General features: G+C 24.4%; 49 protein-coding genes and 6 tRNA genes (2 of these 55 cut by a window edge). 29 read left to right on the forward strand and 26 right to left on the reverse strand.

Features of this window, described 5'->3' with window-relative positions:
* From nusA to greA, 6 genes are all read right to left on the reverse strand, one after another.
* Positions 1 to 350, reverse strand: partial view of a transcription termination factor NusA gene (gene nusA / locus U0T59_01740; protein XBC43156.1) — the beginning only. 1,138 nt of this gene lie to the left of the window's left edge; the window shows 350 of its 1,488 coding nt (coding positions 1-350); the start codon lies at positions 348 to 350; its stop codon lies beyond the left edge, outside the window.
* 300 nt (positions 351 to 650) lie between these two features.
* Positions 651 to 732 (reverse strand) — tRNA-Leu (locus U0T59_01745).
* A 437-nt stretch (positions 733 to 1,169) separates the two neighbouring features.
* Positions 1,170 to 2,495, reverse strand: a complete 1,326-nt coding sequence (gene glmM / locus U0T59_01750; protein XBC43157.1) for a phosphoglucosamine mutase — start codon at positions 2,493 to 2,495, stop codon at positions 1,170 to 1,172.
* Between the two features lie 366 nt (positions 2,496 to 2,861).
* Positions 2,862 to 4,691: an ATP-dependent zinc metalloprotease FtsH gene (gene ftsH, locus U0T59_01755; GenBank protein ID XBC43158.1), complete on the reverse strand. Its 1,830-nt coding sequence runs from the start codon at positions 4,689 to 4,691 to the stop codon at positions 2,862 to 2,864.
* A 48-nt stretch (positions 4,692 to 4,739) separates the two neighbouring features.
* A complete protein-coding gene (locus U0T59_01760) occupies positions 4,740 to 5,366 on the reverse strand; it encodes an SAM-dependent methyltransferase (GenBank protein ID XBC43159.1) in 627 nt (208 codons plus the stop codon).
* Positions 5,367 to 5,658: 292 nt separating this feature from the next.
* Positions 5,659 to 6,138 carry a transcription elongation factor GreA gene (gene greA / locus U0T59_01765; GenBank protein XBC43160.1) on the reverse strand — a complete coding sequence of 160 codons (480 nt, stop codon included), beginning with the start codon at positions 6,136 to 6,138 and terminating at the stop codon, positions 5,659 to 5,661.
* A 398-nt stretch (positions 6,139 to 6,536) separates the two neighbouring features.
* Between greA and U0T59_01770 the strand changes: the two genes are divergently transcribed.
* The 5 genes from U0T59_01770 to cgtA all read left to right on the forward strand — a co-directional run bounded on the left by U0T59_01770 (position 6,537) and on the right by cgtA (position 9,996).
* Positions 6,537 to 6,779 carry a BolA/IbaG family iron-sulfur metabolism protein gene (locus U0T59_01770; protein XBC43161.1) on the forward strand — a complete coding sequence of 81 codons (243 nt, stop codon included), beginning with the start codon at positions 6,537 to 6,539 and terminating at the stop codon, positions 6,777 to 6,779.
* Between the two features lie 3 nt (positions 6,780 to 6,782).
* Positions 6,783 to 8,039, forward strand: a complete 1,257-nt coding sequence (gene murA / locus U0T59_01775) for a UDP-N-acetylglucosamine 1-carboxyvinyltransferase (protein ID XBC43162.1) — start codon at positions 6,783 to 6,785, stop codon at positions 8,037 to 8,039.
* Between the two features lie 173 nt (positions 8,040 to 8,212).
* Positions 8,213 to 8,527: a 50S ribosomal protein L21 gene (rplU, locus tag U0T59_01780; protein XBC43163.1), complete on the forward strand. Its 315-nt coding sequence runs from the start codon at positions 8,213 to 8,215 to the stop codon at positions 8,525 to 8,527.
* Between the two features lie 11 nt (positions 8,528 to 8,538).
* Positions 8,539 to 8,796 (forward strand): 50S ribosomal protein L27, encoded by a 258-nt coding sequence (rpmA, locus tag U0T59_01785; protein XBC43164.1) that lies wholly within the window; start codon positions 8,539 to 8,541, stop codon positions 8,794 to 8,796.
* Positions 8,797 to 8,961: 165 nt separating this feature from the next.
* Entirely contained in the window at positions 8,962 to 9,996 is a 1,035-nt protein-coding gene (gene cgtA / locus U0T59_01790; GenBank protein XBC43165.1) for an Obg family GTPase CgtA, read from the forward strand.
* Between the two features lie 242 nt (positions 9,997 to 10,238).
* Here the strand turns inward: cgtA and rpsI are convergent, their stop codons facing one another.
* Positions 10,239 to 10,631, reverse strand: coding sequence for a 30S ribosomal protein S9 (gene rpsI / locus U0T59_01795; GenBank protein ID XBC43166.1), 393 nt, complete (start codon positions 10,629 to 10,631; stop codon positions 10,239 to 10,241).
* 15 nt (positions 10,632 to 10,646) lie between these two features.
* Positions 10,647 to 11,075: a 50S ribosomal protein L13 gene (gene rplM / locus U0T59_01800; protein XBC43167.1), complete on the reverse strand. Its 429-nt coding sequence runs from the start codon at positions 11,073 to 11,075 to the stop codon at positions 10,647 to 10,649.
* Positions 11,076 to 11,570: 495 nt separating this feature from the next.
* Here rplM and U0T59_01805 point away from each other — a divergent pair, with 495 nt between their 5' ends.
* The 6 genes from U0T59_01805 to rplS all read left to right on the forward strand — a co-directional run bounded on the left by U0T59_01805 (position 11,571) and on the right by rplS (position 16,519).
* Positions 11,571 to 12,713 (forward strand): chorismate mutase, encoded by a 1,143-nt coding sequence (locus tag U0T59_01805; protein ID XBC43168.1) that lies wholly within the window; start codon positions 11,571 to 11,573, stop codon positions 12,711 to 12,713.
* Positions 12,714 to 13,100: 387 nt separating this feature from the next.
* Positions 13,101 to 14,462: a signal recognition particle protein gene (gene ffh, locus U0T59_01810; GenBank protein ID XBC43169.1), complete on the forward strand. Its 1,362-nt coding sequence runs from the start codon at positions 13,101 to 13,103 to the stop codon at positions 14,460 to 14,462.
* 70 nt (positions 14,463 to 14,532) lie between these two features.
* Complete coding sequence (gene rpsP, locus U0T59_01815) at positions 14,533 to 14,796, forward strand: 30S ribosomal protein S16 (GenBank protein ID XBC43170.1); 264 nt, start codon at positions 14,533 to 14,535, stop codon at positions 14,794 to 14,796.
* 87 nt (positions 14,797 to 14,883) lie between these two features.
* Entirely contained in the window at positions 14,884 to 15,165 is a 282-nt protein-coding gene (rimM, locus tag U0T59_01820; GenBank protein XBC43579.1) for a ribosome maturation factor RimM, read from the forward strand.
* A gap of 174 nt (positions 15,166 to 15,339) precedes the next feature.
* A complete protein-coding gene (gene trmD, locus U0T59_01825; GenBank protein ID XBC43171.1) occupies positions 15,340 to 16,125 on the forward strand; it encodes a tRNA (guanosine(37)-N1)-methyltransferase TrmD in 786 nt (261 codons plus the stop codon).
* 40 nt (positions 16,126 to 16,165) lie between these two features.
* The gene (rplS, locus tag U0T59_01830; GenBank protein ID XBC43580.1) at positions 16,166 to 16,519 is read left to right on the forward strand and encodes a 50S ribosomal protein L19; all 354 of its coding nucleotides are present in this window, start codon (positions 16,166 to 16,168) and stop codon (positions 16,517 to 16,519) included.
* A 158-nt stretch (positions 16,520 to 16,677) separates the two neighbouring features.
* Here rplS and tldD read toward each other — a convergent pair whose 3' ends face one another.
* Entirely contained in the window at positions 16,678 to 18,135 is a 1,458-nt protein-coding gene (gene tldD / locus U0T59_01835) for a metalloprotease TldD (GenBank protein XBC43172.1), read from the reverse strand.
* A 406-nt stretch (positions 18,136 to 18,541) separates the two neighbouring features.
* Between tldD and aroQ the strand changes: the two genes are divergently transcribed.
* Entirely contained in the window at positions 18,542 to 18,997 is a 456-nt protein-coding gene (gene aroQ / locus U0T59_01840) for a type II 3-dehydroquinate dehydratase (protein XBC43173.1), read from the forward strand.
* A 168-nt stretch (positions 18,998 to 19,165) separates the two neighbouring features.
* Here the strand turns inward: aroQ and rluD are convergent, their stop codons facing one another.
* A complete protein-coding gene (gene rluD, locus U0T59_01845) occupies positions 19,166 to 20,128 on the reverse strand; it encodes a 23S rRNA pseudouridine(1911/1915/1917) synthase RluD (GenBank protein ID XBC43174.1) in 963 nt (320 codons plus the stop codon).
* A gap of 291 nt (positions 20,129 to 20,419) precedes the next feature.
* Here rluD and alaS point away from each other — a divergent pair, with 291 nt between their 5' ends.
* The 6 genes from alaS to U0T59_01875 all read left to right on the forward strand — a co-directional run bounded on the left by alaS (position 20,420) and on the right by U0T59_01875 (position 26,502).
* A complete protein-coding gene (alaS, locus tag U0T59_01850) occupies positions 20,420 to 23,062 on the forward strand; it encodes an alanine--tRNA ligase (GenBank protein ID XBC43175.1) in 2,643 nt (880 codons plus the stop codon).
* Positions 23,063 to 23,221: 159 nt separating this feature from the next.
* Positions 23,222 to 23,407 carry a carbon storage regulator CsrA gene (gene csrA, locus U0T59_01855; GenBank protein XBC43176.1) on the forward strand — a complete coding sequence of 62 codons (186 nt, stop codon included), beginning with the start codon at positions 23,222 to 23,224 and terminating at the stop codon, positions 23,405 to 23,407.
* Positions 23,408 to 23,640: 233 nt separating this feature from the next.
* A tRNA-Ser gene (locus U0T59_01860) sits at positions 23,641 to 23,728 on the forward strand.
* Positions 23,729 to 23,740: 12 nt separating this feature from the next.
* Positions 23,741 to 23,814: transfer RNA gene (locus U0T59_01865), tRNA-Arg, on the forward strand.
* Between the two features lie 70 nt (positions 23,815 to 23,884).
* Positions 23,885 to 25,504, forward strand: a complete 1,620-nt coding sequence (gene gshA / locus U0T59_01870; GenBank protein XBC43177.1) for a glutamate--cysteine ligase — start codon at positions 23,885 to 23,887, stop codon at positions 25,502 to 25,504.
* 275 nt (positions 25,505 to 25,779) lie between these two features.
* Complete coding sequence (locus U0T59_01875) at positions 25,780 to 26,502, forward strand: endonuclease (GenBank protein XBC43178.1); 723 nt, start codon at positions 25,780 to 25,782, stop codon at positions 26,500 to 26,502.
* Positions 26,503 to 26,631: 129 nt separating this feature from the next.
* Here U0T59_01875 and U0T59_01880 read toward each other — a convergent pair whose 3' ends face one another.
* The 6 genes from U0T59_01880 to U0T59_01905 form a co-directional block, all read right to left on the reverse strand.
* Entirely contained in the window at positions 26,632 to 27,219 is a 588-nt protein-coding gene (locus U0T59_01880) for a 5-formyltetrahydrofolate cyclo-ligase (GenBank protein ID XBC43179.1), read from the reverse strand.
* A gap of 65 nt (positions 27,220 to 27,284) precedes the next feature.
* Complete coding sequence (zapA, locus tag U0T59_01885) at positions 27,285 to 27,569, reverse strand: cell division protein ZapA (GenBank protein ID XBC43180.1); 285 nt, start codon at positions 27,567 to 27,569, stop codon at positions 27,285 to 27,287.
* Positions 27,570 to 27,910: 341 nt separating this feature from the next.
* The gene (rpiA, locus tag U0T59_01890; GenBank protein ID XBC43181.1) at positions 27,911 to 28,570 is read right to left on the reverse strand and encodes a ribose-5-phosphate isomerase RpiA; all 660 of its coding nucleotides are present in this window, start codon (positions 28,568 to 28,570) and stop codon (positions 27,911 to 27,913) included.
* A gap of 184 nt (positions 28,571 to 28,754) precedes the next feature.
* Positions 28,755 to 28,825, reverse strand: a tRNA-Gln gene (locus U0T59_01895).
* 24 nt (positions 28,826 to 28,849) lie between these two features.
* Positions 28,850 to 28,931 (reverse strand) — tRNA-Leu (locus U0T59_01900).
* A 29-nt stretch (positions 28,932 to 28,960) separates the two neighbouring features.
* Positions 28,961 to 29,034: transfer RNA gene (locus U0T59_01905), tRNA-Met, on the reverse strand.
* A 218-nt stretch (positions 29,035 to 29,252) separates the two neighbouring features.
* On the opposite strand from U0T59_01905, the gene glnS reads away from it, so the two are divergent.
* From glnS to eno, 3 genes are all read left to right on the forward strand, one after another.
* Entirely contained in the window at positions 29,253 to 30,926 is a 1,674-nt protein-coding gene (glnS, locus tag U0T59_01910) for a glutamine--tRNA ligase (protein XBC43182.1), read from the forward strand.
* Between the two features lie 362 nt (positions 30,927 to 31,288).
* Positions 31,289 to 32,932: a CTP synthase gene (locus tag U0T59_01915; protein XBC43183.1), complete on the forward strand. Its 1,644-nt coding sequence runs from the start codon at positions 31,289 to 31,291 to the stop codon at positions 32,930 to 32,932.
* 62 nt (positions 32,933 to 32,994) lie between these two features.
* Positions 32,995 to 34,251, forward strand: coding sequence for a phosphopyruvate hydratase (gene eno / locus U0T59_01920; GenBank protein XBC43184.1), 1,257 nt, complete (start codon positions 32,995 to 32,997; stop codon positions 34,249 to 34,251).
* 724 nt (positions 34,252 to 34,975) lie between these two features.
* On the opposite strand, the gene ispF is transcribed toward eno, so the two are convergent.
* Genes ispF through U0T59_01935 form a run of 3 tightly spaced genes read right to left on the reverse strand, consistent with a single transcriptional unit; the run spans position 34,976 to position 36,415 of the window.
* A complete protein-coding gene (gene ispF / locus U0T59_01925; protein ID XBC43185.1) occupies positions 34,976 to 35,458 on the reverse strand; it encodes a 2-C-methyl-D-erythritol 2,4-cyclodiphosphate synthase in 483 nt (160 codons plus the stop codon).
* Between the two features lie 12 nt (positions 35,459 to 35,470).
* Positions 35,471 to 36,175 carry a 2-C-methyl-D-erythritol 4-phosphate cytidylyltransferase gene (gene ispD / locus U0T59_01930; GenBank protein XBC43186.1) on the reverse strand — a complete coding sequence of 235 codons (705 nt, stop codon included), beginning with the start codon at positions 36,173 to 36,175 and terminating at the stop codon, positions 35,471 to 35,473.
* A gap of 33 nt (positions 36,176 to 36,208) precedes the next feature.
* Entirely contained in the window at positions 36,209 to 36,415 is a 207-nt protein-coding gene (locus U0T59_01935) for a septum formation initiator family protein (protein XBC43581.1), read from the reverse strand.
* 3,849 nt (positions 36,416 to 40,264) lie between these two features.
* On the opposite strand from U0T59_01935, the gene U0T59_01940 reads away from it, so the two are divergent.
* Together U0T59_01940 and U0T59_01945 are read left to right on the forward strand one after the other, a co-directional pair.
* A complete protein-coding gene (locus U0T59_01940; GenBank protein ID XBC43187.1) occupies positions 40,265 to 40,894 on the forward strand; it encodes a DsbA family protein in 630 nt (209 codons plus the stop codon).
* 120 nt (positions 40,895 to 41,014) lie between these two features.
* Positions 41,015 to 41,917, forward strand: a complete 903-nt coding sequence (locus U0T59_01945; protein ID XBC43188.1) for a 5'-3' exonuclease H3TH domain-containing protein — start codon at positions 41,015 to 41,017, stop codon at positions 41,915 to 41,917.
* Positions 41,918 to 42,364: 447 nt separating this feature from the next.
* Here the strand turns inward: U0T59_01945 and yihA are convergent, their stop codons facing one another.
* Positions 42,365 to 42,970, reverse strand: a complete 606-nt coding sequence (gene yihA, locus U0T59_01950) for a ribosome biogenesis GTP-binding protein YihA/YsxC (GenBank protein ID XBC43189.1) — start codon at positions 42,968 to 42,970, stop codon at positions 42,365 to 42,367.
* Positions 42,971 to 43,255: 285 nt separating this feature from the next.
* Between yihA and typA the strand changes: the two genes are divergently transcribed.
* Entirely contained in the window at positions 43,256 to 45,079 is a 1,824-nt protein-coding gene (gene typA / locus U0T59_01955; protein ID XBC43190.1) for a translational GTPase TypA, read from the forward strand.
* Between the two features lie 103 nt (positions 45,080 to 45,182).
* Here the strand turns inward: typA and gmk are convergent, their stop codons facing one another.
* The 6 genes from gmk to prfB form a co-directional block, all read right to left on the reverse strand.
* Entirely contained in the window at positions 45,183 to 45,803 is a 621-nt protein-coding gene (gene gmk / locus U0T59_01960; protein XBC43191.1) for a guanylate kinase, read from the reverse strand.
* 84 nt (positions 45,804 to 45,887) lie between these two features.
* Positions 45,888 to 46,682: a thymidylate synthase gene (gene thyA, locus U0T59_01965; GenBank protein XBC43192.1), complete on the reverse strand. Its 795-nt coding sequence runs from the start codon at positions 46,680 to 46,682 to the stop codon at positions 45,888 to 45,890.
* A gap of 9 nt (positions 46,683 to 46,691) precedes the next feature.
* Positions 46,692 to 47,552, reverse strand: a complete 861-nt coding sequence (gene lgt, locus U0T59_01970; protein ID XBC43582.1) for a prolipoprotein diacylglyceryl transferase — start codon at positions 47,550 to 47,552, stop codon at positions 46,692 to 46,694.
* Between the two features lie 258 nt (positions 47,553 to 47,810).
* Complete coding sequence (lysA, locus tag U0T59_01975) at positions 47,811 to 49,067, reverse strand: diaminopimelate decarboxylase (GenBank protein XBC43193.1); 1,257 nt, start codon at positions 49,065 to 49,067, stop codon at positions 47,811 to 47,813.
* Positions 49,068 to 49,302: 235 nt separating this feature from the next.
* Entirely contained in the window at positions 49,303 to 50,799 is a 1,497-nt protein-coding gene (lysS, locus tag U0T59_01980; GenBank protein ID XBC43194.1) for a lysine--tRNA ligase, read from the reverse strand.
* 46 nt (positions 50,800 to 50,845) lie between these two features.
* Positions 50,846 to 51,944, reverse strand: a protein-coding gene (prfB, locus tag U0T59_01985; GenBank protein ID XBC43195.1) for a peptide chain release factor 2 whose coding sequence is annotated in 2 segments (ribosomal slippage) — positions 50,846 to 51,880 and positions 51,882 to 51,944 — 1,098 coding nt in all. Because the reading frame shifts where the segments join, the coding sequence is not laid out codon by codon here.
* Positions 51,945 to 52,208: 264 nt separating this feature from the next.
* Between prfB and ygfZ the strand changes: the two genes are divergently transcribed.
* The 5 genes from ygfZ to leuS all read left to right on the forward strand — a co-directional run.
* The gene (gene ygfZ, locus U0T59_01990; GenBank protein ID XBC43196.1) at positions 52,209 to 53,171 is read left to right on the forward strand and encodes a tRNA-modifying protein YgfZ; all 963 of its coding nucleotides are present in this window, start codon (positions 52,209 to 52,211) and stop codon (positions 53,169 to 53,171) included.
* Positions 53,172 to 53,305: 134 nt separating this feature from the next.
* Entirely contained in the window at positions 53,306 to 54,643 is a 1,338-nt protein-coding gene (gene miaB, locus U0T59_01995; GenBank protein XBC43197.1) for a tRNA (N6-isopentenyl adenosine(37)-C2)-methylthiotransferase MiaB, read from the forward strand.
* A 125-nt stretch (positions 54,644 to 54,768) separates the two neighbouring features.
* Positions 54,769 to 55,227 carry an rRNA maturation RNase YbeY gene (ybeY, locus tag U0T59_02000; protein ID XBC43198.1) on the forward strand — a complete coding sequence of 153 codons (459 nt, stop codon included), beginning with the start codon at positions 54,769 to 54,771 and terminating at the stop codon, positions 55,225 to 55,227.
* An 87-nt stretch (positions 55,228 to 55,314) separates the two neighbouring features.
* The gene (corC, locus tag U0T59_02005; GenBank protein XBC43199.1) at positions 55,315 to 56,214 is read left to right on the forward strand and encodes a CNNM family magnesium/cobalt transport protein CorC; all 900 of its coding nucleotides are present in this window, start codon (positions 55,315 to 55,317) and stop codon (positions 56,212 to 56,214) included.
* 754 nt (positions 56,215 to 56,968) lie between these two features.
* Positions 56,969 to 57,671, forward strand: partial view of a leucine--tRNA ligase gene (leuS, locus tag U0T59_02010; GenBank protein XBC43200.1) — the start only. The gene runs 1,892 nt beyond the window's last position; the window shows 703 of its 2,595 coding nt (coding positions 1-703); the start codon lies at positions 56,969 to 56,971; its stop codon lies off the right edge, out of view.

Consider the following 57,671-nt stretch of genomic DNA (forward strand, 5'->3'; position numbering starts at 1 on the left):
TTTTGAACAATAACTTGTTTTGCCGTTTGAGTAGTTATTCTATCAAATGTTACTGATTTTATTTTATCTTCTATATAGTCATTAATTTTTATTAAATTGTTTTCAAATTGAGCAGCTTCAAATGTGATTTCTTTTGTTGGAAACGACACCTCATTTACTACTAACCAACGTCGAAATGTTTCAAAACTTCCATCTTTTCTATCAATCTTTACCCGAACATCGATATCTTGATTATATTTTTTTTTAGTTGCAATTGCTAATGCACTTTCCAACGCTTCGAAAATTTTTGTTCGAGGTAAAGATTTTTCATTAGAAACAGCTTCCACAACAGCTAAGACTTCTTTATTCATCTTAGTTTACCTTAAGTTATATAAATGACATTGTGGAGTTTACATTACTTTATTATAAATATCTTAGAAATAGAAATATACGTATTTTATTAAATACTAATAATAAATTAAAAAATAAACTAAAAAAATTAAATTTTTAGTAAAACATATTTTAATTTTAAAACATTACTTATCATTCTCATATTATTTTTTAATTTCTTTTTGTAAATTTATTTTAATATAATAAAATCCCCGAAATTTCGGGGATTTTATTATATTAAAATAAATTTACAAAAAGAAATTAAAAAATAATATGAGAATTACCGAGGACGGGATTTGAACCCGCATACTAAAAAGTACTACCCCCTCAAGATAGCGTGTCTACCAATTCCACCACCTCGGTGTAATTAATAAAAATATAAGACTTATAATACACATACCTTAAGAATACAATTAAAGTACATTATTATAACTAATATTGCATATTATTAAACTAATTAAAAAAAATAAAAAAGCAAAAACACCCGTAATACGTATTAATATACTATTAGTACAACAAGTAATCATTTGTTTCGATTTTATTAAATTAAAACCAGTATTTACATCACTATTTTTTCCATTTTGTATCATAATTAAAAAAACAAGACAAAAAGAAACAAAAACAAAAATTCCCAAACAGAAATTATACATAAAATCTTCTCTGAATATTACACAAAATATTTGCAATTAAGATAAAAAATAAAAAAATTGATACACTAATGTCAAATATTATAACATAAACTTCTCAAATAAAAGATCAAAAAAATAAATTTAACTAATATAAAAAAATACTTAAAATAATCAAAAAATTTTTTTAAATTGATTAGAAATGAACATTACTACGCTTCTATTTTCATCTTCTATTATAACTCTAAAACACTGTTCTGTTCCAGATTTTCTAAAAAATATTCTTCCCAATGGACCTAACATACTTACATAATTAAAAAATAAAACTTTTATTTCTTTATACTTAATACAAACATTTTTTTCATCAAAATATATGTTTATTATCATTCGAGGTAATAATTTTATTTCAGAACATAATTTAAAAAGACTCATACGAGTATTTATCATAACCTTTAGAACTTGCAAACTAGCAATAATACCATCACACACAGGCGAACTATCCAATACAACAATATGACCAGAACTTTCTGCGCCAAATCTCCATTTTTTTTGTTTCAACTTTTGTATTATATTTTTATCTCCTACATCTACTTTAATGAAAGGAACATTTAATTTTTTTAATGCTACAAGTAATCCATTATTACTCATTATAGTTCCAACTACACCCTCTTGTTTTTTTTGATGGCATAAATGAAACTTTGCTAAAATATATAAAATTTGATCACCATCTATCTTATTTCCCAAATGATCAATCATAATTATACGATCACCATCACCATCTAAAGCCAAACCTAAATCCGCTCGTTCAGACACAACTAGTTTTTGTAAATTTTTAACATCCATCGATCCACAAGATTTATTTATATTGTATCCATTAGGACAAACAGCAATAGTAATTAAATTCGCACTAAAATGCTTAAAAATTTTAGGTGCAATTTTATAAGTAGAACCGTTAGCACAATCTAATACAATTTTAAAATTTTTTAAATTGAAGTTTATTGGAAATAACGATTTACAAAATCTAATATATTCTAAATGAGCATAACTAATTCTAGTAATAGAAGATACATATGAAATGTTCCAACAAGAAATAGGTTTTCGAAGAGCTCTTTCAATATCGCGCTCTAAAGAAACAGGTAATTTAACACCATCTTTTAAAAATAATTTTATACCATTATCTTCAAAAAAATTGTGAGATGCAGATATTACTATCCCTGCTTCTAACTTTAATAATTTTGTTAAATATCCAATAGCTGGAGTAGAAATTATACCTGCAGACATTACAAAAATTCCAGAAGAAGACAAACCTGCATTTAATGCTGATTCTAACATGCGACTAGAAATTCGAGTATCCACTCCAACTATTGTTCTTTTGAAATTGTTTTTAAATAAAATTTTTCCAATAACGATACCAAGTTTCAAAAAAAAATGTGGAGTAATAGGAAATTTACCAACTTTTCCACGAATTCCATCTGTTCCAAAATATCTTTTACAATTCAAGTTATCATCTCATTTAATAAAAAATATAATAATCATATATTCAAAAAAAAAATAATATGATATTTACGACTAACAGTCAAATTAACTTATATAAATAATTATTACGTTTTATTTTATACAAATACAAAAACGAATTACAATTAATGAAAAAATTAAAAAAATCATCAATTTTTATAAAAAATTTATATAAACAACATAACACTATCTCTTAATTTCATATTTTAAGAGATAGCAATGTAGAATACTGAAATTATACATCAATTTATTTACACGAATTTTCATTAATTTTAAAAATATAATTTTATAAAATAATCAAATATATTTCAACTCTACTAATTAAAATACTATATAATAAACACTATTTTTTCAATCATTACCTTCATTCCATCCATCAGGATGCTTAACAGGTTTTCTGTTCATTAAATCATCAATTTGATGAAAATCAATTGTTTCGTATTGTATTAATGCATCTTTCATAGAATGAAGAATATCTAAATTTTTATCTAATATATCTTTAGCTCTTTTATAATTTCTCTCAATTAAAACTTTTACCTCTTCATCAATAATTCTCGCAGTTTCGTTTGACATATGTTTAGATTTTGATACCGTTTTACCTAAAAATATTTCACCTTCTTCTTCTGCATATAACAGAGGACCTAATTTTTCCGAAAAACCCCACTGCGTAACCATGTTTCGAGCTAAACTAGTTGCTACCTTAATGTCATTAAATGCACCCGTAGAAACATTATCCATACCATAAATAATTTCTTCCGCTAATCTACCTCCGTATAACGTTGATATTTGACTTTCTAGCTTATTTTTACTAATGCTTAATATATCATCTTCCGGTAAAAAAAAAGTTGCTCCTAATGCTCTACCTCTCGGAATAATAGTTACTTTATGTACAGGATCATGTTCTGGTACTAATCTACCTACGATAACATGCCCTGCTTCATGATATGCTGTGGACTCTTTTTGCTTATCTGTTATTACCATTGATCTCCTTTCAGTTCCCATAATAATTTTATCTTTTGCCCGTTCAAAATCAAACATTGATACTACCTGATTATTAGTACGAGCTGCAAATAACGCTGCTTCATTAACTAAATTAGCTAAATCTGCTCCAGAAAATCCAGGAGTACCACGAGCTATAATCATAGGATCTACATCTTCTCCCAAGGGTACTTTTTTCATATGAATTTTAATTATTTGTGAGCGACCTTTAATATCAGGCAATGCCACAAATATTTGTCGATCAAATCTACCAGGTCTTAACAAAGCAGGATCTAAAACATCTGGACGATTAGTTGCAGCAATAAGGATTATCCCTTCATTTCCATCAAAACCGTCCATTTCTACTAACATCTGATTCAATGTTTGTTCTCGTTCATCATGTCCACCCCCTAGCCCTGTTCCTCTTTGACGACCTACAGCATCAATTTCATCAATAAAAATTATGCACGGAGCAGACTTTCTTGAATGTTCGAACATATCACGAACTCTAGATGCTCCCACACCTACAAACATTTCTACAAAATCAGAACCTGAGATAGTAAAAAAAGGAACTTTAGCTTCACCAGCAATTGCTTTAGCTAAAAGAGTTTTTCCAGTTCCAGGTGGACCCACCATTAATATCCCTTTTGGTATTTTTCCTCCTAATTTTTGAAACCTACTAGGTTCTCTTAGATAATCTACTAATTCTTTTACCTCAGACTTGGCTTCATCACATCCTGCTACATCAGAAAAAGTAATTTTTATTTGATCTTCAGATAACATTCTAGCTTTACTTTTTCCAAACGACATAGCACCTTTTCCGCCACCAATTTGCATTTGACGCATGAAAAAAACCCATACTCCAATTAACAATAACATAGGAAACCATGAAATAAAAATAGAAGTAAAAAAACCTGGTTCTTCCTGTATAACTCCTATTACTTTCACATCTTTTACCAACAAAGTATCAAGCAACTTAGGATCATTTATAGGAATATAAGTTATATACTTACTATTATCTTTTTTTATTACATGAATTTCACGTCCATTAATATATGTTTCACGAATTTGATCTTGATTGACTTCTGATAAAAAAGTAGAATAATCAACTTTTTGATAATTTATACTATTATAATTAAAATTCTGAAAGATAGACATTAATATAACCGAAATTACCAACCAAAGAATTAGGTTCTTAGCCATATCGCTCAAGAGATTAACCTCACAATTTAAAACTATTGAATAAAATATTTATTTTCTTCGTCCGGAAGCTATAATATATACTTCCTTAGAACGAACTTGAGATGCATTGGGTTTAAAAATCTGTACTTTACCAAATAAGACATGAACCTTTTCAATTAACGTACGAAATTGTTCTCCATAAAATGATTTCATGACTAACTTTCCATTATCTAATAATAATTGCGTAGAAATTTTTAATACCAATCGATTTAATTCTATAGAACGACAATGATCAATACAATAAAACCCACTCATATTAGGAGCTATATCAGACATAATCAAATCTATTCTCTTATCCTTTACATGATTTAATAAAAAATTAAAAAACTTTGGATTTCTAATATCCCCTTGAATAAAAAAAACACCTCTAATTGGTAACATAGGTAATACATCACATGCTATAACAGACCCTTTTCCTCCTATTTGTTTTTTAGCATATTCAGACCAACTTCCAGGAGAAGACCCTAAATCCATTACAGTCATACCTTTTCTAAATAACTGAGTAACACTATGTATTTGATCTAACTTAAAATATGACCTAGAACGAATATTATGTTTCCAAGCTAAATTGACATACCGATCTTTATTATGTCGCTTTAACCATATTTTTGAACTCAAAGAACGAGCTTTTGACATTAATAATACCGCTTCTTAAATAAAATCATTTAAATATGAATTTAAATTAGTAATAATATACAACAATAATTATAAAATATTTATGTATTTTAAAATATTTCCATTGCAAGAATATCCAATTTAATACGAAAATCTTTCAAAACCATATATTATAACTACATTTATAATTCACTATATCTATTAATATTTGTATCACTCATTCAATTTATAAAAAATAAACATATCGTGCTATTTAAAAAAATATAATGCAATTATAAGCTATAAAATTTATTTTATATAATTCAATTATTTACTATATATATAGTATATTTAAAACTTCATATTTTACGTTTCCAGATGGAGTTTCTATTATAGCAATATCATTATTTTTTTTTCCAATTAAACCTCTAGACATAGGAGAATTAATAGAAATTAAATTTAATCGAAAATTTGATTCATCATCACCTACAATACGGTAAGTAAAAATTTTGTTAGTATTAATATTACGTATAGTTACTGTAGATCCAAAAACCACAGTTCCATAATTTTTTATTTTAGTAATATCAATTATTTGTACTTTAGACAACTTTAATTCAATATCTTTAATTTTTCCTTCGCAAAAGCTTTGTTCTTCTTTAGCTGCAATATATTCTGCATTTTCTTTTAAATCACCATGTTGCCTAGCTTCTATTATAGAAGCGATAATTTTAGGCCTTTTTATTTTTTTAAGTATTTCAAGTTCTCTACGAAGCTTTTCGGCACCTAATAATGTCATTGGGATTTTATTGTTCATATTAATTCCTCATAAACATAATTCAAGTACAATGTAGTAAAAATATTTTGAAATAATAAAATATACAATATACTTATAAAAATATCCTAAAAAAACTAAATAATATATCTTTATAAAATTATTTAAAAATCTATTAAAATATTATATTCACATTTATATCAATCAAAAAACATCACTAAAAATATAATACACATTCACAAATTTCGGTTAAAAATATAACTACTATTCATGTTACATCTCCAATAACGATTACTCATGTAACACTGAAAATTAGAAGTTAAAAGTTACACCAACAACTTTAGTTATATACATATATTTATATGCCGTTTATAATAATAAATGCATTCATAAAAAATATTCTGATATTATATAATATACTTTCATTAGGATTACAACCAATGATTACAGAGAAAATTAGACATTTACTCATTCAATCTCTATCATTACATCAGGTAAAAGTAACTGGAAATAATAACTATATTGAAATAATAGCCATTGATGACGTATTTCACAATAAAAACGAAGTAGAAAAACAAAAAATAATTTATTCTCAATTGATGAACTATATTATAGATAAAACTATTCATTCTATTTCAATAAAGACATACTCTTTAAAAGAATGGAAAAAAATAAAAAAATAATCCGTGAAAAATGAAAAGTGTTATATAACCGGACCTACTAACCTTTCTGGAGATATAAAAATATCCGGTTCAAAAAATTCTGCTTTACCTATAATGATAACATCAATATTGTCTAAAGAACCGATAGAATTACATAATGTTCCGATGCTTCAAGACACTAAAAATATAATAAAAATATTAACTAAACTAAAAGTCAAAATAGAAGTTAAAAAAACAATATATATAGATTCTAGTGACATTAAAAACTGTACCATACCCAATGACATGACAAACAAAACACGTGCTTCAATTTGGATGTTAGGACCTTTATTGGCAAGATTTGGTTATGCAAAAATATCTTTTCCAGGAGGATGTAAAATAGGAAGTAGAAAAATTGATCTACATATCTTTGGATTGACTCGATTAGGAGCTAGTATCACTATACATGATAATCACATTATCGGATCAATAATGAAAAAGTTAAAAGGAACTAACATTATATTATCTAAAAAAAGTGTAGGAGCAACTATTACTATCATGAGTACAGCTACCATAGCTATAGGAATTACTACAATATCCAACGCTGCGCAAGAACCTGAGATTGTTGATGTTGCTAATTTTCTTAACAGTTTAGGAGCCAAAATTTTTGGAGCTGGAAGTAAAAAAATTATTATCCAAGGAGTAAATAAACTACATGGAAGTGTATATAAAATTATACCAGATAGAATTGAAACGGGCACTTTTTTAATAGCAGCGGCAATATCTAATGGGCATATTATTTGCTATAATACTCAACCCAAAATGTTAACATCTTTACTACAAAAATTAACCCAAACAGGAGCAAAAATAGCAATGGGAAATGATTGGATCAGTCTCAGTATGAATAATATTTGTCCTACAGCAACTGATATTATAACCTCTCCATATCCAGGATTCCCAACTGATCTACAAGCGCAATTTACACTATTAAATTTAATATCAAATGGAACAAGCACAGTTACTGAAACAATATTTGAAAATCGCTTTATACACATACCTGAATTAAAAAAAATGGGAGCAATAGCAATAATAAAAAAAAATTCAGTTTTTTGTTATGGAGTTAAGAAATTAAATTCAGCTAAGATAAATGCATTAGACTTAAGAGGATCGGCTAGTTTAATATTAGCTGGATGTATTGCTTATGGAAAAACAATTATCACAAATTCTAATTTCGTTACCAGAGGATATGAAAATTTTTATAAAAAACTTAAAACCATAGGAGCTAAAATTAACAATAAATAAATAAATCTATTTAATGCAAATTTCAAAACTTATTTAATTATCACGTTCTATTATACAACTACTAAAACCATGAACGTATTATTAGATAAATATTTTTAATAACATAAAAAGTTCAACTAAAAAAAAAAAATTAAAAAATAATTGTAACACTTACTATAATATGGAACAAAATTATGTACGCAATTTTTATAAATGGCGGAAAACAATATAAAGTTACAAAAGGACAAGTAATTAAAGTAGAAAAATTAAACCAATCAATTGGAGATAATATAAAATTTGAAAAAATTTTAATGATTTCAGATAAAAATGAAGTAATAATAGGAAAACCTCTATTATTAGATAGTTTTATATCAGCTAATGTTATAAAACATGGACGTAACAAAAAAATTAATATAATTAAATTTAATCGTAGAAAACATCATAAAAAAAGTCAAGGTCATCGTCAACATTTCACTGAAATTTTAATTACAAATATTTACAAACATTAGGGAATTAATAAATGGCTCATAAAAAAGCAGGGGGATCAACCAGAAACGGAAGAGACTCACATTCCAAAAGACTAGGAATAAAACGTTTTGGAGGAGAATTAGTACCTTCAGGAAGTATTATTGTTCGTCAAAAAGGTACAAAATTTCATGCAGGTGCAAACGTAGGATGCGGAAAAGATCATACATTGTTTGCTACTACTAAAGGAAAAATAAAATTTACAAAAAAAGGATTAAAAAATAAAACATATGTAAATATCATTGCACAATAACATTAATATTTTCATTTTGTACATAAATAAAAATCTTCGTATATAAGGAGATTTTTATTTATGTACAAAATGAAACTTCATACCAATTCGCAAAATAAAAGATAAAAAAATTTATAAACAAATAATATATATCTCTAAAAAATAATTCAAAGGACATTAAAAAAAATGAAATTTCTAGATCAAGCAATAATTTATATAACTGCTGGAAATGGAGGAAATGGATGCGTGAGTTTTAGACGAGAAAAATATATCCCCAAAGGAGGGCCTGACGGAGGTGATGGAGGTAATGGAGGCAACATTTGGTTGCAAGCTAATAGAAATTTAAATACTTTAATTGATTTTAGATTTAAAAAAAATTTTAAAGCTCAAGACGGAAAAAACGGAAATAACAAAAAAAAATCAGGAAAAAAAGGAAAAGATACTATTATTCAAGTACCCATGGGAACAAGAATTATTGACAATAATACTAATGAAATAATAGATGATATTACAAACAATAAACAATTAACTTTAATAGCTAAAGGCGGATGGCATGGATTAGGTAATACAAGATTTAAATCTTCAATTAATAGAACTCCTAAAAAGCGAACTTTAGGAACAAAAGGAGAAACAAGAGAAATCAAACTAGAACTAATATTATTAGCTGACGTAGGTACACTAGGATTGCCAAATTCTGGAAAATCTACTTTAGTTAGTATTTTATCAGCAGCAAAAACTAAAATAGCAAATTATCCTTTTACGACATTAACACCAATATTAGGAACAGTAAAAACTAAAGATTCTAAAAATTTTGTTATTGCTGATATACCAGGATTAATTAAAGGAGCTTCAAAAGGATATGGACTAGGAATTCAATTTCTAAAACATTTAGAGCGATGTAATTTATTATTACACATAATTGACGTTTCTACAAAAAACCCACGCTTTATATTAAATAATATGCAAATTATCTTAAAAGAGCTAAAAAGTTACAGTGCAAAATTATATAAAAAACCAATATGGATAATATTCAATAAAATTGATTTAACGAGTAAAAATGAAATAAAAAAAATTATTAATTTTATTCAAAAAAATTTTAAACTTACGCAACCCTATTATTTAATTTCGTCCATAAATAACATTGGAATTAAAGAAATGTGCAAAGACATTTCAAATTTCGTAACAAAAAATGAATTTATTTACAAGCCAAAAAACATTTAACATAAAGTAAAAACAAATAATAAAAAAATTGCATAACACTTTTACATAAAATATTTTAAGATAAAAAATCGTTAATGGTTGTGTTAATCATTAACATTTTAAAACTAAATATAAATATAACTATTAACATATCTAAAAATATAAAAATTTTATTTTATAACTCAATGTTATCTCGTCAAATAAAAATTTACCCGGTTTATTCCGGGCACTGAATCTAAAGTTTAAAAATAAACTTTATAAAATTAACGTTTAGAAAACTGAGGTCGTTTCCTTGCTTTTCTTAAACCTACTTTTTTTCTTTCTACTTGACGAGAATCGCGAGTTACAAAACCTGATTGCCTTAACGTATTTCGAAAAGACACATCATACTCTATTAATGCACGAGTAATTCCGTGACGAATAGCACCAGCTTGTCCTGAAATTCCACCGCCTTTAACAGTAATATACAAATCACATTTATTTAGCATATTTACTAATTCCAAAGGTTGCTTTATTATCATCAAAGTAGTTTTGCACCCAAAATATTTTTCTAATGAACGATTATTAACTGTAATCTCTCCTTTTCCAGATTTTAGAAAAACTCGAGCAGAAGAACTTTTCCTACGACCAGTTCCATAATTATATACTGTATTCATTATTTATATTCTCAATTAAATAACTAACATTGTTGGATTTTGTGCTATATGACTATGATCCTTCGTAGAATATACTTTAAGTTTTTTAAACATGTCTCGACCAAGAGGTCCTTTTGGAAGCATACCTTTTACTGCAGTTTCAATAACTCTAGTAGGAAAACGAGATATCATTTCCTTAAATGTCATCTTTTTAATTCCTCCTATATATCCAGTATGATGATAATAAATTTTATCAGTATATTTTTTACCTGTTACTTTTATTTTACTAGCATTAATAACAATCAAATAATCACCAACATCTACATGAGGAGTATATTCTACTTTATGTTTTCCACGCAATCGAAGCGCAATAGCAGAAGCTAACCTTCCTAAAACACATCCTTCAGCATCAATGCAATACCATAATCGCTTAATTTCGTGCTTTTTAGCAGAAAAACTTTTCATATTATATTATCCATATAAAATTAAATTCTTTATTATAAAAAATTTATAATATAAATACTATCTTAATTAATAGAAATTTAATAATACTAAATATTAACCAAAACTTTTATAATAAAAAAATGATTTAATACGATTTTTTATAAATAATTTATGTATAAAATACTTATTTAACATGAAATTAATACTTTCAAAAAGATACTTAAAATTTTTAAATATTACAAATAAAAATTATAAAATTAACATCTAAAATTCTTAAACATAATAAAAACGTTATGTGAATATATTTCTCTATCTTGAATTTATAATACTTATCAGGCAATATTGCACGATAAAAACTTAAATTTACTCATGCTCATATAATTAAATTTAAAATACTATTATTTTTAAATAAAAACTTGATTTTAAAATAGAATGTTACTATAAACTTCAACAAAAAAAACACAAAAATAATTTTTTAAAATTATACATTAAATTCAGATAGAAAGGTAGTACAATATGAAGTCAACGAGTGCTTTGCTAACTTTACGCAACATTATTAATACTTTAGATAAAAACTTAATTACTTTGCTCGCTAAGAGAAAAAAAATAGCAATACAAATAGCAGAAATCAAAGCTAAAAAAAATTATCCAATAAAAGACATAGAAAGAGAACAATCATTACTAAACGATCTTATCGAGTTTGGAAAAATAAACGACCTTGACAAAAAATATATTTATAATTTATTTAATGTTATCATTCAAAATTCAATTATAACTCAAAATGACTGGATAAAAAACAACCATTATAAAAATAAAGAACTAAAAAGCTTTTCTTTTCTTGGTGACTTCGGATCATATTCTTATGAAGCTACTCAAAAATACGCTAAAAAACATTATCAATTTTTTAAAAAAAATTATTGTAATAATTTTCAAGAAATCATTGACAATGTGGAACAAAATAAATCTGATTATGCGGTATTACCAATTGAAAATAATACCTCTGGATCAATTTATGAAACATATACTATTTTAATACATACTCAATTATCAATAATTGGAGAAATTAATATTCCTATTAATCACTGTTTGTTATCTCAAAAAGAAACTCAATTAATTAACATTCAAACAATTTATAGTCATAAACAACCATTTATGCAATGCAATAAATTTATTAAACATTTTCCTAATTGGAAATTAAAATATACCAATAGTACAACTGACGCAATGAAAAAAATATCTAATGATACAAATTTCAGATCTGCTGCATTAGGAAATGAAAAATGTAAAAAAAAATATCAATTAAAGGTAATATCTAGAAATATTTCTAACTTAAAAAATAATGCAACTCGATTTATAATACTAAGAAAAAAAAACAAAGATGTACCAATAAATATACCATCTATAACAACAATTATGATATCAATAAAAAACAATAATCACCTAATTGAAGAAATTATTCAAATACTCAAAAAATACAATTTAAAAATTCGACAACTAAAATCTCATACTCTTTCTAAAACATCATCAGACATAATAATATTTATTGATATTAAAAATAATGTTAATACTGATCAAATGAAAAAAACTCTTTACGAATTAAAAAAAGTTACTTCAGTTAAAACATTAGGATGTTATCCAATAGATAAATATCCTTTATAATTTAACTATAAGTTATCATAATATTTTAATACAGCTCTATTTAATCCACATAGGAAAAATAGAGCATTATACTTTCGATTATTTTAAAAGATATTCTAAACAATACTTATAAAATTGATGTACAAAAATTGATTTATAAAATTTAAACAAAATAAATACGTTATTATGAAATTAAAAAACCGAAAACATGTTGTTTATACTATTCTATATTCAACTCGTGTTATAAATAATGATATTATATCAATTTATAATTAATATTAAAAATACAATATACGCAATCTAATTACACAATTGAATTTCAAATATATATTTAAAATGCCACAATACATCTAATTCTTCCAAAAAACTTACTAAAAATAATTCCTAATTAACTATAGAGCAAAAGTTATGTTTAACAATTTAACTGATAAATTTTTAAAAATTTTTAATAAACTTTCTAACAGAGGAAGATTAACTGAAAATAATATAAAAGAAACCTTAAGAGAGGTCAGAAAAACTTTACTAGAAGCAGATGTTGCATTATCAGTAGTACGAAATTTTATAGATTCTGTATCAAAAAGTGCTATTGGTAGTAACATTAATAAAAGTTTTACTCCTGGACAAGAACTAATAAAAATAGTCAAAGAAAAATTAACAACAATATTAGGAGAAGGAAACAGTGATTTAAATTTATCCACACAAGTTCCAACAGTAATAATGGTAATTGGACTACAAGGACAAGGAAAAACAACAAGTATAACAAAGTTAGGAAAAATGATAAAAAATGCCCATAAGAAAAAAATTTTGATAGTTTCTACAGACATATATAGACCTGCAGCAATTAAACAATTAGAATTATTATCACAAAAAGCAAAAATTGATTTCTATCCTTCAAATACCAATCAAAATCCAATAATAATTGCTAAAGAAGCATTAAAATTTGCTAAATTAAAATTGTATGATGTATTATTAATTGATACCGCTGGGAGATTACACATTGACAATTATATGATGAATGAAATTTCAAATATATATAAAGAAACAAAACCTACAGAAAATCTGCTAGTTATTGATGCTATGATAGGTCAAGATGCAGTAAATATTGCTCATAAATTTAGTAATAATATACCTATTACCGGATTTATTATAACTAAAACAGATAGCGATGCCAGAGCAGGTATTATACTCTCCATGAAATATATTACAAAAAAACCAATTAAATTCATGAGTACTGGAGAAAAATTACATGAATTCGAAGCATTTCATTCTAATAGAGTTGTAAACCGCATTCTCGGAATGGGTGATGTTTTATCTATTATAGAAAACATTGAAAAAAAAATTAATAAAAAAAACATTAAAAAATTAACGTATACAATAAAAAGTCGAGAAAAATTTGATTATAACGACTTATTAATACAAATACAACAAATTAAAAAACTTGGAAACATCACTACAATATTAGGAAAATTACCCAAAAAAACAAAAATATTTAGTTCCATTCACAATAATATAAATGAAAAGCTATTGTTACAAATGGAAACTATAATATATTCTATGACTCCAAAAGAAAAAAAACAACCAGAACTTATCAAAGGATCAAGAAAACGTAGAATTGCAAAAGGATCAGGATTATCAATACAAGAAATAAATTTACTATTAAGACAATTTAATAACATAAAAAAAATAATACAAATGATCAAAAAAGGTGGAATAAACAAAATAATGAGAGGAATAAGTAGTATAATGAACAATACGTCTTTAAAATCATAAACTATTTTTATAAAATAATTTTTTAAGTTATACTATTTAAAAAAAGAGTACAATTACTAAAAGGTAAGTTATGGTAAAAATTCGTTTATCAAGAGTAGGGGTTAAAAAACGCCCATTTTATCAAGTTATTATTGCTGACAGTCGATATCCTAGAAATGGAAGATTTATTGAAAAAGTAGGATTTTTTAATCCAATACCATCAAAAAATTCTAGTAATGATATTTATATAAATTATACTAGAATAAAATATTGGATAAAAAATGGAGCTTTAATGTCTAGTAGAGTCAAGCACTTAATTAAAAAATTTTCTAAAATAAAAAATAAAAAGGTATAGTCTATTATAAAAATTAAAAAAAAACATTCTAAACATTTAATTATTGCTAAATTTGGAATTCCTCATGGTATATTAGGATGGATTCGTATATTTTCGTTTACAGAAAAAAAACAAAATATTTTCAATTATCATCCTTGGAACATTCAAAATAATGCAACAAAGACAACTATTTATGTTCAAAATTGGAAAGATAAAAAAAAGTACTTTATTGTAAAAATAAAAAATATTATTGATCGTTCTACAGCTCAAAAACTAACTAATAATTACATAATAATTAACGAAAATATATTACCACCGTTAAAAAATGATGATTATTATTGGAAAGACATTATAAATTGTACTGTATTTAATATAAAAAAAAAATACTAGGAAAAGTAAAAAATTTAATTACAACATCATCCAATGATGTCCTTATTGTTAATAAAATTATGTCAAAACCAAATCATACCCAAAAAAATATGTTAATACCTTTTATTAATAAAACAGTTATTAAAAAAGTTGACATCACTAAAAAAATAATTATAGTAGATTGGGAATATACTTTTGAATAAAAAAATTTTAGAAAAAAAAGCACTATTACATATAGGAATAATTAGTATTTTTCCAAACATGTTTCATACCATAATCAATTATGGAATTACTAGAAAAGCCATTCAAAAAGGAATAATGAAACTTGATATCTTTAATCCAAGGCATTACACAAAAAATAAATATCGAAATATCGATAATCGCCCTTATGGAGGAGGACCTGGTATGCTTATGCAGGCACAACCATTAAAATTAGCCATTGAAAACGCAAAATCTAAATTAGAATGTGATGCGAAAGTACTTTATTTATCACCAAAAGGATACAAAATAAATCAAGAAACAATTGTAAAGTTATCAAAAATGCAACACATAATTTTATTATGTGGTAGATACAAAGGAATAGACGAACGGCTTATACATAGCAAAATTGTAAATGAAGAAATATCTATTGGAGATTACATTCTTAGCGGTGGAGAATTACCTGCTATGATCTTAATTGATATGATATGTCGATTACTCCCTGGTTCTTTAAACGCAATAAAATCAAAACAACATGATTCATTTTATAAAGGACTATTAGATTGTCCTCATTATACTCGACCAAAAGTTTTCCATAATATAGAAGTTCCTAACATTCTATTATCTGGAAATCACAAAAAAATAAAAACGTGGAGACTACAGCAATCATTAGGACAAACTTGGATCAAGAGACCGGATTTATTAAATAACATCACACTTACAAAAGAAGAACGTAATTTATTAGAACAATTTAAAGAAAAAAAGTTAAAATCAAAAACATAATAAAACCATTAAAATATAAAAAATATATTAGGAAAGTGTTATTGTGAATATAATTCAAATAATAGAAAAAGAACAGATAAAAAAAACTATTCCTACTTTTAAAACAGGAGATACTATAGAAATTAAAATATGGGTAGTAGAAGGATCAAAAAAAAGAATACAATCGTTTGAAGGAATAGTTATAGCTAAACGAAATAGACATTTTAAATATTCCTTTTGTGTACGTAAAATATCCAATGGACATGCTGTAGAACGCGTATTTCATGCTCATTCACCTAATATTGAAACTATAAATATAAAAAAGCATGGCGATGTTAGAAAATCAAAACTATACTATTTAAGAAATAGAACAGGAAAATCAGCTAAAATAAAGGAACTATTAATAAAAAAATAACATGTTTTCAAAAGTATATTATTAATTTTTTATGTTAATACGCGGGATGTTTATCATGCAGTCATAATAACTATCATTTGACTGCATAACCTCTGTAAGAAATCATATTCATTTATTAATTCTTATATAGTTCTACATAGTTAACAGAACAATAAAGATTATACTATTTTTTTAGTTCCTCCTATCGTAATATTATTTAATTTTATTGTCGGTTGACCTACACCTACTGGAATACTTTGTCCATTTTTTACACATGTTCCTACTCCTGAATCTATTAATAAATCATTTCCAACCATAGAGATTTCTTTCATTACATTACTACCTGACCCAATTAACATGACATTTTTTATAGAATTAGAAATTTTCCCTTTTTTTACTAAATATGCCTCAGAAGTAGAAAATACAAAATTTCCAGAAGTAATATCTACTTGCCCTCCGCTAAAATTTAATGCATATATTCCGTATTCGATACTGTCAATAATATCATCCGGAGTCGAATTTCCTGATAACATGTATGTATTAGTCATACGAGGAAAAGGTAAATGAGCATATGACTCTCTTCTACCATTACCCGTAGGATTTACACCCATTAATCGAGAATTAAATTTATCTTGGATATAACTTTTCAAAATTCCATTTTCTATTAATACATTGTATTGACTTGGAACGCCTTCATCATCAATTGTTAGAGACCCTCTTTTATTTTTAATAGTCCCATCATCTACAATAGTACACAATTCTGAGGCAACTTTATGTCCAATTTTATTAGTAAAAACTGAAGTACCTTGACGATTAAAATCTCCTTCTAATCCATGCCCAACTGCTTCATGTAATAAAATTCCTGGCCATCCTGAACCTAATACTACTGGAAACATGCCTGAAGGGGCTTCTTGAGCAGATAAATTAACTAAAGCAATCCTAACTGCTTCTTTAGCATAATATTCCAATAAAGGCATACCCGATACATAGTTATCTAAAAAAAAAGTATATCCATCTCGACTTCCTCCTCCACTAAAACCATATTCACGTTTACCATTATGTTCAACTATTACATAAACTGAAATACGAACTAAAGGACGAATATCAGCCGCTAAACTACCATCTGTAGCAGCTACTAATATCTGATCATATTCACCACTTAAAGTAGCATTTACACTAATTACGCGATGATCTACACTTCTAGCAATAGAATTGATCTTATAAAGAATATCTACTTTTTCTTTAGAATCAAAATTAGTTAATAGATTATCTGAAGTATACAAAGATGTATTTTTAACTACTAAAAAAGGTTTTATACGAATAGAACGAGTTTTTTCTAAAATACTACTAGATAAATATACACTTTTTCTCAATGTATTCAATGTAATGCTGTCGGAATAAGAAAAACCAGTACTTTCTCCTGATATAACTCTTACTCCTACACCTTGATTAAGATTAAAAGTACCCTCCCTAACAATATTATCTTCTAACATCCATGATTCATTACTATTAGATTGAAAATAAAAATCAGAATAATCTATTGTATTCTTTGAGACATCATCTAACATCTCAAAAATGTTGTGATAAGTAATTTTGTTTGCAGTTAATAAACGCTCGGTAACTGAATTAAGAACCATTATAACTCACTTATTTTAAATATAAATAATACTATCAAATTAAATATTTACATATACATCATTATTATATTTTGAATAAAGTATTACATCAATTAATATATATATAAAAACATAATAAAATTAATACTAATCTTTTATATTAAACTTACAATATAGAAAAATAACCAATAAAAATAATAATTTTTTAAATTAATACTTTATAAAAATTTTCATTATTTCAATAAAAATGATTTTAAAATATATTCCCGTTTCATTGTATCTATATATTTATACGCTATTATTTATATTTATATACAATGTTTATTTAATAAATACTAAATTTTTTATGATAAACACATTGAATGTATACATAATGATGTATAATACTTGTAAATTAAACATTTTACGTTATCTATTAAAAAATCATATGAAATTTTTTTACAATATCTTGATAATAAATGGTCCTAATCTCAACCTATTAGGAGAAAGAGAACCACATATTTATGGAAGCACTACATTAACTCAATTAATAAAACAACTAGATGAAAAAGGCAAACTACTTAACACCAATATACATCATGTACAATCTAATTCAGAAAGTAAATTAATTAAAAGCATTCACGATTCTAATAAAAAAATAGATTATATTATAATTAATGCAGGTGCTTTTACGCATACTAGCATAGCATTACGTGATGCATTAATGGGTATTAATATACCTTTTATAGAAGTACATATTTCCAATATTTACTCACGCGAAAATTTTCGATCACATTCATGGTTGTCCGATATTTCATCTGGAGTTATCTGCGGATTTGGATTAGATGGATATTTTTGGGCTTTAAAAACTGCTATCAAAAGAATAAAACAAACAAAAAAATAAAATTTATATTTAAATAATTATCTAAAATTTTACCATTAATTATAAATTTCTAATATAAAAAACTAATAATATAATATAAAATACTATAATATAATTCAATTACATTTAAGCTAAAAAATAATAATTCTACATCAGTGTAAATTAAAACATTTAAAATTGTGATCACACTCATCTATCTTCACTTGCATTTAATTGATTTAATAAAGTTAAAATATCTTGAGGAAAATTACTGTTCCATTCCATGCGTACTTTTTTTATAGGATGTTCTAAACTAAGTTTGCTAGCATGTAATGCTTGTCTAGGAAACAATCGAACTATATTACGTAAAGAAAAAGTAATATTTTTGCAAATTTTATATTTATTACCATACACACGATCCCCTATTAACGGATGATTAATATTTAACATATGTACTCGAATTTGATGAGTTCGCCCTGTTTCTAATGTAATAGCTAAATAAGTATGACAAGAAAAACGTTTTATAACTCTATAATGAGTAATAGCCTTTTTCCCCGTAATACTAGTAGTCATGACAGTACGTTTTAACGGATGTCGTTTAATAGGTTGACAAATTGTTCCTCCAGAAATAACCCGACCATGTACTATAGCTTCATATTTTCGAATTATTTTTCGAGACTTCATTGAATTAACTAAATTATCGTAAGATTTGACATTTTTTGCAATCACCATTAATCCAGTAGTATTTTTATCTAATCTATGGACAATTCCAGATCTAGGAATATTGGAAAAATCGTTATCTTTATATAGTAATGCATTTAATAAAGTTCCATCTTTATGACCAGATCCAGGATGAACAACTAAATCAACTTGTTTATCAATCACTAAAATATCCTTATCTTCATAAACAATATTCAAAGGAATATTTTGAGAATTATTAATATTTTTTACAGAAGCAATATTATTAACAGTAATTTTATCTCCACATATTACTTTTGTATTAGGCTTATTAAAAACAAAACCATTGACATGAACTTGACAGTTTAAAATCCATTTTTTTACACAAGTACGAGAACATTCACCACTAAATAATTGAAATAAAGCTTTATCCAATCGCATTTTCGATGGAATAGCATTAGGAATAATAACAGTAACATTTTTAGTATTGATCATATAATATTATAAAAAAAGAAATTATAAATACATAGTATAGCAAAATCATTTTCTAATTTTAATTAAAATAAATCTTACAACCATTTTCTATATCAATAACAGCAATATTATTACTTAAAAAATTTATTATTATATAATAAATTATCCTACTACTTTAGTACCATTTTAAAACTTATCTCTTATATTTTAAATAAAACAAAAAATAATTCTCATAAAAATATCTATAAAAAATATAAATGAATTTTTTTAATCACATATGAGTTATAACATCCAACAATTTTTACTAAAAAAATGAAAAAAACAACCAATGAAATAAGACAAATGTTTTTACACTTCTTTCAAGAAAAACAACATACTATTATTCCAGGAAGTAGCCTAGTTCCCTTAAATGATTCTTCCTTATTATTTACTAATGCTGGAATGAACCAATTCAAAGATATATTTTTACAAAAAGATCACGACTTTAAATATACTCGGGTAGTTACAGTTCAAAATTGCCTCAGAACAGGAGGAAAACATAACGATTTTGACAACGTAGGATATACATCTAAACACCATACATTTTTTGAAATGTTAGGTAATTTTAGCTTTGGAGATTACTTTAAAAAAGAAGCTATTATGTATGCATGGGAATTTCTTACATCAAAAAAATGGTTAAATATATCTTCAGAAAAATTATGGATTACTGTATATAAAGATGATTTAGAATCTTATAACATATGGAAAAATATTATTAACATAAAAGAACAAAAAATTGTTAAAATAGGGAACAAAAAATATAACAAATATACTTCCGATAACTTTTGGCAAATGGGAAATACAGGTCCGTGTGGTCCATCTACAGAAATTTTTTATGACAAAGGAAAACAATTATCTGGAAAACCACCTGGATACAATACCAACAACGGAGAACGATTTGTTGAAATTTGGAATATTGTATTTATGCAATTTAATAAGATAAATGATGCAAAAATTATTAAATTGTCCAAACCTTCAGTTGATACAGGCATGGGATTAGAACGTATTTCAGCAATCATGCAAAATGTAATTTCTAATTATGAAATTGACGTGTTCCAACCATTGTTAAACTTAATTAGAAAAATGAGCAAAAGTTCTAATTTTGATAACAAACACATGTATGTTATTGCAGATCATATTCGGTCTAGCGCTTTTATTATATCAGAAAACATTACTCCTTCTAATGAAAAACACGGTTATGTTCTTAGAAGAATTATTAGACGAGCTATAAGACATGGACATCATATTGGAATCAAAGGACTATTTTTATATAAACTAATTCCTACTTTAATACACTCCATGGGAGAAAACGCTTATATTTTAAAAAAGAAACAACAACACATCGAGACTATATTGAAATTAGAAGAAAACAAATTTATCTGCACTCTAGAAAAAGGATTAAGATTACTTGAAACAGAAATTAAAAAGATCAAAGACAATACTATTAGTGAAAAATTAATTTTTGAACTATATGATACCTTTGGTTTTCCTGTAGACCTAACCATGGAAATTTGTCGTGAAAAAAATATTTTCGTAAATCTTGTAGAGTTTAAAAAATACCAAAAGAATCAACGAAAAAAAATAAACGAAAAACAATTTTGCAAAATCAAAAACATCAACATTATCAATACTCCAATAAATAATACTTTGTCATCTAATTTTATAGGCTATAATACTACAGAAACACAATCATATATAATAGGTATTATTTGCAATAATTCATATTGTACAACTATATCAGAAAATGATACAGCCATATTGATATTAGAAAACACTCCTTTTTATGCAGAATTAGGAGGACAAATTGGTGATACCGGAACAATTAAAAATATACACGGAAACTTTATAGTTTATAACACCAAAAAATACGGAAATGCTATTGGACACATTGGTAAGTTAACATCAGGACATTTAGATATTCACAGTATAGTCATCGCTAAAATTAATTATGCTAGAAGAGCATTAATTCAAATGAATCATTCTGCTACTCATTTGCTACATTCTTCATTACGCATGATATTGGGAAATCATATTTTTCAAAAAGGCTCTTACATCACAGATCAATTTTTACGATTTGATTTCTCTCATCATTCTCCGATATATTTGAATGATATACAAAAAATTGAAAATATGGTCAATATGAAAATTAGTCACAATATATCGATTAAAACAGATATCATGACGTTAAACGAAGCACGAAAAAAAAATATTATAGCTCTATTTCAAGATAAATATACTGAAATAGTACGTGTTCTTTCGATTAACGATTTTTCAATTGAATTATGCGCAGGTACTCACACCAAAAGAACAGGAAACATAGGTTTATTCAAAATTACTACTGAAAAAGGTATATCATCTGGAATTAGAAGAATAGAAGCAAAAACTGGTCAAATGGCTTTATCCAATATTCATAAACAAGAAATAGAAATAGAAAATATTGCAATTATACTTAAAACTCAAAACAAAAATATTAAAAATAATATTCAAGCTCTATTATTAAATAACAAAAAACTAGAAAAAAAAATAAGTAAAATACATGAAAAAGAAATATACGAAATAGTTGATAAACTTAGTAAAAATTTTATCTTAATAAAATCTATAAAAGTTATCATACATACATTTAAAAACCAAAAACCTACAACATTAAGAAATATAATAGATAAAATCAAAAATAAGTTAACATCGACTATCATTATATTAGCAAATATTGTTAATGACCATGCAACAATTATTGTAGGAATTACACCTAGTCTATCGCAAAAAATTTCTGCTAACGAACTATTGCATATACTTTTACACAAGTTAAATGGAAAAGGAGGAGGAAAAATTTCTATAGCTGAGGGAGGAATAAAAAATTTAACTTTTTTAAAACAAGAATTAATTAATATAAAAAATTGGATTAACTCTAAGCTATAAAACATTTAATTAAAATTAAATGTTTTAAAAAACATACAAAATGTTAAAATTATATATCATAGTATATGACATCATAAAATTTTTTATTTAGTTTAGTATTAGGCATAATGCCAAAATTCGGATTGGTTGCATCTTTCACAAGTTTTTAAGGAAAAATACATGCTTATTCTAACTCGTCGAGTAGGTGAAACACTCATCATCGGTGATGAGATATCTGTAACAGTATTAGGTGTAAAAGGTAATCAAGTGCGTATTGGTGTAAACGCCCCTAAAACAATCTCAGTACATCGTGAAGAAATATATCAAAGAATTCAAGCTGAAAAACATCAAAAATCTAATTGCTAAAATATCAGCATCTTGCTATCTTTCATCAAAGCGAGATGCTGTAATTACTTAACCTATTACTTTAAATTACAAATTATAACATTAAATAATAATTGAATATTATAATACTGCAATAACTATTTTTTTAAAATTACTATACAATCTAAAATCAATATGATAACCTGATGCAAATTATATATAAATTATTAATTTACTACATAATACATTTTCAAAATAATAACATTATATTACTAGGTGAGATGGCCGAGTGGTTGAAGGCACTCCCCTGCTAAGGGAGTATGTAATAAAATTGCATCGAGGGTTCGAATCCCTCTCTCACCGAAAAATAAAATAGCATCCGTAGCTCAGTTGGATAGAGTACTCGGCTACGAACCGAGAGGTCGGAGGTTCAAATCCTTCCGGATGCAAAAAAAATTCTAGTAATTAACATTTCTCTATTAAAAAATTCAATCCCAACTTTCTAATTTACGCATAAACTTGTTTATAAAATCATTATTAAAAAATGATATAATTAATTCTTTTATATTACTTATATTTATTTCAGAGGTTACTTTGATTCCAAAAATACTACACAAAATCAATTGGTTAAAATCTAATCCAAAAATTATACAAAATATATTAAGAGGCGTTGAACGTGAAGCATTACGCATAAACATAAATGGAAAAATTTCTAAAAACGATCATCCTTATTCTTTAGGATCAGCTTTAACTCATAAATGGATCACAACTGATTTTTCCGAATCACTAATAGAACTTGTTACTCCACCTACCAGTAATATAAACCATTTATTAAAAATTTTGCGTGATATTCACAGATTTGTGAATAAAAACATAGATAAAGAATATTTATGGCCATTTAGTCTTCCTCCATTCGTTGAATCTACTAACTCTATAGCCTTAGCAAAATACGGACTATCTAATCTTGGTAAAATGAAGACATTATATAGAAAAGGATTAAATAACAGATATGGTACATTAATGAACATTATTTCCGGAGTTCATTATAATTTTTCATTACCAATGATATTTTGGAAAGAATGGAAAAACAACAATAAACTAGTCCAAAAAAACTTTGTTTCTAATGGATATTTATGTTTAATTAGAAATTTTTATCGATTTGGATGGATTATTCCTTATTTATTCGGTACATCTCCAGCTATTGAACCATTTTTTATTGAAAATAAAAAACACAATTTAAATTTTATTAAAAAAAATGGAATTTTATTTTTACCATGGTCCACTTCTTTAAGACTAAGTGGTTTAGGTTATACTAATCAATCAATTAAAAATCTGAAACTAACATTTAATTCTTTAGATAATTATATATCATCACTAAAATATGGTTTATATACAACGTCTGAAAAATTTAAAAAAATAGGATTAATAGATTTTTATGGTAATAAGAAGCAAATTAATACTAATATATTGCAAATGGAGAATGAATTATATACTTATATTCGACCTAAAAGAACCACAAAGCTTAACGAAACCATTTTAAATTCTTTAAAACAAAAAGGAATTCAATATATAGAAATACGATCATTGGATGTAAATCCCTTTTCATGTATAGGAATTAAAAAAATACAAATATTATTATTAGATTTATTTTTAATTTGGTGCGTAATTGCCGATTCTCCAAAAATGACTAATGAAGATCTTCAATATCACTCTAAAAATTGGGAAACAGTTAGTCTAAAAGGAAGAAAACCTAAACAAAAAATACGTATTAATATATACCATCAAAAGAAATCACTAGAATCAATAGGAAAATATTTAATAGAAGATTTTTTTCATATAGCAGAAATTTTAGACTACCAATCCAAAAGCAATCAATATCAAAAAACATGTCAAAAAATATTTAAATATTTTGATAACACTGATTTAACTTATTCTGAAAAAATTTTAAATCAATATATAAACAATACTATTCAGGGTCTTGGAATGAAATTAGCTATAGAAAATAAAAGTAAACTAAAAAACGAAAAATTAGAAAAAATATATAAAAATGACTTTATAAACGAAGCATATCGCTCTCATTTCACACAAAAAATGATAGAACTGAATGATAAATTGTATTCAAAAAAATTTTTTTATTAAAAATACTATGATAATATTGATTTTAACAACTAATAATTTTTAAAAAACAAATACATAGAAATAACTCTATATATATCAATATAAAAAATTTATATTGAAACATAATACAAGAAAATATATATATTAAATTTAATAAATAATATGCTTCTTATTGAGTTATATTAAATAAAATAGTTATATACACAAAATAAATAATTGTTGTAATTTAAACTAAATTATATTTAAAATCTAAATATATTTTGATAAACTATTATTTTTATAATAATTTAAATAAAATGCTAATTAAAACACTATTTATATTATTGTCTTCTTTCATTACATTACCTTCCAATGAAGGTACAATGTATCAACATCATTACAGAAATTTTTATCAAACTAAATTACTAGCACAAAAAGTTAATGCTAATATACCAAGTTCATTTTACTGTAGTTGCAAAATATCGTGGATCAAAAAAAAAGGTATTCCACAACTACAATCTTGTGGCTATCGAATTCGAAAAAACACAAATAGAGCTAATCGAATAGAATGGGAACATGTAGTACCAGCATGGCAATTTGGACATTTAAAACAATGTTGGAAACAAGGTGGAAGAAAAAATTGTGCTCACGATACAAATTATGAGAAAATAGAAACGGATTTACATAACTTACAACCAGTAATTGGAGAAATTAATGCAGACCGAAGTAATTTTATGTATGGAGAACTAGATAAAAAACAAAAAAATCAATATGGACGTTGTTCAATGAAAATTGATTTTAAAAATAAAATAGCAGAACCACCAGACAAATCTAAAGGAATTATTGCCAGAACCTACTTCTATATGAATAAAACCTATAAATTAAATATTTCTAATAAACAAATGAAATTATTTAATAAATGGAATAAAAAATATCCTATTAGCATTTGGGAATGTAAAAGAGATAAACTAATTTTTCAAATTCAAGGAAATCATAACCCTTACGTATATTCTAATTGTATTAAAACCATTAAAAAATAAAAAACCATCAATAACATGAACTAAAAAATTTAAATATAATATTATTTACATTAATACCCAAAATATAAAAATTTATTATTAAGATGATACAAAACTGAAAGAGATTATTTAACTATTAATATTATAGTATTAACACTTCCAAATCCATAATTTATTAGGTGTTAAAACTAAAGGTAAAGAAAATTCCCAAGGAAAAGGAATAATTTTATCAACTAACTGAAAATTGTAGGCTAATCCAATGGGAAAAAATCCTTTTTTTTTCCAATTACTTAAAATTTTGTCGTAAAATCCTCCACCCATTCCCAAACGATAACCAAATTTATCAAAAGTCACTAGTGGAACAAAAATTACATCCATATCGTTACAAGATAAAACCATATTTTTATTTAAAATTGGTTCAAAAATATTAAATACATTTAATTTTAAACAAGTATTAGGAAAATATTGAGAAAATAATAATTTTTTATCGCAAATTGAGTCAATAATTGGCAAAAAAACATTATATTTTTTTTTCCATAATTTTAAAATTAATGCATGAGTATCGATTTCTCCATCAAAAGAAAAAAAAATAGCAACATTTTTAGCAATACGCAAACGTTCACAATAAAAAGCTAAATTAGAAATATTTATAGATGCGATTATTTTTTCCTTCAACATCACATTTTTTCTCAATTTTCTAAAATACTCTCTTTGAATATTACGATTTATAAATAGCATACAATAACATCATACAAAGAAAAGTGATTACATATCATATAAAAAATTAATATAAAATAACTATACTAAAATTTAATTATCTTCAATTTATTTAAATACGAAATAATTTTTTTGGATCTTAAAATAATTTCTTTTATTTTCAATTTTTCATGCTCTAATTCATAAGATATATTTAACGCTGTTACAAGTACTAAATGCTCTGTGTTAGATACTCCAGTTTTAATCTTTAAATTCTGTAATTTTTGATTCAAACTATTAACCGCATTATATAAGTCGTTTTTAAGTCCATTAGGACAATTAACTTTTAATAATTGACCAAAAATATTAACCTCTATACATTGAACTGGCATTTTATTTATACTATCCAATATAAACCAATTAAATTATTTTTAATAACGCATTTGAGTGCTATTAATGAAATACAATATGCAATATTTATCATATAATATACATAAAGTATTTAAATGTTTATAAAATAATTATGACACATACATAAGCATAAGTATTTACACAAATATACGATATTTTCATACAAAAATTTTAAAACTAAAAATATAAAACATTAATTAACTAAAATATGTTTTTAACAAATATTTTATTAATTTTAAAGTTTATACATATCTTCAATATTAACTAACGTAAAATATCTCTAAAAGATAAATACATTATATAAAACATATTTTATATAATATTATTTTTTCATAACTATTATACCTGATTGTTTGCTAATTAAAGCAATATCTGCTGTACGAGTTGCAAACAATCCCACACTCACTACTCCAGGTAAAGAATTAATTTTATGTTCCATTTTGATTGGATCTAATATTTTAAAATCATACACATCAACAATTATATTCCCATTATCTGTAACAACATTTCGTCTAATTTTTGGTATACCACCTAATTTTATCAATTTATCTAGTATATAAGAAATAGACATAGGTATAATTTCAATAGGTAACGGGAATGTTCCTAATACTTGTACCAATTTCGATTCATCTGCAATACAAATAAAAGTTTTAGCTGCAGAAGCTATAATTTTTTCTCTAGTTAACGCAGCACCTCCTCCTTTGATCATTTGTAATTTAAAATTTATCTCATCTGCACTATCTATATATAACATTAACGATTTAATATCACTCAAATTATATACAGGAATTCCATGTTTTTTTAAAAATAGTGTCGAAGAACTAGAACTAGACACCACTCCATGAACTAAATTTTTAGTATAACTTAATGCTTCAATAAAATAAGATACAGTTGAACCTGTTCCAATACCAATTACTGAACCGGGATAAATATAGTCCAAAACAGCTTTTGCGACAGATTTTTTCAATTCTCTAGAATCCATAAAATAAAACCTATACTAAATTTTATTATTTATAACAATTAAATTTATTTTAAATTTTATTATTATGTGCTTTAACTCACAATATATTTAAATAAATAGATAAAAAAGAACATTATTTGATTTTTTAGACAAGAACTACACCATTGTTTTTAATTTAAATTATACTTTTTATAAACAAGTATGTCTGGGGTACCTGGATTTGAACCAGGGATGCCGGTATCAAAAACCGGTGCCTTACCACTTGGCTATACCCCAAAATAATTACTTAAATATTACATATGCGGAAGGCGAGACTCGAACTCGCAAACCTAATGGTGCCAGAACCTAAATCTGGTGCGTCTACCAATTTCGCCACTTCCACACTCTAAAATTTTATTTTTTTTAATTTAGTAGCTACGACAGGAATCGAACCTGTGACCTCAGCGTTATGAGTGCTGTGCTCTATCCGACTGAGCTACGTAGCCGGGAAATATAAAATTATTTTATACTTTAAATTATGCTGTGTTATACTAATAATGTCAATAATGATTTTTAAAAAGATATAACTATGTAAACAATGATCTTTATAAAACAATTAATACTATAGTACTAAAATTATCTATTAACTAGCTATTTGTTTTTATTTGTTTTTATTTTTTTAATTTCTCTTCGTTATTTTAGATAAATATCTACAGGAAATAAAATGAATAATCAAAATAAAAAAGTACATAATTATAATTTCATTCAAAAAATAATTTATCATGATTTAAAAAAGAACACAGTAAAAAGTATTAAAACACGTTTTCCTCCTGAACCTAATGGTTACTTACATATTGGACATGCGAAATCTATATTTTTAAATTTTTATTTAGCTAAACAATTTCAAGGTACATTTAATCTTCGTTTTGATGATACTAATCCTAGAAAAGAAAATGTTCACTACATTAATGGAATAATTGAAGATATAAAATGGTTAGAATGCGAATGGGATAACAAAATATTTTATACATCTTCTTATTTTAAAATTATTTACCAATATGCTAAAGAACTAATTATGAAAGGATTAGCTTACGTTGATCAATTGAACAAAGAAGAAATACGAAAATATAGAGGTACGTTAACTTCACCCGGAGTAAATAGTCCATATCGAATGCGTACTATTAAAGAAAATTTATCATTATTTAAAAAAATGAAATATGGATATTTTTCTGAAGGAAATGCATGTTTGAGAGCAAAAATCGATATGAAATCGCCTTTAATGGTCATGAGAGATCCTGTATTATATCGAATTTTATTTTCAAAACATCATCAAACCAAAACAAAATGGTGCATATATCCCACATATGATTTTGCTCATTGTATTTCCGATTCTATAGAAAAAATAACACATTCTATATGTACGTTAGAATTTCAAGACAATCGAAAATTATATGAATGGATATTAAATAATATTAATGTTACTCATTATCCTCGCCAATATGAGTTTTCTAGATTAAAATTAGAATACTCTGTATTATCTAAAAGAAAACTACAACTCTTAATAACTAACAATATCGTAACTGGATGGGATGATCCTAGAATGCCAACCATTTCTGGATTAAAACGAAGAGGATACACATCTTCCTCTATACGCAAATTTTGTGAAAAAATTGGAGTTACAAAACAAGAGAACATCATAGAATTATCACTATTAGAATCTTGTATTCGAAGTGAATTAAATATAAATACTATTCGTTATATGGCAGTTATTAACCCAATAAAGATATATATTTGCAATTTATCTGATGATTATACAGAAATATTAACAATTCCAAATCACCCTAATATTAATACTATGGGAACACATAAATCTATTTTTAGTAATAAAATATACATAGATCGTTTTGATTTTCAAGAAAATAACACTATACTACATAAAAAATTAACCATAGGAAACGAAATCAGATTACGTCATGCTTATACTATTTGTGCAAAAAAAATAATCAAAGATGCTGATAATAACATAACTAAAATCATTTGCACATATGACAAAAATACATTAGGAAAAAATCCTATTTATAAAAAAGTATCAGGAGTAATTCATTGGATTTCTGAAAAAAATGCATTACCAGCTCAATTTAATTTATATGAAAAATTGTTTTTACTAAAAGATCCTGAAACACAAACAGATTTCTTAAAGTACGTTAACAGAAATTCATTAATTATTAAAACAGGATTCATAGAATCTGATATAATACATAACATCTCTAAAAATAGATATCAATTTGAAAGAGAAGGATATTTTTGTCTTGATAAAAATTATTCTATTAAAAATAACTTAATATTTAACAGGATAGTAACATTAAAAGATAATATAAAAAAAAATATTAACAAATAATACATATTATTTAGTAAACATCTTATACAAGATATACTATAAATTTCATAATTTTATATCTATGGTTAAAATATTTGACTTTAAACACACACCTAAATATCGTCTAATAAAATTAATATTTTATTCATTAGAAACGCATATCCAATAATTTAAACAACTAATTTAAAATATTTTATATCTACACGAAAATTATACAATAATTAATATTATTAACTAACTATAATTAAAAAACTCATTTTAAAAAATAGATTCTATATGACATTTACTAAAAAAACAACGTTCAACATAACCTTAAAAACTATAGACTATCATTTCATTTTTTAACAATCTTGTTCGATATTTCATCCACATGTTGGTTAAATATGACAACACATTATATTTTTATAACTGGAGGTGTAGTATCATCTCTCGGAAAAGGTATTACAACAGCGTCTTTGGCTGCAATTCTTGAAGCACGAAATCTCAATGTAACTATTATAAAATTAGATCCATATATTAACATAGATCCAGGTACTATAAGTCCGATACAACACGGCGAAGTTTTTGTTACCGAAGATGGTGCAGAAACAGATCTAGATTTAGGACACTACGAACGATTTATTAGAAATAAAATGACTCGTTGTAATAACTTTACTACAGGCAGTATTTATTCTGAAGTTCTTCAAAAAGAAAGAAATGGAGATTATTTAGGTGCTACTATTCAAGTTATTCCGCATATTACTAATGCCATAAAAGATAGAATTTTTGAATGTTCAAAAAATAAAGACATTATTTTTGTAGAAATAGGAGGTACAGTAGGTGATATAGAATCTTTACCATTTTTAGAAGCTATTAGACAAATGGCAGTAGATGTAGGAAAAAAAAATACTATATATATTCATTTAACTCTAGTACCCTACATATCTACTACAGGCGAAATTAAAACTAAGCCTACTCAACATTCAGTTAAAGAACTACTATCTATTGGAATACAACCAGACATATTAATATGTCGCTCAAGAAGAACGATTTCAATTATTGAACGCAAAAAAATTGCTTTATTTTGTAATGTTTCAGAAAAATCAGTTATTTCATTAAAAGATGTTAAATCCATTTATACTATTCCTAAATTATTAAATGCCCAAAAAGTTGATGATTTAATTTGTAATCATTTTAGATTATATGCTCCTAAAGCCAATTTATCAGAATGGGATCAAGTTATATACGACGAATACAATTCTACACAAACAGTAACCATCGGAATTATTGGAAAATACGTTGAATTACCAGATGCTTATAAATCTGTCATAGAAGCGTTAAAACATGGTGGGCTAAAGCATAAAACAATTATTAATATAAAATTAATTGATTCAAAAAAAATTAAAAAATCAAATATTGATACACTAAAATTTCTACATGGAATCTTAATTCCTGGTGGATTTGGAAAAAAAGGAATAAACGGAAAAATAATATCTGCACAATACGCTAGAGAAAATAATATTCCATTTTTTGGAATTTGTTTGGGAATGCAAATTGCTTTAATAGAATTTGTTAGAAATGTAGTAGGATTAAAAGAAGCTAATTCTACAGAATTTTCTCCAAAATGCAAATATCCTATTATTTCTCTCATTAATGAACGAAAAAACACATTAGATAGTCAAAAAATTGCAACGAATAAAAAAATATTAGAAGGAAAAATGAGATTAGGTAGTCAAGTGTGCTATTTAAAAAAAGATAGTCTATCAAAACAATTATACAAAACTAATACCATATTAGAACGACATAGACATCGATACGAAGTTAATAATAACTTTTTACAAACAATAGAAAAATATGGACTATTAGTCACTGGATTTTCTAAAGAAAAAAAACTAGTAGAAATTATTGAGCTGTCTAATCATAGATGGTTTTTAGCTTGTCAATTTCATCCAGAATTTACATCTACACCTAGAGATGGACATCCATTATTTTCTGGTTTCATTGAAGCTGCTATAATATATAAAAAAAAACATAAAGTTAATCATTAAATATGAGATCTATTCATACATATTTAAGTAAAAATGCTTATTTAAAAGGAAAAAATTTATTTATGTCTAAAATTAAAAAATTAATTGCTAGAGAAATAATAGATTCTAGAGGATATCCAACCGTTGAATCTGAAGTTCATTTAGAAGGAGGATTTATTGGAATAGCATCATCACCGTCTGGATCTTCTACCGGTTCTAAAGAAGCATTAGAACTACGTGATAATGATACATCAAGATTTTTCGGAAAAGGAGTCACAAAATCTGTCCAACTAATTAACAATATTATTGCTAAAACATTAAAAAACAAAAACGCCGATGATCAAGAGACTATTGACAACATTTTGATCCAGCTAGATGGAACTAAAAACAAATCTAAATTGGGATCAAACACTATTCTATCCGTTTCATTAGCAATAGCAAAAGCTGCATCAAAATATAGAGGTATACCTTTATACCAATATATTTCTGAATTAAATAATACTCCAGGAAAATATTCTATACCAATTCCCATGATAAATATCATAAATGGAGGCAAACATGCAGACAATAACATAGATATACAAGAATTTATGATACAACCCATCAATACTAGTAATATAAAAGAAGCTATTCAAATAGGATCAGAAATATTTCATACATTGGGAATCATTTTAAAACAAAAAAAATTAAGCACATCTGTTGGAGATGAAGGCGGTTATGCTCCTAATTTAAACTCTAATGAATCAGCACTTGTAATTATTCAAGAAGCTATTAAAAAATCTGGATACATATTAGGAAAAAATGTTACTATTGCTTTAGATTGTGCAGCTTCTGAACTTTACAATAAACATACACAAAAATATACATTACATGGAGAACAAAAACAATTTACATCACAAGAATTTACACATTATTTAGAAGATCTAGTTAAAAAATATCCTATTACTTCTATAGAAGATGGACAAGATGAATCAGACTGGGATGGATTTCTATATCAAACAAAAAGATTAGGAAAAAAAATTCAATTAGTCGGTGACGATTTTTTTGTAACTAACACTCAATTACTAAAAAAAGGAATAAAAAAAGGTATAGCTAATTCTATTTTAATTAAATTAAATCAAATCGGCACTTTAAGTGAAACATTGAAAGCGATACAAATGGCAAACAAAGCAAATTACACTGTAATTATTTCACATCGTTCAGGAGAAACAGAAGACACTTTTATATCTGATTTGTCTGTAGGAACTTCTGCTAAAAAAATAAAAGCTGGTTCTATGAGTAGGTCAGAACGCACATCTAAATATAATCAACTAATAAGAATAGAAGAAAATCTAAAATAAAAAAATTTATTAGAACAAATTATGTATTAAAAAAATATTTTTATATATTTGTAATTAGATACTTTTAACAAATAGCAGGATTGATTTATATAAACATTAACTAAAACCTGCTATTTGTAAAATACTAATAAAACAAAAGTTTTAGTATAAAGATAAATAGTTCCATGAAATAGTATACAATAAAAAATATAAACTAATTTATTTTAATGTATAACTTTATAAATTCTGTATTCAAACTATTATTATTCTAAAAATAACTATATTATTTTTATATTAAAATTATATCTTATTAAAACGACTATAATATGAATGCATACAATTTAAAAATCATGTTATGTCAAATAATCATTAAGTCACTATTTTATATACTTATTTTAAAAAAACAATTCTTTAAAAAAATTTCTATAATAAATTGCAGTTTCAACATGAAACATTTATTTATTTACTACAATAATTTTAAAATAAATACTTTATTAAAACTTTATACCGAGTAACTCAAAAAAAATAAAATTTCATATTTTAATATATAATCTTTTACATTTTTAAAATAAAAATTGTTTTAAATAATTTTATTGGATGAACTTCACTAAAAAATAAATTCGAATAACATACAATATAATAAAATTGTATGTAGTAAAATTAAATATAAATAAGCACATACTTAAAGAAATATTTTTTAAAAATAATTAAAATCATTATTTTAAATACATTTATGAATATTAAATTATGTCTGATTTAAATTATCCAACATAACAATCGATTCACATGCTATTCCTTCATTTCGTCCAATAAAGCCCAATTTTTCAGTGGTAGTAAATTTAACACTAACATTATCTACTAAACAAGTAAGATCTTGAGCAATATTATCTCTCATTTTATTTCTATAAATTAACATTTTTGGAAGTTGCGCAATAACTGTTATATCAATATTAGATAAAACGTATCCTTTTTGTACAATTGCTTTCCATGTTTTCCTTAATAATACACGACTATCAATATTTTTATATTTTTGATCAGTGTTAGAAAACACTGAACCAATATCTCCCATAGCAGTAGCTCCCATTAATGCATCAATGACAGTATGTACTAAAACGTCACCGTCAGAATGAGCTGTTAAACCATGTATATAAGGTATAATTACTCCTCCAATAATCAAAGGTTTTATGCTACCAAATGCATGCACATCAAAACCATGTCCGATTTTCATAAACTAATTCTCTTATAACATTTGTGTTTGTAAATAACAACGAACAAAAGAAATATCTTCTGGATAAGTAATTTTTATATTACTATTTCTGCCTCTTACTAATTTTGGATAATATCCACAATATTCCATAGCTGATGCTTCATCAGTTATATTTATTCCTTCCTTGATAGCTTTTTTTAAACAAAACAACAAAAGTTTCGTAGGAAAACATTGAGGAGTTAACGCATTCCATAATTGATATCGATTTATAGTGCCAAAAATATCAATATGATTCATACTATATTTCATAGTATTATTTACTGGTGTAGCTAATATACCTCCTATAGTACTTGTATTAGCTAAAGATATAATTTTATTTAAATCATGTAAGCTTAAACAAGGTCTTACAGCATCATGAATTATTACCCATTTAGCATCATGAACTACCAATAAACCAGCTAATACAGAATGTGAACGAAGCTCGCCTCCAAAAACAAAATAAACTCGCGGATGAAAAGAAACAGATAATTTATGAAAAAAAACATCTTTCTTATTTAAAATAACTATAATTCTTTTAATATTATCATGTATCAAAAAAAATTTTATACTATGTTCAAGAACAGTATACCCTTCAATTTTTATATATTGTTTAGGCTTATTTAACAGCATTCTACTACCAATTCCAGCTGCAGGAATAATAGCTACAATGTTAGAATGAAAAGTACTAATATTATTCATAAAATAATTTTACAAATTGTTCATAATACATTATTAAATATTATCAAAACTATGATTAATTATAATTCTATAAAATGTTTCACCATTTTTTATCATGCCTAAATTACTTCTTGCATATTCTTCTACTAACTCATTACTCATATTCCAAAGTTGTATTTCAGAAAACAATTTGACATTTCGTTCTGTAAGATAAAAAATATCTAATTTTTTTTGCAAAATTTTTTTTTTAATTTCATATATTCATACAAACCATCTTGTCCTATAAAAAAATTTATTTGCAATAAAAATAATAATGCGAATAATCCTATCTTGATTAATATCATATGTATACTCTAAATTTATTACTAATTATATAACTATCAATTACTCATAAATTAAAATAGTTAATGCAATATTATTTTAGTAGTCCAGTTTAATAAATTAAGTCTGTAATTAACGTTTATACTGAAATATATCTATCCATATGAAATATCAGACTATCTATATTCATATAAATCACATATATTATAATAATACATATTTAAAAACATCACATGTCTACTAAAATAATAAAAAATGAAATCTAACATCATCAATTACACAAAAATATTAATTTTTCTTAAAAAATATGTTTTACTAAACATATAAAATAAAAATAAACAGTTCAAATTATTACTATATAATAATTATATTTTATATAGTATTGTATTTTAAAATATATTAGGTTGTAAACCTAATCTTATTAAATTTACAAGCAATATTTTTATTATATATAAATTTTTTCATATAAATTTAACAATCTTTATATATAACACATAATATTCTTTATATTTTAATATAATAAAAAAAAATAAATTCAATTTGCAGTTAAAAATACTAATTATTTTTATAAAACACAATTTATTTGAAACTATTTTAAACAAATTTTGTACTACTTATTTTAAGTTTAAAATACAAACTATTTAAATATCATTAATATTTATTAATTCATGTTTACAAGTTATGTAATATTACTCTACATGTTTAATTTGTCTAGGCATTTACCATTTTCTAATTAACTGCATGAATTGTAATTTCTGAACAAACATCAAGAAATAAACACCCTCCCAAGTTATAATACTAATACTAAAATAATATCAACGAAATAAAATAAAACTAACTTTTTACGCGTTATTACTACATAATCAATAAACTAATCGTTATGATATTGTAAAAAAATAAAAAATTTCAATTAATACATTTTTTCTGAAAATAACTCTACTATCAATAAAAAATTTATTATTTCAAAAAATTATATTTTTATTTTTGTCTATCTAAAAAATTCATTGGTAATACGTAATTCATGTTAATACCTTATAAAAAATATTTGAAACATAAAAAACATATTAAATTTTTATAAGTAGTTTTATTACATATTTTTAAAATATAATTTCCATTTATTTTAAAAAATATTTTATTTAAAATACCACATAAATTATATATTATTTACTATAATTCAATAACCTTTAATAAATTTATAACTTAATAAATAAAAAATTTATTTTACATTTTTATAAAATCTTTATTAAACTCTTTTCTCACAATTAATATAATGCTACCATTAAATACTAACATTACTTCCATTATTCAATGCGAAATAATATCTAAAATCATTTTTACATAAATATATTTAAAAACTCTATATAAAAATTTTAAACATCATACAATATTGTATAAATATCAAAAAATAAAGTAAAAACATTACATGAATTATTAAAAATATAAAAAAATTCTATTTAAATACTTAATAGTTCATTAAATTTTCTCTTAATTACTAAAAAGAAATTAAAAAAATAGAAATATTACTAATGAAATAATAAATATACTATAATTTTTTATAACAAAACTCTTTTTTAAAGAACACGTAAAAAATAGATTTTTTATTACATTCTATCGCATAAAACATAAATTCTTTACATGTTTCTTAAAATCATTTTTAAGTTGTTTAATTTAAAATAATGAGTAAAAATAACATCATAGTTTAACTTTATAAATTAAAAAATCCATATTAAATTCAAGCTAAAGATAATTCATTATGTATCGATATTCCTTTGCAGATTTCACTAATAAAAAAATTAAATTATTTTAATTAGAATTTTTTAAAATATTAAAAATTTATGTTACTTCCATCATCAGAGTTAATTTTCTATTAATTATATTATTCTACTAAATAAATACAAATAAAATCTCATCAAAAAAAATACCAATTTTTTCGTACCAGTATAAAAAACTACTTTGTGTCTCTATATTATAACCATTCAATTCATGTAATGTATATATGTACTTCTTTCACACTGCATTAAGGCAAACATAATTTAATACAAAAAATCATTAAGATAAATTGTTCAACGTATCTAAATTAGAAAATACAACAACATTCTTACGTGAAAAATTTCAAAAAAATAAATTACAAACTAAAATTTTTATATAAATACTTTTCAATCTCTAATGTTCTTTTTTGAGTATTAACAATATTATTTTCATACATTTCTAATTCTAGAACAAAAATATTTTTCGCAATGTTTTAATACTTTTTTAAAAAATGTTATTACTAAGAACAAGTTTAACATGTCTTTTGCAAATTCATGTAGATAATAACCAAAATTTTGTTATATACAATTTTTAACAACACTACACCTAATGTTTTTACTCTCATACTTCTGATAATTTGAAATAATCGCAAATTCATTTTAATCATTCTCTATTTATCTAATTTATTTTTGCAATTACTTTTTATAACGTAATCTTCATAAATAGTATTTAAAGAAACTCTTTTAATAATATTTACTAACACTTTATATATCGTTAAATATTTGAATAAGAAATCACTAATTTCTTTTAAATACACCAAGTTTTATATTATTTGATATACATATTCATTTTTGAAAATTAATTTCAAGTTATACGAATTAATACTAAATTTTTTAGAAAAACAACAAAAAAGGACAATATAAAAAATAATTCGTGCTAAATCTCTTATTTTTTAATACAGGTTTAAGTAAAAAATAAATATTTTTAATGATTTAATTTTTTTATGTACATTTCTTATTATACTAATATCTTTAATAGAAGAACTTCCATCTTTTTAACAATCTACTTCCTCATAAAAGTACAAATATGATTAAATACAGAAAATTTATATATTCTTTTTCCAGAAAGATTAATAAAAATTTCCAAATATTTTTAATTCATCATTTATACAAAATATAGTTATCTTCATATCTAATTTTAATTCATCTTACATAAGACAATAAAGAACATTGTGTGACTCGAACACGCATTAATAAACATTTTACTACTGAAATAGCCAAATTAAATTTCTTTGTTTTAAGATTTTTTGCATTTTTAGAATTAAATTGATCATTTAATTATCTATGCACATTGCTAAATTTAAATTCATACCAAAATTAATATCTAAATTCCTATTCTCTCTAAAATTTCTAGAACATTTAAAAAATCATTTTGAAACCAACAATTTTAGAATTTATTTTTACTTCTAAAAGTAAACATTCATACATAGAATATTTAGAAACATAGGAAATACTTGAAAAAAATTAAAATAACATATCCAAACTTTTCATTTTTTATGATAAATAAATCCTCAAATGTTATCTTTATTTTTCTAAAAAAACTCATCTACCACAGTTGCTAGAGTAACTGATCTAATCACTTTTCGATTGATTAATCCTGTAATTATATCTTTTACACTAGTTCGTTCACAAATTTCTATAAATCCTCCTAAAATAATTAATTATTTTAAATAATAGTTTTAATCGATTAACTGGAATACTAGACATCAAAACTTCTAATTCTAAAAACTATCCCTTTTTGTAAGAATAATACTTAAAAGATTAAAAAAGAGCCTTGTTTTTATTCACAATTTTATTCAAATAAATAATAAACACATATGATTAACGTTAAAATTATATAATTACCTTATTATAAAAAAAAAGTAATAATATTTTATTAAATATTAGTTTATCAAAAATATACGATTTTTTAAAAAATACGTTATGATATAGAGAACTATAACATTCACAAAAATAATAAAATTAATTACATAATAAACGTATGAAAAAATTTTTAATATTAGTGACAATAATGTCATTTGGATTTTGTAACATAGATACACCCATGATAGAGAAACAAAAATATACCATACTTGAAAAAAAAATTACAAATGCTGCTCCAATAATAGAGTTTTTTTCTTTTTTATGTCCTCACTGCTACACTTTAGAAAAAAAATATCAACTCGATTACAATATAAAAAAAAACATATCTAACTCTATTAAAATTGCAAAATATCACGTTAATTTTTTAGGAGGAGAATTAGGCGAATCATTAACTCACATATGGGAAATGTCAAAAATGATGGGATTAGACAAAAAAATTCTCATGCCTATATTTGAAAAAATTCAACAACACAAAACCATTACTGATTTCTACACCTTAAAAAATGAATTTTTAAAGTTAACAAAAATTGATGAAAAAGAATTTAATTTCCTTTGGAACAGTTTTGTTGTAAAGTCTATGTTATATAATCAAAAAATTATACAAAATATCCTAAAAATAGATCGCGTTCCTTTTATATTTATTAATGGAAAATATGCTATAAACAACACAAATATCAGTCAAAGATCGAATAAAGACTTTATCAAAGAATATATATATATTATAAAATGTTTACTTAATAAATATTAAAAATAAATGTCTCAAAAAAAAATTATTTTAATGTTAATTATTTAACTTATTTAATTTTTTTATTAATATTAAAAACCACAATATATATTAAATGTATGTAATTATAACTAATATAAATTTATGCATATGAATTCCAAGAAAAAATTTGTTCACTATTTATTAATAGATGGTACATCATACCTCTATAGATCATATTATTCTTTTTCTATACTGAGTAATAAAAGTGATACACCATCCGGGGCTATATATGGCGTAATAAGAATGCTCAAAACATTATCTAAAAAATACCCAAAATCTCAAATAATCATAATATTTGATTCACCAACAAAAAATTTTAGGCATATATTATTTCAACCATATAAAGCTAACCGTCCAAATATGCCAACAAATTTAAAATTACAAATTAAACCGTTATACGAAATAATCAAAGCAATGGGATTTCCAATTGTAATAATACCTTATTTTGAAGCAGATGATATCATAGGAACATTATCTCATGCGGCCAATAAAGAACAAAAATTTACTTTAATTTGCACTAATGATAAAGATTTAGCACAATTAGTAAATATTAATGTTAATATATTGGAAAGTAAATACAATACAATCTTAGGAGAACAAGAAATAAAACATAAATATGGAGTAATACCTACTTTAATTCCTGATTTACTAGGACTAATGGGAGATAAATCAGACAATATTCCAGGAATACCAACAATAGGAAAAAAAACAGCACTTACTTTATTGAAACATTTTAGATCTTTAGAAGATATATATAATCGCATTGATGAAATATCACAACAGTATTCATTTAAACGAGCTAAACATATTACTAAAATGCTAATAATTCATAAAAACTTAGCATTTCTTTCAAAAAAACTAGCTACAATAAAAACAGATGTAATTATAAATAAATCCATAAATGAGATAAAAATGTTTAAACCATCAACATATAAATTAGCTCATTTTTTTAAATACTATAAATTTTATCATTGGTTAAAATTATTAAAGGAAGAAACATGGTAAAAATAAATATAAACTATATAAAAAAAGTAAAAATATATATAAGTATATTTTTTAATTTAAAAAAATACTAAACGCACTAATTACTTAACTATGAATTTTAATTTTTTTAGATAAAATATTTTTTCAGAAAAAATAAACAGTGTAAACTATAAAACAAAATTTTTATATAAGCTAGAATTACATTAACTAAAATATTTTTCACTTAAAAAAATACAACCTGTTTAAAAACCAATTAAAAAATATAAATATAAAAACATATATAATTAGTTATTATAAACAACATACACTTTAAAAAATAAAGCACACAAACTATTACGATTTTAAAAACTATTCAAAAAAAAAATAAATGTATATTAATAAGATATTAATACTAAAAAGTTACATTCTATCTTAACAATTAATATTTAAAAAAACCTAATCAAAAACATTAATTTTTTAATCTAATAATTATACATTTACATGTATCCAATAATCCAATTGATCCTTTAAACTATCAATGCCAATTTTTTTAAATGAAGAAAACAATTCTACTCGTATATCATATAATAAAATTAATTTATTTAAACGAATAATATGCAATTGTTCTTGTTGTTTAGAAAAAACCATTTTATCAGCTTTACTCAATAAAATTAACATCGGAATCTGGTTTAATCCTGTTAAATTAATTATCATTTCATCTAGAAATTTCATAGGATATCGAATATCCATTAATATAATTAATCCTTTTAAACACGTTTGAATTCTTAAATACTGAAATACCATTTTTTTTAAGTTAATCATAGTATTTTTAGAAACTTTAGAATAACCATAACCAGGTAAATCAACTAAACGTATTTTGGAAGAAACTTTAAAAATATTAATTAATTGTGTTCTTCCTGGAATTTTACTAACCCTAGCTAAACGTTTTTTATTAGTTAAAACATTAATAACAGTAGATTTTCCTGAATTAGAATATCCAATAAAAGCAAATTCAAACCCAAAATTATATTTTTCTTTTTTTATATTCACAATGCTTTTTAAAAAAATAGTGTTACAATAATTATTCCTAATCACAATACAACTCCGAAAATGTACTATAATGTTATTTTTAATAAATCGTACTACATAAAAATAACACATTTAATTATTATTTAGTTATAATAAAAAACAAAAGTGTTATAACATTTAAACTAACAACATATACAATGACTTACATTCATTTTAATATTCATATTTTATGAATACATATCAAAAAATTATTATTTCAATAATAAACATGTTAGAATAAAAAATTCTATAATACTGTTTCATTATTCTAAAATTACAATTATTTTTACTTCTTTTACGATGCTAATAAAAATGAACAAAAACTTAAGAAACATAGCTATTATCGCTCATGTTGATCATGGAAAAACTACCTTAGTAGATGCGCTACTAAAACAATCAGATCATTTTAAAAGTTATAAAGAATATTCCGAACGTATTATGGATTCAAATGATCTTGAAAAAGAACGAGGAATAACTATTTTAGCAAAAAATGCTGCAATTAAATGGAAGAACTATCATATTAATATCATAGATACTCCTGGACATTCTGATTTTGGTGGAGAGGTAGAACGTATACTATCCATGGTAGATTCTGTTCTATTAGTAGTGGATGCATTAGATGGTCCAATGCCACAAACAAGATTTGTTACTCAAAAATCCTTTAACTATGGAATAAAACCTATTGTAGTAATAAATAAAATTGATCGAAAAAATGCTAGACCAAATTGGGTAATAGATCAAATTTTTGATTTATTTGTCCATCTTAATGCTACTGATGAACAACTTGACTTTCCAGTCATATATACTTCTGCATTACTTGGAACATCTGGAACTAATTATAAAAATATAGGACCAGATATGTCATCGTTATACAATACTATTATAAAATATACACCACCTCCAAAAATTAATGTTAATAAAACACTACAAATGCAAATTTCGCAACTAGACTATGATAATTATTTAGGAACAATTGGAATTGGACGCATTAATCAAGGATCTATAAAACCCAATCAAAACATAATAATTGTTAATAATAAAGGACTAAAAATCAACGGAAAAATAGGAAAAGTACTAACTTACTTTGGATTAGAAAAAATAGAAGTTAATCAAGCACAATCAGGAGACATAGTAGCTATAACAGGTATTGAAAAACTTTACATTTCAGACACTATTTGTGATCCCACTAATGTACAACCTTTACCAAAATTACAAGTTGATGAACCGACAGTTGAAATGATGTTTGCTGTTAATACTTCTCCTTTTTCGGGAACAGAAGGAAAACACATCACCTCTCGACAAATTTTGAATCGACTAAAACAAGAAATGAAACACAATATTGCTTTAAAAATCAAAGAAACAGAAAATTCCAATATTTTTGCAGTGTCTGGACGCGGTGAATTGCACTTGTCAATATTAATTGAAAATATGAGAAGAGAAGGTTTTGAATTAGAAGTATCCCGTCCAAAAGTAATTATACGTGAAATCAAAGGCATCAAACAAGAACCATTTGAAATAGTTACATTAGATATTAAAAATATAAATCAAGGAACTATTATAAAATTGATAGGCGAACGTAAGGGGAAAATTACTAACATTACTTCAGATAAGACAGATAGAACAAGAATAGATTGTATTCTCAGCAGTAATGCTTTAATTGGATTTAGATCAGAATTCACCACTATTACCTCAGGATCTGGAATATTTTACTCTTCTTTCAGTCATTATGGAAAAATTCAATCTGAAACAATAGGACTACGAAAAAACGGAGTACTAATTTCAAATAAAACAGGACATTCGGTAGGTTTTGCCTTATTTAATTTACAAAATCGTGGAAAACTGTTTATAGGACATGGAGAAAAAGTATATGAAGGACAAATTATCGGTATTCATAACAGACAAAACGATTTGACTGTAAATTGTTTATTAGGTAAAAAACTAACAAACATGCGAGCATCAGGATCCGATGATGCAATAACATTAACTACACCTCTAACTATTAATTTAGAGTATGCTATTAGTTTTATTAATAATGATGAATTAGTAGAAATAACACCACTATCTATTAGATTAAGAAAAGAACACTTAACAGAAAATTCAAGAAAGATATTTTCAAGAAAAAAAGAACTGCAATAAAAACATATCAAAACATAGTTTCTGACATAAATTTATTCATAAACTATAATAACTAGAAGCATATTCTATATTTAACGAAATAGTATTTTATTAAAAAATATGATTATTTTAATAAATTACAAATTAAATTACTATTTTTTTTTGTTTGATATTTTCTAGATAAATGTTCTACTTGAACAATTTTATTTAAATTAGACACAGCTAATTTAAAATCATCATTAATAATTACATAATCATATTCAACGTAATGCCGCATATCAGATACTGCTTGATCCATTCTTTTTTGTATTATGACTTCACTATCTTGATCTCTTTTACATAATCGTCTATACAATTCATCTTTAGACGGAGGTAATATAAAAATACTCTTTGAATTTGGAATTTTACGACGTACTTGTTGTGCTCCTTGCCAATCAATATCCATAACAATGTCTATTCCAGTTAACAACAACTTATCAATTTCTTGATAAGATGTTCCATAATAATTATTAAATACTTTTGCATATTCTAAAAATTTTTTTTTCTTTATCATATTTTTAAATTGATGTATAGAAACAAAATAATAATGTTTACCATTATATTCTCCTGGTCTAATTATACGAGTAGTATGAGATATTGATACTTGTATTTTAAATAATGAATTAGTTTTTAATATTTCTTGAATTAAACTAGACTTTCCTGTTCCGCTGGGAGCAGAAATTATAAATAATATACCTTTTATCATAATCATTTAAAGTTAAAATAAATCTAAATATCTAAATACTACTATAAAAATTTAAAACAATAAGATAATTTTGTTTTTAAAAATTTATATTGCTATATTTGCTTTAATAGAAGGATGGAATTTATATTTTAACAAACAAAAATTTTTTGCACAATAATCAGATATTTTTTTAGGTTTATCTTTAATCATTAATGTTGGCAAACGATAAGGTTGACGCAATAATTGCGTATTAACTTGATTGATATGATTCTTATATATATGAACATCGCCTCCAGTCCATAAAAAATTACCAACTTTTAAACAACACTGATCTGCTATTATATGAATCAATAAGGAATAACTAGCAATATTAAATGGAAGCCCTAAAAAAACATCACAAGAACGCTGATACAACTGACAGCTTAAAACATTGTCAACAACATAGAATTGAAACAATACGTGACATGGAAATAACGCCATTTTTTCTAAATCACTTACATTCCAACTTGATACTAATATCCTTCTAGAATGAGGATTATTCTTGATTTGCTTAATTACATTTTCTATTTGATCAATTTCTGTACCATCTGTATTTTTCCATCGTCTCCATTGTTTTCCATAAATAGGACCTAAATCTCCGAATTCATTTGCCCATGAATTCCAAATTGATACTTTATTATCATTTAAATATTTAACGTTAGTATCTCCTTTTAAAAACCATAAAAGTTCGTGCACAATAGAAAAAAAATTACATTTTTTAGTAGTAACCAACGGAAATCCTGTTTTTAAATTAAATTTCATATGATGACCAAAAATAGATAATGTCCCTACTCCAGTACGATCTTGTTTATTTTTTCCTTTATTCAATATTTTTTTGAGAAGTAATAAATAAGATTTCATATTATCCTATTATATGAGATTTTTAGATTGTCGTCGTACAAAAAAAATAATTAAAATTCCAAATATTATCATGGGAATAGATAATATTTGTCCCATGGTTAAAAAATTTTTAAATAACCCTATTTGATAATCAGGTTCACGAAATAGTTCAACAATAAAACGAAAAATTCCATAAAAAATCAAAAACATACTTGAAATAATTCCAACAGTTTTTACTTTTTTTGAACAATAATGCAGAACAAAAAATAAAATTATTCCTTCTAAAAAAAATTCATATATTTGAGAGGGATGTCTAGGTAACATTCCAAATTTTTTAATCAAAAATTGTAATTGTAAATCATTTTTAGCTAATTCTAAATCTATTTCTCTAGACATAGGAAATAAAATAGAAAAAGAAAAACCAGGAGCAATACGACCCCATAATTCTCCATTAATAAAATTTCCTATTCTTCCTACTCCTAGAGCAACCGGAACTAAAGGAACAATCAAATCAGAAATTAAAAAAAAATTTATATTCAACTTTCTAGAAAAGTACAAGATTACTACAATTACTCCTAGCAATCCTCCATGAAAAGACATACCTCCTTCCCATACTTTAAATACATGTATAGGGTTATTAAAAAAAAATAATGGATTATAAAATAATATATATCCTAATCTTCCTCCAACCATCACACCAAAAAAACTAAAATATAAAATATCTTCTATTTCTATTTTTTTTAATCCTATTTTTTTTATACTTTTTTTACCTTGATATAAAATAAAAACAAACCCTAATAAATACATCATCCCATACCAACGTATAGAAACATTAAATATAGAAATAATTATAGGATTAAAATTAGGAAATAATATATAAGAATCATGTATCAATTTTACTTATCCTACTCAAAATACATTTATTTAACTACAAAATATCTATTTGCATAAAATTAAAATTAAATTATTAAAATTACATTGTACTAACACTTATATTAAAATATCATATATTTTTAAAAAATATGCAAAAAAAAACAATAACATCAATATTAAAATATGATACATCCACTCTTCGTTAATAAATAAGTTATGTAATTATATGACTACTATTTAAATAAAACAACATTAATTAATAAATACTTTATTTAATCAAATACAACTTATTTCAGGTTCTAACAATTCTTTTATAGTTTGACGTCTTCGAATAACACGAAAATTTCCATTTTCAAATAAAATTTCTGGAATTAATAAACGACTATTATAATTAGATGACATAGAAGCTCCATATGCTCCAGTATCATGAAATATTAAATAATCACCTGGTTTTACCTGAGGTAACATTCTAGTTTCTATATCACCCCGTTCATTTTGAGTAAATAAATCTCCTGACTCACACAAAGGACCTCCAACTACAGTCTCTACTGTATCATGTTCATTAATTTTGCGTCCATCACCTGAAATAACAGATATATGATGATAACTTCCATACATAACAGGTCTAACTAAATCATTAAATCCAGCATCAACTAATACAAACAATTTAGAACTAGTTTTTTTTACTGATCTTACTTCAGTAACTAATATTCCAGATTCTGCTACTAAAAATCTTCCAGGTTCTATCTCTAATTGAATAGAATGATTTAAATAATTAGAAATTTCTTTTCGTGCCATATCCCACAACATAAAATATTTATTAACATCAAATGAACTTTCACATGATTTATAAGGAACTGTTAAACCTCCTCCTGCTGATATCATGCAAATATCATGATTAAAACGTAATACCTGTCGAACCATTTCCTGACATACACATTCCAAATACTTGTAATTTACACCAGACCCAATATGTATATGTAAACCTATTAATTTAAAATTAAATTGTTTAATAAACGACTTAGCCAAACCAATATCCCAAATTCCATGTTTACTATTTTCCCCACCAGTATTCGTCTTTTTACTATGTCCATCACCAAATCTCGGATTAATACGTAACCAAATATTGTGTCCTGGAGATACTTCTCCAATTTGCTGGAGCATATCTAGTGATCCTACGTTTACCGGAATATGATACTTTTTTATTTTTTCTAACGTACATCTATCTATAACATCTGCTGTAAATATAATTCCTTGATCAGTAGGATGATACCCAGATATCAAACCTCTTTCAATTTCTCCTAATGATACAGCATCAACTTTTACTCCCTGTTTACGAAAAAGATTTAAAATATGAATATTAGAACAAGATTTTTGAGCAAACCTAATTACATCAAATTGATGTAATTTTTTAATATTATTCAATATTATAGTAGAATCATATATCCATAACGGAGAACAATATTTTTTAATTAACTTTAATATATTATTTCTATTAAATATCGTATTTGTTTTATTTTCGGAATTCAACATAATCATTATCTCAAGAGTGACATATTGCTTTTATACACAAAAATATCTCATAAAAAAATCAATATTAACATTAAAATAATATAAAATATTAAATTTTTAAAAATATAAAACGCTATTGGTTAAAAATGTTAAATAAAAAATTAAATATATGATTTTATCAAAAATAAAAATTACAAAAACAATACATAAAAAAGTGAAAGTATCAAAAGTTCAATATATCACAAACAAATATAATTTATATTTTAGAATGAATTGGCTTAAGAATAGGAAAAAAAATAACATCACGAATACTTTTCTGATTAGTTAAAATCATGATCAACCGATCAATTCCTATTCCTAATCCAGAAGTTGGAGGTAGTCCATACTCAAGTGCAGTTATATAATCTTCATCATAAAACATTAAATGATCTTCGCATTGTACATCTAATTCTCTAGTTTGGTTAAAAAATCGTTCTTTTTGATCGTCTGGATCATTTAATTCAGAAAATCCGTTCGCTAATTCATAACCAGCAATAAATAATTCGAATCGATCAGCAATATTAATATTTTTATTATTTCTTCTAGACAATGGAGAAATGTCTATAGGATAGTCAGTAATAAAAGTAGGTTGAATTAAACATTTTTCTACTGTTTTTTCAAATATCTCTGACGTTAATTTACCTATTTTCCAATTATTTTCTATTTTTATTCCAAGCACATGTGCTATATTTTTCATTTTTTCTAAATTATCTAAATCGGATACTGTAATATTAGAATTAAAATTTAATATAGCTTGCTTCATTGTAAGTTTACAAAAACTTTTTTCAAAATTTAGTTCATATTTTCCATATTTAAATATTAAATGACCTTTTGTCTTCTGAACTAAATTTTTCAACAAGTTTTCAGTAAAAATCATCATGTCCTTATAATCTGAATAAGCCATATATACTTCCATCATGGTAAATTCTGGATTATGTCGAGTTGAAATTCCTTCATTACGAAAATTTCTATTTATTTCAAAAATTCGATTAAACCCTCCAATAATTAATCTTTTTAAATATAACTCAGGGGATATTCTTAAATATAAATTAAGATCCAAAGAATTATGATAAGTAATGAAAGGTCGTGCAGTAGCTCCTCCAGGAATACTTTGCATCATAGGAGTTTCAACTTCCAAAAATTTATTTTCCAACATAAATTTTCTAATATAAATAAAAATTTGTGATCTTTCTTTAAAAATATAACTCAAATGTTTGTTACTAATAAGATCTAAATATCTTTTTCTATATCTTATTTCTTTGTTATATAATCCATGAAATTTATTAGGTAAGGGTTTTAACGATTTAGTTAATAATTTTAATTCTTTACAATAAATAGATAACTCTTGTGTTTTTGTCTTAAATAAACTTCCCTTAACTCCTATAATATCACCTAAATCTAATTCTTTAACTATATCTGCATAACAAAAATTCGAACCATGTTTTTCCATAATATATAACTGAATTTCTCCTGAATAATCTTTTAATATAAAAAAAGAACTTCTTCCCATAATACGTTTCCGTGTGATCCTACCAGCTAAACTTACAAATACATTTAAAATTTTTAATTGATCATGACTACATAACTCATAATTATTATTAATATCTATTACATTTTGATTTGATTTAAAATCGTTAGGAAAATTAAAACCATTTTTCTTGAGAATATATAATTTTTTACGTCTCTGTTGTTCTTCATTATTAAATGTATTCATATTAACCTCTTGCATACTTTAAAATAAAATTATGTTTTAACGTTCATTAAAATCCTTTCTTTAAACTAGACAAAATAAAAAGATCTAAATCTCCGTTCAAAACTGAATATACATCATTTACTTCCATTTGAGTTCTTAAATCTTTAATTCTAGAACTATCTAATATGTATGAACGTATTTGATTACCCCATCTAATATCTGACTTTTTATTTTCAAGTACTTTTCTTTCATTATTTTTTTTATTAAAAATTACCTCATACAATTTTGCTTTCAATTGTTTTAACGCTCTATCTTTATTTTTATGCTGAGAACGACTACTTTGAGATTGAGTTACTAACCCTGAAGGAATATGCGTAATTCTAACAGCTGATTCAGTTTTATTAACATGTTGGCCTCCAGCTCCAGATGCTTTATATACATCAATTCTCAAATCATAAGAATTAATTTTTACTTTTATAGGATCATCAATGTCAGGATAGACGAAAGCAGAAGCAAAAGAAGTATGACGATGATGATTAGAACTAAATGGACTTTTTCTTACTAAACGATGAACTCCTGTTTCAGTACGTAACCAACCATAAGCATATCTTCCTAAAACTTTTACTGTAGCAGATTTAATTCCAACTATTTCACCGTATGTCCTATCAATAATTTCTATCTCAAAACCTTTATTACTAGCCCATTTCAAATACATTCTAAACAACATGTTAGCCCAATCTTGAGCTTCTGTTCCTCCAGATCCAGATTGTATATCTAAATAACAATTTAGATGATCGTTTTTGTTTGAAAAAATACACGTTAGCTCCAATTCATGAATAGTATTATCTAATATATCTAATTCATCAATTACATCACGTAATAACTTCTTATTATTTTCTTGAATGGATAACGTTAAAATGTCTAACATTGCATCTAAATTTAATTTGATTTCGTCTATAGAACAAACTAAATGGGTCAATATTTTTTTTTCATGATTCAAACTTTCTATCAAATTAAAATTTTTCCATATTTTAGATGACTTGAGTAAAATATTAATTTCTAGTAATCTATTTTTTTTCTTACTATAGTCAAAGAAATTCTTTTAAATTATTAATTTTATCATTATACATTTGAACACGATGTTGTATTAAATTGATTTCGCACATATTTTCATTCTCTTAATTATATTTTTGAATAACTATATTATAAAAATATACTTTTTACTCATAAATAATTCCATAAACCTGTCGAAATAAACAATATTTTTGAAACATTTTATACTGTCTAATAATAAATCATTTAAAGTTTTTAATTTTAATTAAACATATATGTAGTTTAATTGATATTATTATGCATATAAAAAATATATGTTTTCATCTCAAATTTTTAAAAGTATACTAATCCCTATTTAAAAAATAAGAAAAAATAAAATGAAAATGTTACCATCAGTCAACCAACATTTATCAAATTTCTTAAAAAAAGATATAATATTAATGAATTTAAGTAACTGGTCTCTAACAACGATAATAGGTAGTGATAGTGCCAATTATTTACAAAGCCAAGTAACTATTAATATCGATAAACTAAAAAAAAACAACCATGAACTATGTTCTCACTGCAACATTAATGGAAAAGTATTAAGTAATTTACGATTGTTTCAAATTAATAAAAATCATTATATGTACATTCAAAGAAAAAGTATATCTTACCATCAAGTAACAACGTTAAAAAAATATGCTATTTTTTCTAACATAAATATATTTAATGACGATACAGTAAATTTATTTGGAATTATTGGAATAACAGCAAAAGAAAAATTAAAAAAATATTTTAATAGATTACCCAATAAAAAATACCCAGTACTTCATTATAATGAAATAATACTATTGTGGTTCAATACTCCATACGAAAGATTTTTACTTATTGCAAAAAAACATAACTCTACTTTAAAAAAAATATTAGCATCAATAAAAACACAAAACACAGATAATCTATGGCTAGCTTTAGATATTTGTTCCAAATTCCCTATTGTTGATCAAGAAATGAGTGAAAAATTTCTTCCTCAATCATTGAATCTAGAGAATTTAAACGGTATAGACTTCAATAAAGGATGCTATTATGGTCAAGAAATGATTGCCAAATCACAATTTAAAAAACTAAACCAATATGACTTATACTGGTTAATTACAAAGTCTAATCGAATATTACATATAGGAGAAATAATAGAATCTAATCACGACAATAAATGGCGTAAAATCGGATATATTTTAACATTTGCGAAAATTGATCAACAAACTACATGGATACAAGCAGTATTAAAAAAGAATTTTAAAAAAGATAATACACTTCGCTTAAAAAATGATGAAGAAAATAATTTATACGTAAAAAAATAAACTATATTTTACATAAATACAATCGCACAATTAGATATTATTTTATAAAAAAATTATGTATATTAATATTAATATTAATTTTTAATAATTTATACTACATTCGTTTAACATTTTAATTGTAATACGATAATACAATGATAAAAAAAGAGAACATATACATAAAAACTTGGGGTTGTCAAATGAACGAATATGATTCTTCAATGATAACTCAACTATTGAAAAAAAAACATCACTTCAAAGAAACTCATCTTCCTGAGTTAGCTGACATCTTAATTCTTAATACTTGCTCTATCCGTGAAAAAGCACAAGAAAAGGTTTTTCATCAATTAGGAAGATGGAAAAAATTAAAAAATAAAAATCCTAATATAATTATTGCAGTAGGTGGTTGTGTAGCAACACAAGAAGGAGAAGAAATTTATAAACGTGCAAACTACGTTGATATAATATTTGGCACACAAACATTGCATAGACTACCAAATATGATAAAAAAAGTAAAAGAACTAAAGCAACACGTTATTGACATTGAATTTCCTCTAATTGAAAAATTTGATACTATTGAATATTCTGATTATCCAGGAGTGACAGCATATGTAACAATAATAGAAGGATGCAATAAATTCTGTTCATTTTGTATCGTACCTTATACTAGAGGTTATGAAATTAGTCGTCCAGTTGACGAAATATTATTAGAAATTTCTATATTAGCTGAAAGAGGAGTTCGAGAAATTAACTTATTAGGACAAAACGTTAATGCATACAAAGGAAAAACTTTTGATGGAAAAATTTGTAAATTTTCAGAACTATTAAGATTAGTAGCATTAATAAAAGGTATTGATAGAATTAGATTCACAACGAGCAACCCTATTGAATTTACTGATGATATCATAGACGTTTATTCTGATACAAAAAAATTAGTAAGCTTTTTACATTTACCTATACAAAGTGGATCTGATCGAATTTTGCAATTAATGAAAAGAGCTCACAATGTTCAAGAATATAAAAATATTATACAAAAAATAATTTCGCATCGTCCCAATATACAAATCAGTTCAGACTTTATTGTTGGCTTTCCAGGAGAAACACAAGAAGATTTCAAACAAACATTATGTTTAATTAAAGAAATGAACTTTGACATGAGTTTTAGCTTTATTTATTCTTCTCGTCCAGGTACGCCAGCATCAGAATTGTTGGATCATATTTCATTAGACGAAAAAAAACAAAGATTATACGAACTTCAAAAGCTTATTAATAAAAATACAAAATTGTGGAATGAAAAAATGTTAGGAAGTATACAGTCAATATTAGTAGAAGGACCATCTCAGAGAAATCCTATGGAACTATCAGGGCGAACAGAAAATAATCGTATAGTCAACTTTGAAGGAAATTCAAATATGATAGGAAAATTTATTAATTTAAAAATTATAGGAATAAATCCTCATTCTCTCAAAGGAGAATTATTTCAAAACATTTAATAATAAAAATAAAAAATAACTTAAAATATATAAATTTTTTATTTATAAAAAATCTGATAAAATATAAAACAATATTATATTCTAAAAAATATCAATTCATTATAAATGATATCATTGCAATTATCATGACAGTAATTATTATTGATTTACAAACAGCTTGTTCTAAGAAATCATATTTTCCAAAAAAATCACAATACTTAAAATGGATACGAGCTAGTTTAAATAAAAAAAAATCTAATGCAGAAATAACAATAAGAATTGTTAGAACATTGGAAATGCAATTATTAAATTATAAATATAGAAATAAAAACAAAACTACCAATATATTATCTTTTCCATCTACTACATATAAAATAATGCAATCATATTTTATCGGTGACTTAATCGTTTGTAGCGACGTTATTAAAAAAGAAGCTAACACGTATAATAAAAATATAGAATCACATTGGGCACATATGATAATACATGGTACATTACATTTATTAGGGTATGACCACAAAAACTATTATAATTTAAAAAAAATGCAAAATTTAGAAACTAACATTATGTTGTCTTTAGGATATAAAAATCCTTACTTAGAATGAAATAATACCAATAAATACCCTATTTAAAATTTTTTCAAAAAAAATTCAACTAAAAATTAACATATAAGAAATATACATTAACGTGTTATGAATGATGATGATTCTCGATATAGTAATAAACATAATAAAAAAAATTTCTTTTCTATTCTATTAAATCAAATGTTTCATGAAGAACCAAAAAATAAAAAAGAACTATTAGCATTAATACGATATTCAAAAAAGAACAAATTAATAGATCAAGAAACTTGTAATATGTTAGAAGGAGTTATTGACATAACACAACAAAAAGTTCGAGAAATAATGATACCTCGAACACAAATGATCACTTTAAAATTAACCTATTCACTACAAAAATGTCTAGATATAATTATAGAATCTGCTCATTCACGATTTCCCGTAATGAACTATGATGAAAACTATATCGAGGGATTCTTAATAGCTAAGGACTTTTTACCTTTTATAAAAAACGAAAGAAATAATTTTTGTATAAAAAAAATATTAAGACCAGTTGTTGTAGTTCCTGAAAGTAAACGTGTTAACTGTATGTTAAAAGAATTTCAATTAAAAAAAAGTCATATGGCAATTGTAGTAGATGAATTTGGAGCCGTTTCTGGATTAGTAACAATAGAAGATATATTAGAATTAATTGTAGGTAATATTGATGATGAATACGATGAAAATACATCTAATGTTCAACAATTAAACAAATATGAATTTATAGTAAAATCTTTTACTTCTATAAAAGAATTTAATGACATCTTTAAAACTAATTTTAATAACGAAGAAGTAGATACTATTGGTGGTTTAATTATAAAAAAATTAGGACATCTTCCTGTACAAGGCGAACTTATAAATATTTCCCAATACGTATTTAAAGTTAATATGGCAAATAACAGAAAAATTATAAAATTACAAGTTACTATTCCAAAAGATAAAAATTATCCCGAATTATCAAAAAAAAATAATAAAATTTGTACAATGCAGTAACAATTAATGTTATATTTTAATAAAATCTAAAAATTTTCTTTTTTTTAAAAAATAAATTTTTTCATAAATTAAAAACGAGAAGTAATTAAAGAATCCATTTATTAAATACTAAAATATATTAAATATATTTTAGTACATGTTTGATTAATTATTATTTTTATAAAAAGTTTATAAATTATCATGTCAATAATATATTTTTATGCATTCATTTATGGTAAGATACAATATGCTAAATTCGAATCAACTAAAAACACTTGTAATCAAAAAAAAATTTAATGTTACTTTACATTGACACTTGTATTTTCATGCTATTTTTATCAAATTTTTTAAACAACTTATGCACATATCATGAAAATAATAGTACTATTTATTAACATAGTATCATTAAAAACACGATTCTAAACCTACCATAGAAATAATTATTTTCTACATTTATAATTACTTCTAATTTTAATTTCACTATCTAAACTACATAACGCATCTAATATTTAATCGTCTCGTATCAAAAAAACTATTTATACTCTATCATTAAGTTATCTATAATGATATTAAAAATAAACAGCTCATAAACACAAAATTAACAATAGAATTTTAAATTTTATAAAATTTAAAATTTAATACTTAAAAAAAAATAAAAAAATAAACGTAAAACATAAATTCTTATTAAAATTTTATAAGTTCTCACTATTAAATTGTCAAAAAACATAAAAATTTATTTTTTTAATTCTGTTAAAATGCAAAAACGAATATACAAATGAAAAAAGAATACATACCCAAAGAAATAGAAAACAATATTCAAAAATTATGGGAAAAAAAGAACATATTTTCAGTAACTGAAAACAAAAAACAAGAAAAATATTATTGTCTTTCTATGATTCCTTATCCTTCTGGAAAATTGCATATGGGACATGTAAGAAATTACACTATTAGTGATGTTGTAGCAAGATATCAGAGAATGATTGGAAAAAACGTATTACATCCTATGGGATGGGATGCATTTGGACTACCTGCAGAAATAGCTGCTATACAAAATAACGTTAGTCCTGCTGTATGGACTAATAAAAATATAAGTTATATGAAAAAACAACTACAATCATTAGGATTAAGCTATGATTGGAATAGAGAAATTACAACTTGTGCACCTGAATATTACAAATGGGAACAATGGTTTTTCATAGAACTGTACAAAAAAAAATTAGTATATAAAAAAAAATCTTGGGTAAATTGGTGTACAACAGATCAAACAATTTTAGCTAATGAACAAGTTATCAACGGATTATGCTGGCGTTGTAACACAAAAATTATTAAAAAAAATATTTCTCAATGGTTTATTAAAATTACAAACTATGCTGAAGAATTATTACATGGATTACAAGAATTACCAGAATGGCCTAGTAAAGTAAAAAAAATGCAATCAAACTGGATTGGTCTTTCTCATGGAGCCACAATAAATTTAA

It is taken from the genome of Buchnera aphidicola (Meitanaphis flavogallis) (genome assembly GCA_039830035.1).
GTDB classification, from domain to species: Bacteria; Pseudomonadota; Gammaproteobacteria; order Enterobacterales; family Enterobacteriaceae; genus Buchnera_B; species Buchnera_B aphidicola_AZ.

Coding starts and splice junctions, on each gene's coding strand:
- ftsH (XBC43158.1), bottom strand. CDS start 4,691: ATGGCTAAGAACCTAATTCTTTGGTTGGTAATTTCGGTTATATTAATG.
- U0T59_01760 (XBC43159.1), bottom strand. CDS start 5,366: ATGTCAAAAGCTCGTTCTTTGAGTTCAAAAATATGGTTAAAGCGACAT.
- greA (XBC43160.1), bottom strand. CDS start 6,138: ATGAACAATAAAATCCCAATGACATTATTAGGTGCCGAAAAGCTTCGT.
- U0T59_01770 (XBC43161.1), top strand. CDS start 6,537: ATGATTACAGAGAAAATTAGACATTTACTCATTCAATCTCTATCATTA.
- rplU (XBC43163.1), top strand. CDS start 8,213: ATGTACGCAATTTTTATAAATGGCGGAAAACAATATAAAGTTACAAAA.
- rpmA (XBC43164.1), top strand. CDS start 8,539: ATGGCTCATAAAAAAGCAGGGGGATCAACCAGAAACGGAAGAGACTCA.
- cgtA (XBC43165.1), top strand. CDS start 8,962: ATGAAATTTCTAGATCAAGCAATAATTTATATAACTGCTGGAAATGGA.
- rpsI (XBC43166.1), bottom strand. CDS start 10,631: ATGAATACAGTATATAATTATGGAACTGGTCGTAGGAAAAGTTCTTCT.
- rplM (XBC43167.1), bottom strand. CDS start 11,075: ATGAAAAGTTTTTCTGCTAAAAAGCACGAAATTAAGCGATTATGGTAT.
- U0T59_01805 (XBC43168.1), top strand. CDS start 11,571: ATGAAGTCAACGAGTGCTTTGCTAACTTTACGCAACATTATTAATACT.
- ffh (XBC43169.1), top strand. CDS start 13,101: ATGTTTAACAATTTAACTGATAAATTTTTAAAAATTTTTAATAAACTT.
- rpsP (XBC43170.1), top strand. CDS start 14,533: ATGGTAAAAATTCGTTTATCAAGAGTAGGGGTTAAAAAACGCCCATTT.
- tldD (XBC43172.1), bottom strand. CDS start 18,135: ATGGTTCTTAATTCAGTTACCGAGCGTTTATTAACTGCAAACAAAATT.
- aroQ (XBC43173.1), top strand. CDS start 18,542: ATGAAATTTTTTTACAATATCTTGATAATAAATGGTCCTAATCTCAAC.
- rluD (XBC43174.1), bottom strand. CDS start 20,128: ATGATCAATACTAAAAATGTTACTGTTATTATTCCTAATGCTATTCCA.
- alaS (XBC43175.1), top strand. CDS start 20,420: ATGAAAAAAACAACCAATGAAATAAGACAAATGTTTTTACACTTCTTT.
- csrA (XBC43176.1), top strand. CDS start 23,222: ATGCTTATTCTAACTCGTCGAGTAGGTGAAACACTCATCATCGGTGAT.
- U0T59_01875 (XBC43178.1), top strand. CDS start 25,780: ATGCTAATTAAAACACTATTTATATTATTGTCTTCTTTCATTACATTA.
- U0T59_01880 (XBC43179.1), bottom strand. CDS start 27,219: ATGCTATTTATAAATCGTAATATTCAAAGAGAGTATTTTAGAAAATTG.
- zapA (XBC43180.1), bottom strand. CDS start 27,569: ATGCCAGTTCAATGTATAGAGGTTAATATTTTTGGTCAATTATTAAAA.
- rpiA (XBC43181.1), bottom strand. CDS start 28,570: ATGGATTCTAGAGAATTGAAAAAATCTGTCGCAAAAGCTGTTTTGGAC.
- glnS (XBC43182.1), top strand. CDS start 29,253: ATGAATAATCAAAATAAAAAAGTACATAATTATAATTTCATTCAAAAA.
- U0T59_01915 (XBC43183.1), top strand. CDS start 31,289: ATGACAACACATTATATTTTTATAACTGGAGGTGTAGTATCATCTCTC.
- eno (XBC43184.1), top strand. CDS start 32,995: ATGTCTAAAATTAAAAAATTAATTGCTAGAGAAATAATAGATTCTAGA.
- ispF (XBC43185.1), bottom strand. CDS start 35,458: ATGAAAATCGGACATGGTTTTGATGTGCATGCATTTGGTAGCATAAAA.
- ispD (XBC43186.1), bottom strand. CDS start 36,175: ATGAATAATATTAGTACTTTTCATTCTAACATTGTAGCTATTATTCCT.
- U0T59_01940 (XBC43187.1), top strand. CDS start 40,265: ATGAAAAAATTTTTAATATTAGTGACAATAATGTCATTTGGATTTTGT.
- U0T59_01945 (XBC43188.1), top strand. CDS start 41,015: ATGCATATGAATTCCAAGAAAAAATTTGTTCACTATTTATTAATAGAT.
- typA (XBC43190.1), top strand. CDS start 43,256: ATGAACAAAAACTTAAGAAACATAGCTATTATCGCTCATGTTGATCAT.
- gmk (XBC43191.1), bottom strand. CDS start 45,803: ATGATAAAAGGTATATTATTTATAATTTCTGCTCCCAGCGGAACAGGA.
- thyA (XBC43192.1), bottom strand. CDS start 46,682: ATGAAATCTTATTTATTACTTCTCAAAAAAATATTGAATAAAGGAAAA.
- lysA (XBC43193.1), bottom strand. CDS start 49,067: ATGTTGAATTCCGAAAATAAAACAAATACGATATTTAATAGAAATAAT.
- lysS (XBC43194.1), bottom strand. CDS start 50,799: ATGAATACATTTAATAATGAAGAACAACAGAGACGTAAAAAATTATAT.
- ygfZ (XBC43196.1), top strand. CDS start 52,209: ATGAAAATGTTACCATCAGTCAACCAACATTTATCAAATTTCTTAAAA.
- miaB (XBC43197.1), top strand. CDS start 53,306: ATGATAAAAAAAGAGAACATATACATAAAAACTTGGGGTTGTCAAATG.
- ybeY (XBC43198.1), top strand. CDS start 54,769: ATGACAGTAATTATTATTGATTTACAAACAGCTTGTTCTAAGAAATCA.
- corC (XBC43199.1), top strand. CDS start 55,315: ATGAATGATGATGATTCTCGATATAGTAATAAACATAATAAAAAAAAT.